The organism is Streptomyces sp. TS71-3, from assembly GCF_018327685.1.
Taxonomy (GTDB): domain Bacteria; phylum Actinomycetota; class Actinomycetes; order Streptomycetales; family Streptomycetaceae; genus Streptomyces.
This window is the reverse complement of record NZ_BNEL01000003.1, coordinates 3227093-3284522: the sequence shown is the minus strand read 5'-3', so window position 1 is coordinate 3284522 and position 57430 is coordinate 3227093. Positions and strand designations below refer to the sequence as shown.

Sequence of the window (57430 nt, the reverse complement as noted above, 5' to 3'; positions counted from 1 at the left end):
GCCCCCTACGCCGCCGCGACGACCTGGGTGACCCGCAGGCCACCGGTCTTCCGCGAGGGCCCCTTCGACGAGAACCGGGGCCGGGAAGCCGTGGCGCTCGTCGACGAACGGGTCCGGCAGGGGCTGCCGCCGTTGAGCGTGGTCTCCGTCACCGATCTGCCCCTCACCGACGCCATCCGGCGGGCGCGCGCCGAGGGGGTGCTCGACAGGCTTCCCATGTTCGACCGGATCACCCCCGAGGGCGTCGCGTGGGACGACGGCCGCCGTATCGAGGCCGATGCCATCCTCTGGGCGACCGGCTTCCGGGCCGCCATCGAACATCTTGCGCCGCTCCGGCTGCGGGCGGCAGGCGGCGGGATCCGGGTCGACGGCACCCGGGTGGTCGCGGACCCGCGCATCCATCTCGTCGGCTACGGCCCCTCGGCCAGCACCATCGGGGCCAACCGTGCGGGGCGCGCAGCGGTACGGGACATCCGGCGACTGCTCGCGGGGCAGCCCGGGGAGCCTGTCGCGGCCTGAACTCAGCTCGTCATCCGGGGGTCGTCATCCGGGGCTCGTTATCCGGGCGGCCTGGTGATAGCGGTTGAACTCGGCCACGTTCCGCATCTGCTCTTCGTAACTCGATGTGAACCGCGTGTCCCCCGGCTTGACGGTCACGAAGTACAGCCAGTCGCCCGGCGTGGGATTGACCGCGGCCTGCATCGCCCGCGCGCCGGGGTTGCCGATGGGCGTGGGCGGAAGGCCCATCCTGTTGTACGAGTTGTACGGGCTGTTGACCTTGGTGTCCTGCTCGGTGGTGTGGACCGTGGAGCGGTTCAGCCCGTAGTTCAGCGTGGAGTCCATCTGCAGCGGCATTCCGCGCGAGAGGCGGTTGTAGATGATGCGCGCCACCTTGCCCATGTCGTCGGGGCCGGCGGCCTCCGCTTGGACGACACTGGCGATGGTGACGGCCTGGTAGACGTTCAGGGCGTTCCCCTGGGCCCCTGTCGTCACGCCCCGGTCGCTGAACTTCTTGTTCGCGGTCTCCACCATCTCGGTCAGCAGCGACACCGGGGTCGTGTGCCGGGTGATCAGGTACGTGGCCGGAAAGAAGTACCCCTCCGGATTTCCCCGCGCCTCCTGCGGCAGTGCCAGGTGCACCTGGGCCACGGACTTCTTGGCGGTGCCCGCGGGAACCCCGAGCGCCTTGTCCACTGCCTCGTACACCTGGCTGGTGCGCCAGCCCTCCGGGATCGTCAGCGTCTGCGGGGGCTCCGTGTGGTGCTCGTCGGGTGCCAGCGATGTCACGATCACCGCGATGACGGCACCGAGGGCGAGCGCACATGCGGTGCTCACCACGAGCCGGCCTCGGCGCGTGAGCCGTGCCCTGCTCCGCCTCCGTCGCGGGGGTGTGGATCTCATGGCGGCACGGTAACCCGCATATGCCCCGAAACCGGGCATATTTTCATTTCGCCTGCTCCAAACGTGCGTCTCTGTGGACCAGGGCCGCGTAGCGCCCGCCCGCCTGGAGGAGTTCCTCGTGCGTGCCGCGCTCGGCTATCCGGCCGGCGTCGAGCAGCACGATCTGGTCGGCGCCGCGGATCGTGGAGAGCCGGTGCGCGATGGTGATGGTGGTCCGGTCGGCGGAGAGCGCGTCGAGGGCCTCCTGCACCGCCTGCTCCGTACGGTTGTCCAGCGCGCTGGTCGCCTCGTCGAGGACGAGCACGGGCGGGTCGCGCAGGATGGTGCGGGCGATCGCCAGACGCTGCTTCTCGCCTCCGGAGAAGCGGTGGCCCCGCTCCCCCACGAGCGTGTCGTACCCCTTCGGCAGGGACGCGATGTGCTCGTGGATCTGGGCGGCTCGGGCGGCGGCGACCAGATCCTCGTCGGTGGCGTCGGGCTTGGCGAAGCGGAGGTTGTCGGCGACCGAGGCGTGGAAGAGGTAGGTCTCCTGGGCGACCACCCCGACCGTGCGCGCAAGGCTCTCGAAGTCCATGTCGCGCACGTCGACACCGTCGATGGTGACGCGGCCGGCCGTGACGTCGTACAGCCGCGGAACCAGGTAGCTCAGCGTCGACTTGCCCGCCCCCGTCTGCCCGACCACGGCCAGGCTGCCGCCCGCGGGGACGGTGAGGTCGATGCCGTCGAGCGTCGGAGCCGCCTTCTCGTCGTAGCGGAACTCGACCCCGTCGAACCGGATCTCGCCCTTCACCTCGCCGAGCCGCACCGGACGCGAGGGCTCCTCGATGTCGACGGGCAGATCGAGGTACTCGAAGATGCGCTGGAAGAGCGCGAGCGAGGTCTGTATCTGCACACCGGTCGCCAGCAGGCTCACCGCCGGCCTGAACAGGCCCTGTTGCAGCGAGACGAAGGCGACCAGCGTACCGATCGAGACGGTCGGGCCGCCGAAGTGGAATGCGAGGCCCGCCGCCCAGTAGATGACGGCGGGCATGGCGGCCATGACGATCGTGATGACCGCCATGCGCCATCGGCCCGCCATGTTCGACCGGACCTCGAGGTCGACCAGGCCCTCGGACTCGACCGCGAAGGAACGCGTCAGGGAGTCGGCCCGCCCCATGGTGCGGCCGAGGAGGATGCCGCTGACGGACAGGGATTCCGTGACGGTGGCCGCCATCGCCGCCATCTGCTTCTGCCGTTGCGTGGCGATCTTCTTGCGTTCCCGCCCGACCTTGCGGCTGATCCATACGAACGCCGGCATCAGCAGCAGCGACACGACGGTCAGGCGCCAGTCCAGCGCGACCATGGCCACGAAGGTCGCCACCACACTCGTGACGTTGGAGACCAGGGAGGTGGCCGTGGACGTGACCGTGGCCTGCATGCCTCCGATGTCGTTGGCGATGCGGGACTGGACCTCGCCGGTGCGGGTGCGGGTAAAGAACGCGAGGGACATGCGCTGCAGACGGCCGTACACGGCGGTGCGCAGGTCGTGCATGACGCGCTGGCCGACCGTGGTCGAGATGAGTGTCTGCAACACGCCGAAGACGCTGTTGACCACCGCGCTGAGGATCATGCCCAGGGCGAGGAGGCTCAGCAGGCCGGTGCGGCCTTGCGGGATGGCCGTGTCGAGGACGGCCTTCAGCAGGAAGGGCGTGACGACCGACACCAGGGACGAGGCGCAGACGAGCAGGCCGACGAAGGCGAGGCGACCACGGTAGGGGCGGAAGAGCCGGAGGATCCTGCGGGTCTGGCGGGGCTGGTCCGGATCGGCGTCCGGCGGCGTCCAGGGGGACTTTTCGGTGCGCAATGGGCTCCTATGGGGATCGGGACGACAGGAAGGCCTGCGGACGCGCGGCATCGTGAGCTGGGCGACCACTCGGCGGCGAGCATCCAGGCAAGCCGTACAGAGCTTAGCTCATTGTTACCTATACTCACAATGAACGAAGCCCTGATATGGTTCCCGCATGAGCACCCCAGATGCCGACGGCCTGCTAGCCGAGCAGCTGCTGCGCCTGACGCGCCGCGTGCACCGCATCCAGAAGCGCCATCTGGAGGGGTCCGAGCTCGGCATCACGCCGGCCCAGTCCCGGCTGCTCCGTGTCCTCGCTCAGTACGGGGCGCCGCCGAGCATGGCGGACCTCGCGCGCCATCTGGAGGTCGTGCCCCGCGCCGTGACCACGCTGGTGGACGGCCTGGAGAGCCGGGGCTCGGTGCGACGGGCCCCGGACCCCGGAAACCGCCGGGTGATACGGATCGAGATCACCGACGACGGGCGCCAGGCGCTCAAGGAGCTGCGGCGGGCGCGGCGGGTGGCGGCGGAGGAGATCCTCGCGCCGCTGAGCGACCGCCAGCGGGAGGTTCTGGGCGGCCTGCTGTCCGCCCTGCTGGACGACCCGGACGTCCCACCGGGCGCTCCCGCACGGTGCGGACCGGCCGAGGCACCCGCGACCGGCCAGCAGCACGCACGGACGTAACGGCAGAAGCCCAGCGGGGAGAACGGCCGGGACCGTGCGGGCCGGACCATCCGGGCATCGGGGGGCCTGTCCAGCGGGTGCACGGCGACGTACCGCCGGGCGCTGGTCGCCGACCGGACGGCTGCTTGACGGACGGCGGGCAGGCGGGCGGCGGTTGGCCACGATGGCACGCGGGGCGCGGGCGTAAGCCGCGCTCAGGACTCCAGGTCGGCGTCGTCACCCATGACCACGACGGGATGCTGCCGCGGGTCCAGCGTGCGGAGCAGGTACTCCATCGCGGATCCGGGCAGGCTCACACATCCCGATGTGCCACTGCCATGGTCCAGATGCAGCCAGATGCTGCCGCCCTTCGTATAGCCCTGAGGGCGGTGCGGGTCATCGGGCGGGGTGCCCTTGACGCGGTTGTAGTCGATGGCGATGACGTAGTCGAAGTCGTGGTGGTACTCCCTGCCCCAGTACGCCGGAGCCTGGAACGCGGCGGACGCCGTGTACGGCAGCCTGGCACCCGGGTCGGGCAGCACCCCGCCCGCGTCGCTGAGCGTGAACACGCCCACCGGGCTGCGCTTGTCGCCCTCGTGGTGGTCGCGGGTCCACCCCTTCTTGCCGTTGTGCGCGGACCAGGTAGGGCCCTTGTGCCACGCATCACCCTGCTTGGTGAACAGCGTCACCGTGGAGTCGGCCGAATTCCGCCCCTTGCCGTGAACGGCTACCACCTGATGAGATCCGGATGGGATCCGACGGCGCAGCGCCTCACCCACATCGGGGATCTGGTCGAGACCCACGGGACGTGGCCGGGCGTGCTCGGTCCGGTCCGCGGCGGCGCCGTTCTTCGCCGCTGCCGGCTCGTCGGCGTGCCCGCATGAGACCAGGGCGCCCACCAGTACGCCGCAGGCCATGGCGGTGCGGACGGCCCGGGCCAACCCGCCCGGACGCCCCGGCGGCGAGCCGGACACGGCCGTGGGGTCCACGTCATGACGTGGCGCCGTCCCGTCGCGATGCGGCGCAAAAGGGCTGCCGCCTGTCAAAAATCGATTGCCCCGGGCCGTCTCGTGCCGGGAGTCTGTCACGGTTTACGTCCTCTCACACCGCCCGTTTACGCACTTATTCTGTCGGTTCGCCCGCCACGGGTCTTGAACCCTCCGGATACGACTCGTCGCCCCCTTACTCCTTCCCCTCCCATCGGCACTCTTCCACCTGTCCGTTTCATTCCCAACTTCGCGAGCCCTGGGACGCCATGCAGATTCGAGACCTCCCGTACGCCGACCCGGGCGTGCCCGACGCCCGCTCGGGCCCCCGATTCCTGCTGTGGCTCGGGCTGAACCAGCTCGGCGGGCAGGTGAAGTCCCTCGCCTGGGGGCTCCTTGCACTCCTGTCCGTCTCGTCGCTCCCCTACCTGGTGGGGTTCGCCGTGCAGGCCGTGGTGGACCGCGACGGCGCTCAACTCGCCCTGACCGGCGGGCTCACCGCACTGTGCGGCGTGATGATCGCCGCGAGCGACACCATGCTGCACCGCACTGCCGTCACCAACTGGATCACCGCGTCCGCCCGTGTCCAGCAACTGCTCGCCCGCCACACCGCCCACCTCGGCTCCGCCCTGACCCGCAGGGTCGCCGCCGGTGAGGTCGTGGCGGTCTCCACCGGCGACGTCGAGAAGATCGGCTGGTTCGTGGAGGCTCTGTCGCGGTTCTCGGCCGCTGCTCTCACCGTGGTGGCCATCTGTGTCGGCCTCCTCGTCTACCAGCCCGCGCTGGGCGTGATCGTCGCCATCGGGGTGCCCCTGCTGGCCGTCGCCGTGCTGCCGCTGCTGCCGCGTGCCACCCGCCGGGCCGACCAGCAGCGCACCAAGGCGGGCCGGGCCACCGAGCTGGCCTCCGACACGGTCGCGGGCCTGCGGGTGCTGCGCGGCATCGGCGGCGAGGAACTCTTCCTCGACCGCTACCGCCGTGCCTCCCAGGATGTGCGCAAGGCCGCCGTGCACAGTGCCCGCATGTGGTCGCTGATCGCGATGGTGCAGGTGCTCCTGCCGGGCGCCCTGCTGATCGTGGTCGTCTGGCACGGCGTGCAACTCGCCCGCCAGGGCCGGATCAGCGTGGGCGAACTGGTCACCGTCTACAGCTCCGTCACCCTGCTCAATCTCCCGCTGCGCAACTTCGAGGAGATCGCGATGGCGTACTCCTTCTCGCGGCCGTCCGCCCAGCGCGCGGCCCGGGTGCTGTCGTTGCGGCGGGCCACGGACGCGGGCGGGTCACGCGGCCGCACCGGGCCCCGGCCGGGCGGCGACCTGTCCGACCCCCAGACGGGCCTGCTCGCGCCCGCCGGGCAACTCACGGCCGTGGTGTGCGGCGACCCGGACGCGGCGGGCCGGCTGGCGGAGCGGCTCGGCGGCCATGCCGCCGGCGATGAAGCAGACGGTGCCCAGCCCGCCTCCGCGCGGCTCGGAGGCATCGCCCTGGACGAGCTTCCGCTGGAGACCGCGCGCACGGCGGTCCTCGTCCAGGACAAGGACCCGATCCTGCTCTCCGGCACGCTGGGTGATCTCTTCGACGTGCCCGCCTCGGGCGAGGTCACGCCCGAACGCGCCCTCGCAGCCGCCCAGTGCTCCGACGTCCTGGACGCGCTGGTGCAGGGCTCACCGGACGCGTCCGATCCCATGCGGACCCACATCACCGAACGCGGCCGCTCCCTCTCCGGTGGCCAGCGGCAGCGCCTCGCACTGGCCAGGTCACTGGTCACCGACCCCGAGGTGCTGGTCCTGGACGAGCCCACCTCGGCGGTCGACTCCCACACCGAGGCGCGCATCGCGGACGGCCTGCGGGGGCTGCGCAGCGGCCGGACGACGGTGGTCCTCACCTCGTCACCGCTACTGCTGGACCGCGCCGACCGGGTCGTGCTGGTGCACGAGAGCAAGGTCCTCGCCACCGGCACACACCGCGAGTTGATGGTCATCGATCCGCGGTACCGGGCCGTGGTGACCCGCGCCCCCGAGGACGAGGCAGCCGCCGCAGCGGCGACTCCGGGGGCCAAGAACGGGCACGGCGCCGCTCCGGACGGCCACCAGGCACCCGTCCGCGCGTCCGGGGACCCCGGCGCGCCGGCCGGGCCCCCGGACACCCTGCGGAACATGGACGCGCTCGGCCCGCTGGAAGACATCGAGGAGATCGCATGATCGGCTTGTCGCCCCCGGCCTACGACCCGGCGGCACCGACTACCGCACACACCCTTCCCGTCGGCGCCCCCGCGACCGTTCGCGCCTACGTGAGTGAGCTCTTCCGCCGTCACCGACGGGCCTTCCTGCTGCTCGTCTCGGCCAACGCCGTCGCCGTCATCGCCTCCATGGCGGGCCCCTACCTGCTGGGGGACCTCGTGCAGGACGTGACGGACGTCCACGCACTGCAGCGGCTCCACCTGGGCCAGGCCATCGTGCTGTTCACGGCCGCCCTGGTGGTGCAGGCCTACTTCGTGCGGCAGGTGCGATTGCGGGGGGCCGTGCTCGGCGAGCGGATGCTGGCGGACCTGCGCGAGGACTTCCTCGTGCGCTCCGTGGGGCTGCCGCCCGGCGTGCTGGAGCGGGCCGGGACGGGTGACCTGCTGTCCCGGATCACCACCGACATCGACCGTCTCGCCAACGCCATGCGGGAGGCCGTGCCCCAGCTGGCCATCGGTGTCGTGTGGGCCGCGCTGCTGCTCGCCGGTCTCACCGTGACGGCTCCGGCCCTGGCCCCCGCCGTGCTGATCGCCGTGCCGCTGCTCGTGGCGGGCTGCCGCTGGTACTTCAGGCGCGCGCCGTCGGCCTACCGCTCGGAGGCCGCCGGTTACGCCGCCGTGGCAGCGGCCCTCGCCGAGACCGTCGACGCGGGGCGGACGGTGGAAGCCCATCGGCTCGGCCCCCACCGCATCGAGCTGTCCGACCGGCGTGTCTCCCAGTGGACCGCCTGGGAGCGTTACACGCTCTCGCTGCGGTCGGTGCTCTTCCCCACCGTCAACGCCGTTCACACGACCGTGCTCTGCTCGGTACTCATGATCGGCGGGGTCTACGTGCTCGAGGGCTGGATCAGCGTCGGCCAGCTGACGACCAGCGCTCTCATCGCCCAGATGCTGGTCGACCCCGTCGGAGTGATCCTGCGCTGGTACGACGAACTGCAGGTCGCCCAGGTCTCGCTGGCCCGGCTGGTGGGCGTCCGGGAGGTCGACGCCCACCAGGGCGATCCCTCCCTCACCCCCGACGGGCGCGCCGTGCACGCCGACGCGGTGCACTTCGGGTACCGGCCTGGCGTCGACGTGCTCCGCAAGGTCTCCCTCGAAGTCGAGCCCGGGACGAGGCTGGCGCTCGTCGGCCCGTCCGGTGCCGGGAAGTCCACCCTGGGGCGGCTGCTGGCGGGGATCTACGCCCCGCGGGACGGACGGATCACCCTGGGCGGCGCCGAGCTGTCCCGGATGCCCGCGGAGCAGGTCCGCGCCCACGTGGCACTCGTCAACCAGGAGCACCATGTGTTCGTCGGCTCCCTGCGCGACAACCTCCTGCTGGCCCGCCCGGACGCCGAGGACACCGAACTGTGGGCGGCCCTCACGGCGGTGGACGCCCGGGGTTGGGCGGACGCCCTCGACGACGGCCTGGACACCGAGGTCGGCTCGGGGGGGCTCGCCCTCACGCCCGCGCAGGCGCAGCAGATCGCGCTGGCCCGGCTGGTGCTCGCCGACCCGCACACCCTCGTCCTCGACGAGGCGACCTCGCTGCTCGACCCTCGCGCGGCCCGGCACCTGGAGCGCTCCCTCGCCCGGGTGCTGGACGGGCGCACGGTCGTGGCGATCGCGCACCGGCTGCACACGGCGCACGACGCGGATCTGATCGCGGTCGTCGAGGACGGCCGCATCAGCGAGCTCGGCAGCCACGAGGCGCTGGTGGCGGCTGACGGCCCTTACGCGGCCCTGTGGCGGTCTTGGCACGGCTAACGGGTGCCGTAGCCCGCGCAGCGGGGCTTGCGGAACGGCCGGAGCGGGTCCGTCCGCGGCAGGCTCCGGTGACCGGGGTCGGGGGCCTGGGCGGACCGCCGGATCCCGGGGGCGGCCGGCCGGGGCGAGGGGCCGGCCGGCAGGGACCGCGGCTCGGCCCGTGGCAGTAGCGGTTCGTACGTGCGGAGTGACAGCGTGACGCCGGGATGGCGGGTCCGGGGGCCGTCGAGGCACCGCGCGCGGGCGGGGCCCCGGAGCCGGGGCCGCCCGTCCCGGGGCCGCCGTCCTCAGATGACGTTGAGCGCCGCCGCTGCTCCCACGCCGCCCAGCAGCATGAAGGCCGGCATCAGGACCTTCAGCTCCACCCAGCTTCCCGCCCTGAAGCGCATCGCCTTGGGCGGCCCGATCGGGTACCAGCGCTTGCGGCCGAGGGGTATCGGCCAGAGTATCGGGCAGCCGGACACCGTCAGGGCGTCGCCGATGTCGTGCACCAGGGCGCCCAGGACGATGGGCAGGCCCAGCCACAGGTACTCCTGGCCGGGGGCGGTGAACAGCCAGTCCGAGCCGTTGCCCGGCTCGTCCAGGATGCCCGCGAGGATCCAGGCGCTCGTCGCCGCCAGCAGCCAGACCAGGATGTCGCTGCTGGAACCCCGGGCCGCCCGCCACAGCAGGCCCTCGATGGCCAGGACCATGTGGATGAAGAGGATCGCGAGGACCGCCCAACGGCCGAGCGCGATCGCCAGGGCCGAGGTGCCGGCGCCCACCAGCACCGCCCACAGCCACGTGTGGGTGAGGGTGCGGTGCCCGCCGTTGCGCCTCGGGTCGCCCTTCATCCGGGTGGCCTTGTAGACGACGTAGGAGAGCCGGTCGACGATCTCGCACACGCCGTGTGAGATCGGTCCGAAGGCCCGCGAGATCGTCGCCGCCTTGTGATCCAGGTCCGGGGCCAGGGCGGCCCCCGCGCAGATCAGAGCGCCCACCAGGAGGACCGGCCAGGGCATGGCGTGTCCTGCGGCAGCCGCCGCCGCACCCACCCCGAGCCATGCCGCCGCTCCCGACAGTGAATGTGCCGGTCCCATCATGGTTGCATCCCGCCCCGTTCCCCTTGTCTGCGTGTGTAGTTGTCCGCGATCGATGACGCTCCGTCGGCGCATCAGAGTAGCGTTTGCGATCTTCGCATGAGCGTCCGATTCCCTCTTCGGGCGGGTCGGCGGGCAAGATGGGGGTGTGACCCTCATCGATCAGCTGCCGAAGACCGCCGACCCCGACGCTCTCTACGAGGCCTTCGAGTCGTGGGCCACCGATCGCGGTCTCACCCTCTATCCGCATCAGGAGGAGGCGCTGATCGAGGTGGTCTCCGGCGCGAACGTGATCGTTTCCACCCCGACCGGGTCGGGGAAGAGCATGATCGCCGCCGGAGCGCACTTCGCCGCGCTCGCGCGTGACGAGGTCACCTTCTACACCGCCCCCATCAAGGCGCTGGTGTCGGAGAAGTTCTTCGAGCTGTGCAAGCTCTTCGGCACGGAGAACGTGGGCATGCTGACCGGCGACGCGTCCGTGAACGCCGACGCGCCCGTGATCTGCTGCACCGCCGAGGTGCTCGCCTCCATCGCGCTGCGCGACGGCAGGCGTGCCGATATCGGCCAGGTCGTGATGGACGAGTTCCACTTCTACGCGGAGGCCGACCGCGGCTGGGCCTGGCAGATCCCCCTGCTGGAGTTGCCCCAGGCGCAGTTCATCCTGATGTCGGCCACCCTCGGCGACGTGTCGATGTTCGAGAAGGACCTGACACGCCGCACCGGCCGTCCGACCGCGGTGGTGCGCTCTGCCACCCGCCCCGTCCCGCTGTCGTACGAGTACCGTCTGACACCGCTGACGGAGACGCTGACCGAGTTGCTCGAGACCCGGCAGGCGCCCGTCTACATCGTGCACTTCACCCAGGCACAGGCCGTCGAACGCGCCCAGGCGCTGATGAGCATCAACATGTGCTCGCGCGAGGAGAAGGACCGCATCGCGGAGCTCATCGGCAATTTCCGCTTCACCACCAGGTTCGGCCGGAATCTCTCGCGCTACGTGCGGCACGGCATCGGCGTCCATCACGCGGGGATGCTGCCGAAGTACCGCAGGCTGGTGGAGAAGCTGGCGCAGGCCGGACTGCTGAAGGTCATCTGCGGGACCGACACCCTGGGCGTGGGGGTGAACGTGCCGATCCGCACGGTGCTGTTCACCGCGCTCGCCAAGTACGACGGCAACCGCGTGCGTGTACTGCGCGCCCGGGAGTTCCACCAGATCGCGGGGCGTGCCGGCCGTGCGGGCTTCGACACGGCGGGGCTCGTGGTGGCGCAGGCGCCCGAGCACGTCATCGAGAACGAGAAGGCACTGGCCAAAGCGGGCGACGACCCGAAGAAGAGGCGGAAGGTCGTCCGCAAGAAGGCGCCCGAGGGGTTCGTGGGCTGGACGGACAACACGTTCGAGAAGCTGATCGCCTCCGAGCCGGAACCGCTCACCTCCCGCTTCCGGGTCACCCACACCATGCTGCTCTCGGTGATCGCCCGACCCGGTGACGCGTTCCAGGAGATGCGCCGCCTGCTGGAGGACAACCACGAGCCGCGCCGGCAGCAGCTGCGGCACATCCGCCGCGCCATCGCCATTTACCGTTCGCTGCTGGACGGCGGGATCGTGGAGAAGCTGGACGCCCCCGACTCGGAGGGCCGCAACGTCCGCCTGACGGTCGACCTGCAGCAGGACTTCGCCCTCAACCAGCCGCTGTCGACGTTCGCCCTCGCCGCGTTCGAGTTGCTCGACCCGGAGTCGCCCTCCTACGCGCTCGACATGGTCTCCGTCATCGAGTCCACCCTTGACGACCCACGGCAGATCCTGGGCGCCCAGCAGAACAAGGCACGCGGCGAAGCCGTCGCCGTGATGAAGGCGGACGGGGTCGAGTACGAGGATCGCATGGAGCGGCTCCAGGACGTCTCGTACCCGAAGCCGTTGGAAGAGCTGCTCTTCCACGCCTACAACACCTACCGCAGGAGCCACCCCTGGGTGGGCGACCACCCGCTGTCTCCCAAGTCGGTCGTCCGGGACATGTACGAACGAGCGCTGTCCTTCGGCGAGTTCGTCTCCTTCTACGAGCTGGCGCGAACCGAGGGCATCGTGCTGCGCTACCTCGCCGGCGCGTACAAGGCCCTGGAGCACACCGTGCCCGACGATCTGAAGTCCGACGACCTCCAGGACCTGATCGCCTGGCTCGGTGAGATGGTCCGCCAGGTCGACTCCAGCCTGCTCGACGAGTGGGAGCAGCTCGCGAACCCGGAGGAGATGACCGCGGAGGAGGCCCAGGAGAGGGCCGACCAGGTCAGGCCGGTCACCGCCAATGCCCGCGCCTTCCGGGTCCTCGTCCGCAACGCGATGTTCCGCCGGGTGGAGCTTGCCGCACTCGACCAGGTCGAGGAACTCGGCGAGATGGACGCCGAGGCCGGCTGGGACGCCGAGGCGTGGGGCGGGGCGATGGACGAGTACTGGGACGAGTACGACACCCTCGGCACCGGCCCCGACGCGCGCGGCCCGAAGCTTCTGATGATCGAGGAGGATCCGGGGAACGGGATCTGGCGCGTCCGCCAGACCTTCGCCGACCCGAACGGCGACCACGACTGGGGCATCAGCGCCGAGGTCGATCTCGCGGCCTCCGACGCGGAGGGCCGGGCGATGGTCCGTGTCACGGACGTCGGGCAGCTGTGACACGCTTCCCTCCGCGCCTGACCGGCCGAGCGTCCTTCTGTCCCCTGCACCCGGGAGAACACCAGCCATGACCAATGCGGTGGAGAGACTTGTCGATCTGCTCGACCTGGAGCGGATCGAGGTCGACATCTTCCGTGGCCGCAGCCCCGACGAATCCCTCCAGCGGGTGTTCGGCGGCCAGGTCGCGGGCCAGGCCCTCGTGGCGGCCGGCCGCACGACCGACGGCGAGCGTCCCGTGCACTCCCTGCACGCGTACTTCCTGCGCCCCGGCAGGCCGGGCGTGCCGATCGTGTATCTGGTGGAGCGGGTCCGCGATGGGCGCTCGTTCACCACACGCCGGGTCACCGCCGTGCAACAGGGCCGCACGATCTTCACTCTCACCGCCTCCTTTCACAAACCCGAGGAAGGAACGTTCGAACACCAGCTGCCGCTGCCGCGTGAGGTGCCGGGACCCGAGGAACTGCCGACGATCGGGCAGGAGGTCCGCGAGCACCTGGGCGCCCTGCCCGAGCAGTTGGAGAGGATGGCCAGGCGGCAGCCCTTCGACATCCGCTACGTGGATCGGCTGCGCTGGACCCCTGAGGAGGTCAAGGACGCTCCGCCGCGTAGTGCCGTGTGGATGCGCGCGGTGGGGCCGCTGGGAGACGATCCGCTGGTCCACACGTGTGCCCTCACCTATGCCAGCGACATGACCTTGCTGGACGCCGTGCGCCTTCCCGTGGAGCCGCTGTGGGGCCCCCGGGGCTTCGACATGGCGTCGCTGGACCACGCGATGTGGTTCCACCGGCCGTTCCGCGCGGACGAGTGGTTCCTGTACGACCAGGAGTCGCCGATCGCGATCGGCGGGCGAGGCCTGGCCCGCGGCCGGATCTACGACCAGAAGGGCTGCCTGCTCGTGTCGGTCGTCCAGGAGGGTCTCTTCAGGTCCGTATGAGGGTCAGGTCCGCGTGAGGGTGGGAAACCCCTTGTGCGGCACCTGTCCGGCGGAACTCCCGGGTGCGGGCGGCGACGGTGCTCACCGGTGGCTGCGGCGGAGCCGGGCCAGCAGGCCCTTCGGACGGGCGACCGGGATGTGGTGGGCCGTCTCGCTCGCCCGCGTGTCGCCCTGTGGTGGAGTCGGCGTGGGACTGCCACCGGCTTCACCCGTGGTGCTCGCTGTCGCCGGCTGGAGGTCCGGAGCGGGACGGGCCTTTCTGGCGTCGGTCAGGGACAGTGCGAGGCTCGACCGGAACCACTCGATCTCGTCCGGCTCTTCCGCTGTCATCAGCCCGCCGACGACCTGGGAGGCGAGCGAACCCGGTGAGTTCTGGTCGGGTCGTTCGGGCCTGAGCCGGGCAAGGTAGGAGCGCTCGCGCGGGTCCGCGACGACGTCCTCGACCTCGTCGGCGTCGAGCGGGGACGCGGTGACCGCGGCCCGGGCCCATGGGTCCTCCGTGAGCCGCAGGAGGAAACCGTGCTGGCGACCGCGCCAGTTCCTCGCACGCAGGTCGGTGCCCGTCTCGATCTGGGAGCGCAGCGTCTCGGGCAGCCGGGCGGTCAGCAGGGGTTCGTTCGCCTTGAGGGCAGCGAAGGTGCGCAGTTCCTCGGTCAGGTAGAGCCAGACCACCGCGCGGTAGCGGTTGAGGTAGAAGCGGACCGGGACCAGCAGCCCTAACCGCGCCAGGCGGGTGAATCGGGCGATGCTGATGCCCATGAGCTGGGCGCCCCGCGGAGCGCTGACCGTCGAGATGTCCTCGCGCAGGGTGTCCGGGAAACCCTCGGTGGCGCGAATGCGGTCGATCTCTTCGCGTGCGACACGCCGGCGTGTGGCGGCGGAGCCGGGTGGCTCATGTGCTCGCGCGGTCTCGCTGAGGGTGCGGATGCGTCCCAAATGGACCGCGAGATCGAACTCCGCGCGTCGCAGCCCCAGCTCTCGCGCGGCGCGGCTCGCCGTGAGCGCCGAAGGTCGAGCCGCTGAGCGGGTGGTGCCGGGCGTGGCGATGGTGTGGCCTGTCATGGCTGGTCTCCCCCGTGTGACGTGATCGATCGGGGTGTGATCGATCCCGGGAAGAACCGTAGCCCGATTCCCGCCCAGCCCGCCGAGCCTGTGGATAACTCCGCTCCCCGGGGAGTCTGCGCAGGTCAGATGCATGGTCGGCGAAAGAGCGGCTACCCGCCAGGGGTGAGTCCGGGCTCGCTCAACTCTCCGCGGCAGGGGCCGGCTCCGGCTGCCTGGCGTCCACTCCGAGGTGTTCACCGACGCGGTTGACCAGCAGGGTCATCTCGTAGGCGACCTGGCCGACGTCGGCCTCGGCTCCGCTCAGCACGCACAGGCAGCTGCCGTCGCCGGCCGACGTGACGAACAGCACCGCGTCGTCGAACTCGATCATAGTCTGCCTGACCCGGCCCGCCCGGAAATAGCGGCCTGAGCCCTTGGCCAGGCTGTGCAGTCCCGACGAGACGGCGGCCAAGTGCTCGGCGTCCTCGCGCTTCAGCCCGGTGCTGGTACCGGTGACGAGTCCGTCGTTCGACAGGACCATGGCGTGCCGCACGTGTTCGACGCGTTGCGTCAAATCGTCCAGCAGCCAGCCGAGCCCTTTGTTCTGAGGCATGTGCGGTCTCCCCGCTCGCGTGTCCTCCCCGTTCCCCCCAGCCGGAGGATATGTCTGCCCAGCCTTCCCCACAGGGGGCCTTCGAGCAAGCAGGATGGCGGCATGGCGCACAAGATGACCGACGACGAATGGCGGGCCTTCGTGTCAGAAGGCACCCGCACCGCGACTCTCTCGACAGTTCGGGCCGACGGCAGCCCGCACAGCGCGCCCGTCTGGTTCCTGCTGGACGGCGACGACGTTGTTTTCAACACGGGGAAGGAGACCCTGAAGGGGCGGAACCTAGCCCGGGACGGGCGTGTCAGCCTGTGCGTGGACGATGACCGGCCACCGTTCTCGTTCGTGGTGATCCAGGGCCGTGCCGCCATCTCCGAGGACCTCGACGAGGTGCGGGCGTGGGCCACCCGGCTCGGCGCCCGGTACATGGGAGAGGACAAGGCGGAGGAGTTCGGCGAGCGCAACGGCGTGCCGGGTGAGTTGCTGGTACGGGTGCGTATCGACAAGGTGGCGTCGATGGCGGACCTGGCGGGCTGACGCGGCCCGGACGGATGCTGTGCCGAGCGGTGCGAGAGCATGGCGTCCATGAGCGACGACCACGCCCGGGTGCGCGAGTTCTTCACGGCTCGCGCACCCGTCTGGGACAGCAAGTATCCGGACGACACTCCCGCGTACCGGGACGCCGTCGCACGGCTTGGGCTGCGCCACGGTGACCGGGTGCTGGACGCGGGGTGCGGCACCGGCCGAGCGCTGCCCGTCCTGCGGGATGCCGTCGGCGCCGAAGGCATCGTCCTCGGCGCCGACCTCACTCCGGCCATGATCGACGAAGCCGTCAAGGCGGGCCGGCACACCAAGGGGCAGTTGCTCCTTGCTGACGCGGCACGGCTCCCCGTGCGCACGGCCGTGCTGGACGCGGTGTTCGCGGCGGGCCTGATCGCCCATCTGCCGCGGCCGGACGACAACCTGCGGGAGCTGGCCCGCACGGTGCGTCCTGGAGGCGTCCTGGCCCTCTTCCACCCCCTGGGGCGGGCGGCCCTGGCACGCCGCCAGGGGCGAACGATCACGCCCGAGGACCTGCGGGCCGAGGAGAACCTGCAGCCGCTTCTGGCGCGCTCGGGCTGGCGTATGACGTCGTACGTGGACGTCGACACGCAGTTCCTCGCGCTTTCCGTGCGGATGAGTTGAGTGTCCGCAGCGGCGGCAGCGATCTGTCCGGCCCCGGGGCCCCGTCGCGGCACGAACAGCCCCGCCACGACCGCACGGTGGGCACCATCCGCCGCGCATTTCCCCTGGTCGGTGGGACGACCGCCCCATAGCGCACGGTTCGCCTGACTTTCCTGCTCACCCGCACTCGACGAGTTGATCGCCGAAGGTTAAGGTGCGCCGACGGACGTAGCGAGGGGAAGGACGACATGGCCGTGACGGATGACGCAGCCGTCGCCGCCGGAGACGACGCGCTGTATGTGCTGACCGCGGTGCTGCTGACGCCTGCACAGTTTCCAAGCGTGCTGGGCGACGACTACCCAGAGGCGTGCGAAGCACTCAGTCTGCTTCCGGACGCCGAGGGGTACGGGCTGGTGCTCGGGCAGGACAGCGCGGGCGCCCGGTGGACCGTCGTGGTGGACGACGTGTCGCTCGTGGCCGTGGCGATCGCCTCCTGGGACTGCGGCATGGAGTACGACCTCTCGCCCGATGAGCGTTCCGTGGTGGCGGCCCTGGCCGGCTGGCCCCTCGCGCTGGCGGTGGCGGCGCCGGGTGTGCCGGCCCCGCACGACCCCGAACCGGATCCCGGGGACGCCGACGCGGCTCCCCTGACGCCTCCCGACACCGAGACCTGGGGCCCCGCGCAGCGCCGGCTGGGTGCCGACGAGATAGCGCTCCAGTGGGCCGTGTGGCGGGAGCAGATCGACGACGCCGACTTCGCTGCCGACAGCGACGGTGACGGAGCCGACGGCGAAGCGGCGGGCGGCGAGGCGGCGAAGAACGACGGCGAAGGCGGCGAGAAGGAGACGCGCAAGCCGCACGGCGGCATCCAGCGGGTGCTGGCCGAGGCGCGCGCCTATATCGACGCCCCGCCTCCCCTCGGGCGGGTCCGCTCCTCCTTCGCCTCGGGCGAGGCCCGTACGCTGCGCGCCGATGGACCTGGTTGGTCGATGGTCGCCAGAACGGACGACATCGCCTTCGTCCTGCTCGACGAGGAGCCCGGTGAGGTGCTTCCCGTCGGACGCGGACCGGAACTGCCCGCGCTGCTGGAAGCGCTCGACAAGATGGCCGTGCGTCCTTCCTGACCGCGGAAGGCACGCCTCACCCACCGGCCCCGTCCCCACCCGGCCTGAACGGCACCTGTACCAGGGCCGGGGGCGGGCGCCGCGGTCGAGCGGCTGGGTGCTCCCCACATCGGCCCTTGGTGGGCAGAGGGTCGTGTGATGCCGGGGTTCAGCCGCCCAGCTCCTTGCGGGAGATACGGCGCAGCCGGCGCCGCTGACCGGGGTCCAGCGCCAGATAGGCCGCCGCGGGCACGCCCACCACGATCAGGAACGCGGCCCACCAGGGCAGCCAGATCAGCAGGAACAGTCCGACCGCCACACCCCCAACGGCGATCTTGGCTCTCTTAGACATGCGTGTTGCCTCCTCTGCGGCAGGTGCCGCTTCTGCTGTGAAAAACGACCGTCGGTCCCCGACAGTTCCACCCCCTGCCCCTGAGACGTCCCTGAGCCTCGTCCCCTACGAAACCCGGACTCACTCCTTCCAGCCGGTCTCACCTCGATCTCACGCGGCACCGGTGGAGCCGGGCCGGGCGTCCCGCAGGGGCGCCCCGACGTCGTGCATGTGCCTCAGGGCCTGGCGATAGGAGTCGACGAGGCCGGTCTCGGTGTACGGGACGCCGAGGCCGAGGCAGTGTGCGCGCACCATGGGCTGGGCCAGTCTCAGGTGGGGGCGGGGCATGCTGGGGAACAGATGGTGCTCGACCTGGTAGTTGAGCCCTCCGAGGAACCAGTCGGTGAGCACGCCCCCGCGGATGTTGCGGGACGTGAGCACCTGCCGGCGCAGGTGGTCCCATCGGTCCTTGCCGGGGTCGGGCATCTCCATGCCCTTGTGGTTGGGCGCGAATGCGAGGCCCATGTGCAGGCCGAAGAGTGCCTGGTGGAGAGCCGCGAAGAGGAGGGCCTTGCCCGGCGACAGGGTGGAGAGCAGCAGGGCTGCGTACCCGATCACGTGGGCGGCCAGGAGCGACGCCTCCACCAGGCGCCTGCCCGGGGGCTGCTCCCGCAGGCTGCGGAAGCTGTGGACCTTGAGCGCCACTCCCTCAAGGAGCGTCAGGGGGAAGAACAGCCATGCCTGGTTGCGCGTGAGCCAGCTCCGGAAGCCGGTGCGCACGGCTGCCTGCCGGCTTGTGAACACCAGCACGTCGGCGGCTACGTCCGGGTCCTTCTCGGTGTGGTTGGGGTTGGCGTGGTGGCGGTTGTGCTTGTCGTTCCACCAGCCGTAGCTCATGCCCAGAAGGAGGTTCCCGTGGACCAGCCCGATGGCCCGGCCGACGGCACGGTCACCGGATATCTGGGCGTGCCCGGCGTCGTGGCCTATGAAGGCCGTCCGGGCCGACAGCACCGCGAGTACCGGGGCCAGCGCCAGGGTCCACCAGGAGTTTCCCGAAAGAACGATGCCGGTGACCACGGCGGCGAGCAGCAGCAGATTGGCGGTGATCCCGGTGGCGTACCAGCCGAGACGGCGGTCGAGCAGTCCCTGGCCCCGCACCGTCCGCAGCAGGGGCGCGAAGTCGCTGCCCCTGTCGAGGGAGGAGACGACATCCGGCGGGGGTCCTTCGAGGGTTCTCACGGCCTGGGGCATGGTTACGTCTCCGGTCCTGTGAAGTATGGACTGACCTCAGGAAACGTACGCAGAGTGACTGCCCGGGACCATGGCGCTGCCACCCCGGTACGACCGGTGCCGGCACCCCGGGACGCAGGGGGGCTGGCAACACCCCGCTCCTGGGGTGAACCCCCGTGCATGCACCCGGCAGGGACTCGGCGACGCGGGGTTTCCGCGCGTGCATCCGCGTGGTGTACTCTCGGCCGCCCATTAGTCAAATTTGAGGAGTGGCCATCGCCGCGCCACACGTTCCTGTGCCGCCGCCCCCGGGCGCCTCTCCCTCAGACGCCCCTCCCCCGGGCACCTCTTCCTCGGAGACCTCTGAAGGCCTCTCCGGAGGGGCCTCGGAAGCCGACTTCGAACTGGCCTTCTACTCTGTGGTGTTCCTCCCTGCCGATCCGCCCCGCACGGGAACCCTCGCCTTCTGGAGCCCGGACGGAGCCGAACCGCCCGTGGGTGCGGGTGGCCGCAGAGCACGGATGACGGTTGCGCTGCCCCGCGGTGAGGGGGTCGAGGCGGTTTCGGTGCCCGCCGTGCGCCTGCCTGTGCACAGGGCCCTTCCCGTCCTCACGCGCGCGCGTGACGTCGCCGGCGCGGATCCGGCGGCGGCGTTCTGGGGCGCTGCCTCGCTGCTGGCGCTGTCCTTCCTGGCGCGAGGGAGCCTGCTCCCCGGCGTGACCCCGGGCGGACACGACGCGTGGCGCTGCGCGCCGTTGCGCGCCGAGGACCTGGGACGGATCCGCGAACTCGCCGCCGCGGCACCGCCATCCGCTCACGCCCTGCCCGTGTCGGATCCTTCGGCACCGTCCACGGCGGCCCCTGCGGGTGTGCCGGACGCGGAGCCGACCCCGGAGGCTCTTACCGCGGACACTGCCCCGGAGGCTCATTCGGGCCCACTGCGGATCGCGGAACCGGAGCGGCTGCTGCGGGCCTTCCTGGACGCCGTGGCGGACACGCTTCCGCGCTCTCCCGCCGCTCCCCTGGCCACCGGGGGCCGGCCGTTCGCGGCCGTGGAACCTCAGCAGGTGGCCGCGCTGCTCCCCTGGGCACGGGAGGTCGCGGCCGGGCACGACGCCGGAGTGCGGATCTCGCTGCGCATCGAGGTACCGGAGCTGGTGCTCTCCGCGCAGGACGGCGAACCGGTCTCTGGTTTCCGAGCGGTACTACAGGTCCACAGCGCCGACGATCCGACCGTGGTCGCCGATGCGGCCGACGTGTGGGCCGAGTCGCCCGGCGCGGGGGACGCCTTCCGGCCCCAGGACCGATGGGAGGTCCTGGTGGCGCTGCGGCGTGCCACGCGCGCGTGGGCACCGCTCGGCCCTCTGCTCTCCGCCGCGGTCCCCAGCGCCGTGGAGGTGGCGGACGACGAGATCAGCGAACTGCTGGGCGAGGGGGCGCGGGCCCTGGCGGCTGTCGGTGTCGACGTGCACTGGCCCCGGCGCCTGGCCCGGGGGCTGAGCGCGAGGGCGGTCGTCGGCCCCGAGAACGACGGCGCGACAGCGGGCGCGGCGTCCTCCGGCAGGCGCGCGGCGGGTTTCTCCGCCGGCCCCTCAGAGGCGTTCGCAGAAGGTATGTCGTTCTTCTCCGCCGAGGCACTGCTCGCGTTCCAGTGGCGGTTCGCGCTGGGCGGGCGGCTGCTGACCAGGGAGGAACTGGACCACCTGGCCGAGTCGAAGCGCCCTCTGGTCCGGCTGCGCGACCAGTGGGTGCTGGTCGACCCCGAGGAGGCCCACCTGGCGCGCGCCGAACAGGACCGCGGGGTCGCTCCCATGGACGCGCTGCGGGCGGTGCTGACGGGCTCCGCGGAGGTGGCGGGACGCCGGGTCGACGTCGAGCCGACGGAGGTACCGGCACGTCTGCGTTCGGCTCTGTCCGAGCCGGAGGCCGCCACGAGCGTCGGACAGCCCCCTGCGCTCTCCGCCGTGCTGCGCGACTACCAGGTGCGCGGCCTGAGCTGGCTGGCCAGGATGACGTCGCTGGGCCTCGGCGGCTGTCTCGCGGACGACATGGGCCTCGGCAAGACGATCACACTGATCGCCCTGCACCTGCACCGCCAGAGGGACACGGCGACACAAGGGCCCGCCCTCGTCGTCTGTCCGGCGTCGCTGATGGGCAACTGGCAGCGCGAGGTGGAGCGCTTCGCGCCGGGGACGGCCGTGCGCCGTTTCCACGGCACGCAGCGGAGCCTGGAGGCACTCGAGGCCGGCGAGATCGTCGTCACCACGTACGGGACGATGCGGCTGGCCGCCGCCGATCTCGACCAGGTCCCCTGGGGGCTGCTGGTGGCGGACGAGGCCCAGCACATCAAGAACCCCTACTCGGCCACGGCGAAACAGCTCCGGACGATCACGGCACGCGCCCGCGTGGCGCTCACCGGCACACCCGTCGAGAACAACCTCTCGGAGCTCTGGGCCATCCTGGACTGGACGACTCCCGGGCTGCTCGGCACGCTCGGCCGCTTCCGCAACCAGTACGCCAGGGCCGTGGAGGGCACGCAGGACCAGGTGGCGGCGGAGCGGCTGGCCCGGCTGGTCCGCCCGTTCCTGCTGCGCCGCAGGAAGTCGGATCCCGGTATCGCGCCGGAGTTGCCACCCAAGACGGAGACTGATCTTGCGGTGCCTCTCACCTCCGAGCAGACGGGGCTCTACGAGGCACTGGTCCGCGAGACGCTCGCCGCCATCGCGGGCACGGACGGCCTCACGCGGCGCGGCCTGATCGTCAAGCTGCTCACCGGGCTCAAACAGATCTGCAACCACCCCGCGCAGTACCTCAAGGAGGACGATCCACGGATCGAGGGCCGTTCGGGAAAGCTGGACCTGCTGGACGAGCTGCTCGGCACCATTCTGGCGGAGCAGGGCAGCGTGCTGGTCTTCACGCAGTACGTGCGGATGGCGCGCCTGCTCGAAAGGCATCTGAACGCGCGTGGAGTGCGCACGCTGCTCCTGCACGGCGGTACTCCCGTGGCCACCCGGGAGGCTCTGGTGCGCCGCTTCCAGGACGGCGAGGCGCCGGTGTTCCTCCTGTCGCTGAAGGCGGCGGGAACGGGCCTCAACCTCACGCGCGCGGAACACGTCGTGCACTACGACCGCTGGTGGAACCCCGCCGTGGAGGACCAGGCAACCGACCGTGCCCACCGCATCGGCCAGACGCGGGCCGTGCAGGTGCACCGGCTGATCGCGGAGGGCACCGTGGAGGACCGCATCGCGGCCATGCTGGCGCGGAAGAAGGCGCTCGCCGAGGCGGTGCTCGGGGCGGGTGAGGCGGCGTTGACCGAGCTGACCGACGCCGAGCTGGCGGACCTGGTCGAGCTGCGGGGAGGCGGCCGGTGAACGCGGCTGACGGGCGGCACGGGTGCGACGACGGGACGACGAGATGACGGGCGAGTACGGCGGGGGTCGGGATGACGAGCGGGTCCGGACGTTCGAAGCGCTACCTCCCGCGCATGGGAAGGCCTTTGCCGGGACCTGGTGGGGGCAGGCCTGGCTGAAGGCCCTGGAGGACTCGGCTCTGGACGGCCAGCAGGTCAAGGCGGGGCGCCGGTTGGCCCGTGCCGGTGCCGTCGGGGCGATCTCGGTGCGGCCGGGGCGGATCACCGCGGTGGTCGAGGACCGCGACCGCACCGCACACCGTTCGGACGTCCTCGTCCAGCCGCTGAGCGAGACGGGCTGGGACCGGTTGCTGGACATGGCGGCCGGTCGTGCCGAGCACATCGCGGCGCTCCTGGAGCGTGACATGCCGCCGCATCTCGTGGCGGACGCCCAGGCCGCCGGGGTCGACCTGCTCCCCGGCGTGGGCGAACTGGAACCGGCCTGCGACTGCGGCGCATGGGACCACTGCGGCCACACCGCGGCCCTGTGCCACCAGGTGGCCCGGCTCCTCGACGCGGACCCGTTCGTCCTCTTCCTGATGCGCGGCCGGGCCGAACAGGACGTCCTGGACGCGCTTCAGGAGCGTTCGGCGGCAGGCGGCCACGAGGAGAGCCCCGGGCCGAGTCCGGTCGAGCCGTCCGGCACGGGCGGAGTGGACGCCGCGGAAGCGTATGCCCTCGGGAGCGTCCTTCCGCCCTTGCCCGCTCCGCCCCGGGCCCCTGCCGTGGCCGGAGCGCCGCCGGCCCTGGGCACCGGCACGGACCCGGTGCCCGGCATCGACGTCCACGGTCTGCAATGCGTCGCCGCGCGTGCCGCGCAGGAGGCCCACCGGCTGCTCACGGCGGCGCTCACCCGCCGGTATCCGGCCCCGCACGAGCTCAGCCTGGCTCAGGACGCCGTGCGGATCGCGGCTGCGCTACCGGCGCCGGACGTGGGGGCGGGTGCTCGGATCGCCGCACGACTGGCGTCCGGCACCGGCCGGGACGCGGACGCGCTCGCCCGGGCCGTGCGCGCCTGGGCGCAGGGCGGGCCCGTTGCGCTGGAGGTGCTCGAGGAGGAGCTGGAGCCGGCACCGGAGACGTACGCACGCGCGCGTGCCGTACTCGACGCGGCATGGGACGACGACGAACGCCCACATCTGGACGCGGATCGGAACCGCTGGACCACGGACGACGGCCGGGCTCAGGTGCGCCTGGACCTGGACGGCCGCTGGTGGCCCTTCCGGCGGGAGCACGATCACTGGGTGCCGGCAGGACCCGCCGCTCCCGACCCGGCCGCGGCACTCGCCCAGGCCGTGGAGGGCGGCTGACGGCACCAGGCTCCCCGGACACCATGGCGGCCGGGTCTCGTCGGAGCCTCTGTGCCGGAACGCCGCCCGGCCGCCCTCCCGCCGGACGCGACGCCCCGGGAGGAGCACGCCGGGATCCAGCGGCCACGAGGCGCGCTTGCCCCAGGGCAGCACCAGGTGACCGGACGGCGCCACGTAACCGTCCGGGGCTGCGGGAGCGGCCTCCCGCAGCCCCGGCCCGAGCGAGGCGGCCTGCGTCAGTCCCGTGCGGCCAGCAGGTGGTCCATCGCCAGCTGGTCGAGCCGCTCGAAGGCCATGCCGCGCTTCGCGGCGGCCTCCACGTCGAACTCCTCGAAGGCGCTGCGGTCGGCGAGCAGGGCGGACAGGCCGTCGGACGCTGTGGGCTGGGCCAACTCGTCAAGACGCGAGGCGCGCAGGGCCTCCTGGACCTCGGGGTCGGCCCGGAAGGCCTCGGCGCGCTCCTTGAGGATGAGGTAGTTGCGCATGCAGCCGGCGGCCGACGCCCACACGCCCTCGAAGTCCTCGGTCCGCGGCGGCTTGAAGTCGAAGTGCCGCGGGCCCTCGTAACCGCCTCGCTCCAGGAGGTCCACGAGCCAGAAGGCGGCACGCAGGTCGCCGGCGCCGAAGCGCAGGTCCTGGTCGTACTTGATGCCCGACTGGCCGTTCAGGTCGATGTGGTAGAGCTTGCCCGACCACAGCGCCTGGGCGATGCCGTGCGGGAAGTTCAGGCCCGCCATCTGCTCGTGGCCGACCTCCGGGTTCACGCCGTACAGCTCCGGTCGCTCCAGACGCTCGATGAAGGCGAGCGCGTGGCCGACGGTCGGCAGGAGGATGTCGCCGCGCGGCTCGTTCGGCTTCGGCTCGATCGCGAAGCGGATGTCGTACCCCTGCGACGTGACGTACTCGCCCAGCAGGTCGAAGGCCTCCTTCATGCGGTCGAGCGCGTCCCGCACGTCCTTCGCCCCGCCCGACTCGGCGCCCTCGCGGCCGCCCCACGCGACGTACGTCCTGGCGCCGAGCTCCACCGCCAGGTCGATGTTCCGGATGGTCTTGCGGAGGGCGTACCGGCGCACGTCACGGTCATTGGCCGTGAAGCCGCCGTCCTTGAAGACGGGGTGCGTGAACAGGTTCGTGGTGGCCATCGGCACCACCATGCCGGTGGCGTCGAGGGCCTGCCGGAAGCGCTTGATGTGGGACTCGCGCTCGGTCTCCGAGGCGCCGAAGGGAATCAGGTCGTTGTCGTGGAACGTGACGCCGTGGGCACCGAGCTCGGAGAGGCGCTGTACGGCCTCGACCGGGTCGAGGGCCGGGCGGGTGGCGTCGCCGAAGGGGTCCCTTCCCTGCCAGCCGACGGTCCACAGTCCGAAGGTGAACCTGTCCTCGGGGGTGGGCTGAAAACTCATGACACGGCTCCTTGCTCGCTCACACTATTTCGTCATGGCCCTTTACAAATTAGTATGCATACGCAGCCCTGGGAAGCCGGGAAGCGCAGAACGCATCGGATCGCACATCTCAGGACCCTCGAACCGGGCAATCCGAGGCGAACAGCACGAACAGGTTCAGTACACGCCGCAGAAACGGAGAGTCCGATGACAGCAGCCGATGGACCACTCGTCGTCGGGGTGGACACCTCCACCCAGTCCACGAAGGCCCTGGTCGTCGATGTCGCCACCGGACGCGTCGTGGCGAGCGGACAGGCGGGGCACACGGTGACCTCCGGCGCGGGCCGGGAGAGCGATCCCGAGCAGTGGTGGAGCGCCCTTCTGGAGGCGCTGGCGCAGTGCGGAGACGCGGCGCACGAGGCGGCGGCGGTCTCGGTCGGCGGCCAGCAGCACGGACTGGTCACCCTGGACGCCCAGGGCAGGCCGGTGCGCCCTGCGCTGCTGTGGAACGACGTGCGGTCGGCTGCGCAGGCGCAGCGGCTCATCGATGAGCTGGGCGGTGCCAAGGTGTGGGCGGACCGCTTCGGCAGCGTCCCGGGCCCGTCGTTCACGGTCACCAAGTGGGCGTGGCTCACCGAGCACGAGCCCGAGGCCGCCCGCGCCACCGCCGCCGTCCGGCTCCCCCACGACTACCTGACCGAGCGTCTGACGGGAACGGGCACCACCGATCGCGGCGATGCCTCCGGGACGGGCTGGTGGGCGTCGTCCACCGAGTCGTACGACGAGGACATCCTGGGCCGGGTGGGGCTCGATCCCGCGAAACTGCCCCGGGTCGTGCGTCCCGGAGAGGTCGCCGGCACGGTCCGCGACGGCAGTGACCTGCCGTTCGCCAGGGGCACGCTGGTGGCTCCCGGGACCGGCGACAACGCGGCCGCCGCGCTCGGTCTCGGACTGCGGCCCGGCACTCCGGTGCTCAGCCTCGGCACGTCCGGCACGGTCTACGCGGTGTCGCGGAACCGTCCGACGGACGCCACCGGCACGGTCGCCGGTTTCGCCGATACCCGCGGCGACTGGCTGCCCCTGGCGTGCACCCTCAACTGCACCCTCGCCGTCGACCGGATCGCCGCGCTGCTCGGCCGGGACCGCGAGGCGGTCGAACCGGGCGGCGAGGTCACCCTCCTGCCCTTCCTGGACGGCGAGCGGACCCCCGCGCTGCCGGGCGCTTCCGGCCTGCTGCACGGCCTGCGCCACGAGACGACGGCCGGGCAGCTGCTCCAGGCGGCCTACGACGGCGCGGTGCACTCGTTGCTGGGCGCTCTGGACCTGGTGCTGGACGAGGATGCGGACCGCTCGACCCCGCTGCTGCTGATCGGGGGCGGCGCGCGGGGCACGGCCTGGCAGGAGACGGTACGCCGGCTGTCCGGGCGGCCGGTTCAGATCCCCGAGGCCAAGGAACTGGTGGCGCTGGGTGCCGCCGCCCAGGCCGCCGGCGTCCTCACGGGCGAGGATCCCGCGGCGGTGGCCCAGCGGTGGAGGACGGCCGAGGGCCCGGTACTCGACGCCGTCGAGCGGGACGAGGCCGCACTGGCGAGGATCGGCGGGGTGCTGTCCGACGCCGGCCCACTGCTCGACCGGGCGTGAGAAGACCCCTGACCGGGCCCGCGGCAGCCGCCGCGGGCCTCCCGCACGAAGGACCGGCCGCCGTATGACCGCACCCCTGCACGAGGCAGGCACCGGCACCCCCGACACCCAGCAGGGGATGCGCCGCAGGAACCTCTCCCGCGTGATGCACACGATCGCCGCCGACGGACCCATGTCACGGGCGGCCGTCGCGTCGCGCATCGGGCTCACCCGGGCCGCTGTCTCCACTCTGGTGGACGAGCTGGTGCGTGCGGGTCTGCTGGAGGAGCTGGGCCCGGAGCGGCCGGGGCGGGTCGGGCGGCCCGGCTCCGCGCTCGCCGTGAGCGGGAGCGGCCCGGCCGGTGTCGGCGCCGAGATCGGCGTCGATCATCTCGCAACGTGCGTCGTCGACCTCCGTGGCGAGGTCCGATTCCGCGCCGAGCGGCACGTCAGCAACAGGGGGCGCGCTCCGGAACCAGTGATCGCGGACTTGACGGCACTGGTCCGACAGGTGATCGACGAGGCCGGGCGGGAAGGGCTGTGGCCCGCCGGACTGGCCGTGGCGGTCCCCGGGCTGGTCGCACGGGACAGCCTCACCGTCGTCAGGGCCCCCAACCTCGAATGGCACGACACGGACCTCGGCGAGCTGCTGCCCGCCCATCCGCCGGTGACCGTGGACAACGAGGCCAATCTCGGCGCCCTGGCCGAACTGTGGCTCGGCGAGCGCGCTCCGAACGACTTCGTCCATGTGTCCGCGGAGATCGGCATCGGCGCCGCCGTGGTGGTCGACGGACGGCTGCTGCGCGGCACTCGGGGGTTCGCGGGCGAGCTCGGCCATGTGCCGGTGCATCCCGAGGGGCCCCCGTGCGCGTGCGGCGGTCAGGGGTGCCTTGAGCAGTTCGCCGGCGAGGAGGCCGTGTTGCGCGCTGCCGGGCTCGAACCCGGCGAGGGCCGCGTCGGGATGCTCGCCGAGCGGGCCGCCGACGGGGACCAGCGGGTCCACAAGGCCCTGCGGGAGGCGGGGACGGCGATGGGCATCGCGCTCACCGGCACGGTCAATCTGCTCGACCCGCAGTCCGTGGTGCTCGGGGGCGCGCTGTCCCGGCTGGCGCCATGGCTGCTGCCGTCGCTCGAGGCCGAGCTGGACCGGCGCACGGCGGGGCCGGCCTGCGGAATCACCGTGTCGCGCCTCGGACCTGAGGGACCGCTGCTCGGCGCCGCGCACTACGTCGTGCGGGCCGTGCTGGACGACCCGACCGGTATCGCCCAGAACGTTTGAGGGTGGCGCCGGACGGTGCTGTCGCGTTCCGGTCGGCTGATCCCTTGCCGACGGGGGCGAAGCGCACCGGTTCGGCGGACCCTTGCTCATCTGCTCCGCCTCGCCGAGCAGTCCGGGGTCCGCACGGCCGCACCGAGTCCCCTACCCCCTCGCGCCCGCACCCGGGCCGAACATGCCCCCAACCACCCGAACGGGTGGCGGAGTTGTGCACATTCTCGCCGCTGTCCCCAGATCCACTCCGTGCTCTTCCGCCTCAACCTCCGTGGCTCGTACCGTTGAAACCGCGCTTGGATCACACGGCCGCACGAACGTGCGGGTCACGGCAGGAAGGGGGAGGCGATGCCGGAGCAGATCGCTCGGACGGGTCCGGGCTTGCGGCGCGAGGCCGTCGGGCTGCGTGAGGTCCTGTTCCAGAGCATCACGGCCATGGCGCCGGCCGCCGCGGTCGCGGCCTCGATTCCCTCGGGTGCTGCGTTCGCGGGCGGCGACCTGCCCCTGGCCGTGCTGATCGCCCTCGTCGCCTGCCTGTTCACGGCGTCCTGCGTGGCGGACCTCGCACGGCAGATGCCCGCGGCGGGCTCGGTGGCCACGTACACGGCACAGGGCCTCCACCCGGCCGTGGGATTCCTCGTCGGCTGGGGCTACGTGTTCGTGCAGGCCCTGGTCCCTCCCTTGCTGCTGCTTCAGCTCGGCTTCACGACGGCCGGCACGCTGCACGGTGAGTGGTCCTCCTACCCGCAGGACCTGTGGTGGCCCTGGGCGCTGGCGGGTGCGGTGATCATCGCTGCCGCCGGGTACTTCGGGGTACGGGCCTCGGCCACGTTCGGGACCGTCCTCGGCGCGTTCGAGGTGGCCGTCCTGCTGGTCTTCGCGGTGCTGCTGATCGTGAAGGCCGGAGGGGCCAACACCCTGTCGGTGTTCGGCACCTCCCACACCCCGCCCGACCACCATGGCATCAGCGGCGTGTTCGCGGGCTCCGTCTACACGGTGCTGGCGTTCTCCGGCTTCGAGGCGGCCGCCCCGCTCGCGGAGGAGACGAAGGATCCGCGGCGCACCATGCACCGTGCCGTCCTGGGCTCCGCCCTGGCCATCGGGCTCTTCTACGTGGTGACGACCTATGCGATGACCGTGTTCTACGGTCCGGACCGGTTCGCGAAGTTCGGTGCCTCGGGGGCCGCGTCCTGGCAGGGGGTGGCGGAGGCGTCCTTCGGGCTGTTCTGGGTGCTGGTGTTCCTGGCCGTCGTCAACTCGACGATCGCGAACGCCAACGCCAGCGCGAACGTCTCGACCCGCACCGCATTCGCGCTGGGCCGCATCGGTGTCTTCCCCCGTCCGTTCGCGCGGCTGCACCCGGTGCGGCTGTCGCCGGTGGCCGGTGTGGCGGTGCAGTTCGCGGTGGCGGTGGCGGTGGTGCTCGGGCTGGGGTTCGGCTATGACCCGGAGACTGCTTTCCTGCTGCTGGCGACGATGATCGTGACGGTGGTGATCGGTGTCTACATCCTCGCCAACGCGGCCTGTACCGGTTACTTCCTGCGCCGCAGGCGCTCGGAGTTCCGTCCCGTGCGGCATCTGGTGTTCCCCGTGCTGGGTATCGTCGCGTTCGTGCCCGCCCTGTTCACGGCGGCGGGGCTGCCCGTGTTCGACTTCGTCTCCGAGCTGACGGCGCCCGTGTCGTACGCAGGCCCGATCGTCGGGGTCTGGCTGCTGGCCGGGGTCGTGGTGCTGGCCGTCCTGGCGAAGCGCCACCCGCGGCGCATAGCCGAGACCGCCCGTGTTCACCTGGACGACGATGCCGTACCCGACCCTGGACAGAGTGGAGCCGAGCTGCGATGAGTGATCCGCGGATTCTCACGGTACGCCCCGAACCGGGCGAGTACGCCTGGACGTTCGGTGGCGCGCCGCCGGTGGCCCGTATCGCCCCGGGTACGGTTCTCGACCTGTTCACGGAGGACTGCTTCGCGGGACGGGTCAAGTCCGAGAAGGACCTGGTCTCCGAGGTGTGCGAGTTCCCGTTCCTGAACCCGCAGACGGGCCCGTTCCATGTGGAGGGCGCGGAGCCGGGTGACACGGTGGCGGTGCACTTCGTCTCGGTGGAGCCGGCCCGTGACTGGGCGGCCTCGACGACGGTGCCGCTGTTCGGGGCGCTCACCTCGACACACACAACGGCAACGTTGCAGGAGCCGCTGCCCGAGAGGGTGTGGATCTGGCAGCTCGACCGGGAGCGCCGGACCGCGACCTTCTCCGCGCGCGACGGCGGTTTCGCAAGGGAGCTGCCCATGGACCCGATGCACGGCACGGTGGGCGTCGCCCCGGCCAATCTGGAGGTGCGCTCGGCCCTCGTGCCCGACGCGCACGGCGGGAACATGGACACGCCGGAGATGCGTGCCGGAGTGACCTGCTACCTCGGGGTGAACGTGGAAGGCGCGCTGATGAGCCTGGGCGACGGGCACGCGCGGCAGGGTGAGGGCGAGACCTGCGGCGTGGCCGTCGAATGCGCCATGAACACGGTGGTGATCGTGGAACTGCTCAAGGGGGTCGCAACGCCGTGGCCGCGCCTGGAGTCCGATACGCACATCATGTCCACCGGGTCCGCCCGCCCGCTGGAGGACGCCTTCCGGATATCCCAGCTCGACCTCGTGCAGTGGCTGGTCCAGGACTACGGCTTCAGCGAGCTGGATGCCTACCAGTTCGCCTCCCAGACCGTGGAGTCACCGCTCGCGAACGTCTGCGACACGAACTACACGTGCGTGGCGAAGCTCCGCAAGGAGTGGCTGCCGGCGCGTGAGACGTACCGCGGAGTGCACGCGCAACTGCGGGAGACCGCATCGGCCCTGTCCCTCTGAGCCGTCCCCTGCCCGACCGATCTCGTCCATCGCCTCCCGAGCCGCCCGCGTCGCCCGCCAGCCGACTCCGGGGCCGGGCTCGGGGCAGGGGCCGGGAGCCCTGACCCGGCTCCGAGCCGCACTTCACGGTCCAACCGCCGTCCTCGTCGACATCGCTGCACCCGGCGCTCCACGGCTCCACGGCTCAGCCGCCTATCAGGCTTCGGGGGCCGCACCACGCTCCACCCGCCGAACCACACTCCGCCAGTCCCGCTCCATCAGGCTTCACTGACCGCACCACGCTCCACCTGCGACACCACGCTCTGCGCGTGTCGTACGTTCCACCTGCCCCACCACGCTCCATCCCGCTCCACCACGTTCCACCCGCTCCACCGTTCGGTTCGCTCCTTTTCCGCTGCTCCCCCACCGAGAGGTAGACCAGCAATGGAACGAGCAAGACGCACAAGACCCTCCCTGAGCCGGCGCCGGCTGCTCCAGGGGGCCGCTCTCGCCGCGGTGCCCGCCTCCCTGCTCGGCGCGGAGCCGGCCCTTGCCGCGGCGCAGGCAGTCGACTACCCGGGGGCCGAGTCGCGCCCGGCCAGCACGTCGAACTACACGGCGTCCAACCGCCCCACCAGCTATCCGATCGACCATGTGGTCATCCACGTCACGCAGGAGACCTGGAGCGACGCCATCGGGATCTTCCAGGATCCGGCGCGCGCGGTGTCCTCCCACTACGTGGTGCGTTCCCGGGACGGTCATATCGCCCAGTGCGTCCGCGAGCATGACATCGCCTGGCACGCGGGCAACTGGGACTACAACACGCGGAGCATCGGCATCGAGCACGAGGGCTGGGTGGACCAGCCGCAGTACTTCACGGACGTGATGTACGAGCAGTCGGCGCTGCTGACCGCGGAGATATGCGCCAAGTACCGCATCCCCGTCGACCGGGGTCACATCATCGGCCACCGCGAGGTCCCGGGCGCGACCCACACTGACCCCGGTCCGTACTGGGACTGGGACAAGTACTGGAACCTCATCCTCTCGGCGTCGCTGCGGGCCCACTGACGGCTCGGCCCAGTCCCCGGGCGGTGGCCGGCCTGCCGGCGGCCGCCGCCCGGGGCGGGCCGTGGACGGCCGGAGCCCGGGTCAGGGACGGGCGGGGCGCGTCCGGCTCAGGGGGTGAGGCGGCTGACGATGTCAGCCGTGGCGGTAAGCCCCTCCTGAATGGTGGGGGCCATGCTGGTGCTGGACAGGTAGAAGCCGAGCAGCGCGCACACCACCGCGTGCGACATCTTCAACGTGCCGTTCCGCACGAAGATCACGGCAAGGATCAGCAGCAGCAGTACCGCGGAGATGGAAATCGCCATCGTCACCCTCCAGGGCCATGCCGACGCCATGGCCTTCGGCCGTAAGTGTGGCCTAGCGCGGGCTCCGTCCGGGCGAGCGGCATGTCCTCCGAACGTGTATGACTTGGGTTGACGGCGGCGGGATCGCAGCGGCCCGGGAAGGGGGTGCCGGCGAGCAGACGCCGAGGTCAGCGGGGTTCGGGTGTGGGGAGGAACGCTTCCGGGACAGCGGGGGCGTCGGAGTTCGGCAAGTCGGAGCCGACGGCCGGTAGTTCGCCACCGGGGCGTCGGGGGCCAGGCCGGCGGTCCGTGGACGGCCGCGAGGCGGTTCCTCTGCCCCTGGGCGTGCGCGACGGGGACCATCCCGCCGCGGCACGCCATGAAGGCCATCCGGCGCAGCGTGGCGTGTTCCGCCGCGGGCAAGGAGCTGTCCGGGCAATGGGGAGCCGCCCCGGCAAGGCGGCCGGTGCCCGTGCCCCACCAGCTGAACGCCTTGCAGGCACGGTCGTGGCCCGGCCCTCCGCCAAGGGAGCGTGCCGCCACACGCGATGGCGGCGTCCCCTGCGACGGGAGTGGGGCCGGGCGGGCAGTCGTGACGGCCCGGTGCGACCACCGTCCGGCCACCGGCGCAGCCTCCGACCCCACCACCGGTTCGGAGACCGGCCGGCCCCCGATTGGGCCGCCGATCCGGCCACCCGTTCGGCGGCCGGCCCGCCCACCGGATCGTTCAGATCTCCTGAGGCCCCGTCAGGCCGGTCAACGCTCCAAGGTTCTCGCGGTGGTGGCCCGCCGTGCCGAGGGCGATGGAGTCGGCCTTGGCGCGTTTGAGGTAGAGGTGCACGGGGTGTTCCCAGGTCATGCCGATGCCGCCGTGCAGTTGGAGGGCCTCCTCGGCCGCGTGGACGGCGACGCCCGAGGCGTAGGACTGGGCGAGCGAGGCGGCGAGGGGGGACTCGGGGCTGCCGGTCGCGAGGGCGTCGGCGGCGTTCCGCGCGGCGGCACGAGCGTGGACGGTCTCCAGCCAGAGCTGGGCGAGGCGGTGCTTCAGCGCCTGGAAGGAGCCCACGGGCCGGTTGAACTGGTACCGGTCGCGCGTGTAGCCGACGGTTTCGACCAGGCACCAGTCGGCGACACCGAGTTGCTCGGAGGCGAGCAGTGCGGCGCCCGCGAGGAGGGCACGCCGCACCGCACCGTCCGCGTCGGTGGTGAGCAGGCTCCCGGAGGCCCCCGCGAGGGCCACATCGGCGAGCGGACGTGTCCGGTCGAGCGAGGTCCGGGCGGTGGCGGTGACGCCGTCCCCGTCCGCCTGCACCGCGTAGAGGCCGTCCTCGGTGGGCACGAGCAGGACGTCCGCGGCGAGGGCGTCCGCGACGCCGGTGATCCGGCCGTGCAGCGTCCCGTCCTCGAACCGGGCGCCGGACTCCCCCTGCGCGGCACCGGCGCGCTGCCCCATCCCACCCGACGACGCCGTCGGCGCGGTCGACAGGGGCACGGCGAGCACTCCGACGGTGTGGCCCGCGGCGAGTTCCCTCAGCAGTCCGGCCGCGGCGCCGTCGACGGAGCCGTCGGCCGTGCCCAGCCCGTCGGACCCCACGTCGGACGGCCCGTCGGCCGCCGCGTCCGGCAGGCACCCGAGGAGCGCCTCCGTGGCCAGGACCGCGCTGGTCAGGAAAGGGACTGGGGCGGCGGCACGGCCCAGTTCCTCCAGGACGACCGCCACCTCGCGGTGCGTGGCCCCCTGGCCGCCGAGGTGTTCGGGCACCAGCAGCCCGGCCAGGCCCATGTCCGCCGCGAGGACGGTCCAGACCTCCTGGTCGTGCGGTGCCTCCGACTCGGCGCGGGCGAGCACCGCGGCGGCGTCGCAGCGGTCGGCGAGGAGGCGGCGCACGGTGGCGCGCAGGGCCTCCTCCTCTTCGGTGTAGAGCAGGTCGGGCGTGGTTTCCGCCGTGTAGGGAGCCGAGCCGTCGGCGGTGCTGCCGTTCCCGGGTCCGGTGGCCGGGACGCTATCCGTTGCTGCGGCCGCGCCAGCGGATTCCGGCCGTGCGGGCACGCTGCTGCCCGCGGGCAGCGGATTCCCGGCGGTCTCGTGCGGCGTGCTCATCGGGCGAGGTCCTTCCAGGCGACGTCCTTGTCGGTGCGCGGCTCCGGCGGCAGGCCGAGGACGCGCTCCGCGATGATGTTCAGCAGGATCTCGCTGGTCCCGCCCTCGATGCTGTTGCCCTTGGCGCGCAGATAGCGGTAGCCCGCCTCACGGCCGGTGAAGTCCACCAGTTCGGGGCGGCGCATCGTCCAGTCGTCGTACAGCAGGCCCTCCTCGCCGAGGAGTTCCACCTCCAGGGCGCTGATCTCCTGGTTGAGCCGGGCGAACGCCAGCTTCATCCCGGAGCCCTCGGGACCGGGATGCCCGGCCACGAGCTGCTGCCGCAGCCGCTCACCGGTCAGGCGGGCGACCTCCGCCTCCGCCCAGAGGGTCAGCAGCCGCTGGTGGAGGTCGTGGGTGCGCAGTTCGGGGCGCTGCCGCCAGAGACCGGCGACCAGGCCGATCATGCCGCCCTCGCGGGGCAGCCGGGAGCCGCCAATGGAGACCCGCTCGTTCATCAGGGTCGTCTGCGCGACCTTCCAGCCCTCGCCGACCGCCCCGAGGCGGTGTGCGTCGGGGATGCGGACGTCGGTCAGGAAGACCTCGTTGAACTCGGCCTCGCCGGTGATCTGCCGCAACGGGCGCACCTCGACGCCGGGGGCGGTCATGTCGCAGATGAAGTACGTCATGCCTCGGTGCTTGGGCACCTCGGGGTCAGTACGGGTGACGAGGATGGCCCACCGGGCGAGATGGGCCCCGGATGTCCACACCTTCTGCCCGTTCACGATCCACGAACCGGACGCGGGGCCCGTGCCCCCGCCGGTGTCGGGGCCGTCGCCGCCCGCACCTCCGCCGCCGTGACCGGCACCGCCGCCGGCCGTGGCACCTCCCAGATCACGCACCGCCCGGGTGCCGAGCGCCGCGAGGTCGGAGCCGGCGCCCGGCTCGCTGAACAGCTGGCACCACACCTCCTCACCGGTCCACAGCGGCCGCAGGAAGCGCTTCTTCTGCTCCTCGGTGCCGAAGGCGAGGATCGTCGGCGCCGCCATCCCGAGGCCGATGCCGATGCGGCGCGGATTGTTGTCGGGCGCGCCCGCCGCGGCCAGCTCGGCGTCGACCACGCCTTGGAGGGAGCGCGGGGCCCCGAGGCCGCCCAGCCCCTGGGGATAGTGCACCCAGGCGAGTCCGGCGTCGAAGCGGGCCTCCAGGAAGGCCCGGTCCTCCGTGGTGGCCGGCGGGTGCGCCGCCAGCAGCTCCCGGGTGAGGCGGCGCAGTTCGGCGGCGTCGGTCATGCCGTCACCCCGTCCGCCGCGCCGAGGGCCTCGCCCGCCGCCGCGGGCAGGACGCACACGCGCCCCGTGGTCGTGCCGTCCGCGACCCGCTGGACCGCGTCGGCCGCGGCCGTGAGCGGCACCCGTTCACTGATCAGCGGGGTGACGGCGCCCTCCTCGACCAGGGCGGTGAGCCGGTCGTGGCACTCCAGCACCGTCTTCGGGGACCGGGCCGCGTACAGGCCCCAGTGCAGGCCGAGGACGGAGTAGTTCTTCACCAGGACGTGGCCGAGGGCCGGGCTCGGGATGGTGCCGCTGCTGAAGCCGACCACCACGATCCGGCCCTCGAAGGCGACGCACTTGGTGGACTGGGTGTATGCCTCACCGCCCACCGGGTCGTAGACCACGTCCGCGCCCTTGCCGCCCGTGTACTCCTTGACGGCGGCGACCACGTCGTCGGAGTGCCGGTCGATCACCAGGTCGCACCCGAGCCTCCGGGCCGCCTCGGCCTTCGCGGGGCCTCCGACGACGCCGACGACCCGGGCGCCGGCGGCCTTGCCGAGCTGGACGGCGGCGCTGCCGACGCCGCCGGCGGCCGCGTGCACCAGCAGCGTCTCGCCCGCCCGCAGCCCGGCCCTGCGGTGCAGGCCGAACCAGCCTGTCTGGTACGCGATGAGCAGCGCGGCGGCCTGCGCGTCGTCGAGCGCTTCGGGTGCCGGCAGCAGTCCCGCGGCGTCCGCGAGGGCGTACTCGGCGAAGCCGCCGTGCGGCAGGGCGCACGTGGCGATGACGCGCCGGCCGTCCTCGGTCGTCCCGCAGACCTCCACCCCGGGGGTGAACGGCAGTGGCGGGCGCACCTGGTACTCGCCGCGGCACAGCAGCGCGTCGGGGAAGTTGACGCTCGCCGCGCGCACCTTCAGCAGGACCTGGCCCTCGCCCGGCACCGGCGGCTCCGACTCCGCGAGGCGCATCACCTCGCGCGGCTCGCCGGTGTGGTGCACGTGCCATGCCTGCATGGGCGGCATGTGGGGCATAGAGGCCTCCACGGAAGGTCGTCGATCCGGGCTCCACGACATACTAAGCGGTCGCTTGCCCTTCTGAAAGAGACCTCGGCCGGGCCTCGCGAGCGGGCGGTCGGGACAAGCCAAGCCCGCTCACCGACCGAGGCCGGGGCCTCGGCCTCCGCCACCGAAGCCGCAGGCCCGACCCTCCCCGTTGAACCCGCGGACTCGGCTCTCCCCTGAAGCCGCAAGCCCGACCCTCCGCAGCGAGGCCACAGGCCCGACCCCCACCGAAGCCGCAACCCCGACCCCCTCAGCGAGGCCGCAGGCTCGACCTCCGCACCACCAGCTCCGGCTGGAGCACCACCCGCCGGTGCGCGTGACCCGTCACGCCCGCACCACCAGCTCCCGCACCCGCTGCCCCCTCTGCCCCCGCACCCGCGACTCCCCCACCGGCCATCCCCTCGCCCGCAACCCCCGCACCACCCGTCTCCGTCTCCTCCAGGAGGAGTTCCGCGGCCATCGCTCCCATGGTGACCGCGGGCTGGCGCACCGAGGTCAGCGGGACCGCGGCCGCGGCGGCGAACTCGATGTCGTCGTAGCCGACGATGGCCACCTCGTCGGGGACCGGGACCCCGGCCGCGAACATCGCCTGGAGCACGCCGAGCGCCAGCAGGTCGTTGGCGCAGAAGACCGCGGTGGGGCGGTCGGCGAGGCCCAGCAGCCGGGCGCCGGCGTCCCGGCCGGCCGCGACGTCGAGGCGTTCGGTCGGCAGCTCGTGCAGGGTCTCGGGCGGCAGCCCGGCCTCGGCGAGGGCACGCAGCGCGCCCACCCGGCGGTCCCTGACCTGGTTGAGCCCCGGCGGGCCGCTCACATAGGCGATGCGGCGGTGCCCCACATCCACGAGGTGCCGTACGGCCAGCGCGCCGCCCTCGACGTCGTCGACGGAGACGGAGCACTCCGTGGTGCCCTCCGCGACACGGTCCACCAGCACGAAGGGGATCCCGTGCCGCCGGAACGCCTCGATGTTGCGGCCGCTCGCGTCGGCAGGGGTGAGCAGCACGCCGCGGACCCGCTGCTCGACGAAGAGGGAGAGGTAGTCGGCCTCCTCCGCGGGGTTCTGCGCGCTGTTGCAGACCATCACGCCGAGACCGGCCGCACGGGCGGCGCGCTCGGCGCCGCGTGCCACGTCCACGAAGAACGGGTTGCCCATGTCGAGCACGAGCAGCGCCATGATGCGGCTGTGCCCGGCCCTGAGCTGGCGCGCGGACTCGCTGCGGACGTAGCCGAGGCGGTCGATGACGGACTGCACCCGTCGGCGGGTCTCCTCGGACACCAGATCGGGACGGTTGATCACGTTCGATACGGTGCCCACCGACACCCCGGCGTCCCGCGCCACGTCCTTGATGCCGACCATGTCTCGTCCCTGCTCCGTCCTGCCGTCGGTGGGCCCGGCGCGGGCGGGGGCGGCGCGGGCCGGTTGGGTGTCAGCGTATGCGCCCCGCGTCGTGCGAAGAGACCGTCACAGGCCGGCGCCGTCTTCAGAACCTGTACTGGTCGATGTTCTTCGCGTCGAAGACGGTCGGCTGGCCGAGGTCGATCACGCCCTTGGCGCCGACGGTGAAGCTGCCCATGTCACCGGCCTTCAGCGTCTCGCCCTGCGCGCCGGTGATCTGGCCGGAGGCCAGGGCCACGGCGGCGTGCGCGGCGAGGGCGCCCAGCTTGGTGGGGTCCCACAGCTCGAAGGCCTCGACGGTGCCGTTCTTCACGTACTGGCGCATGTCGTTGGGGGTGCCGAGGCCGGTGAGGCGGACCTTCCCCTTGTACTTGGAGCCGGACAGGTACTGGGCGGCCGCCTTGATGCCGACCGTCGTCGGGGAGACGATCCCGGCGAGCTTCGGGTGCTCCTGCAGGAGGCCCTGGGTCTGCTGGAAGGACTGCTGGGCGTCGTCGTTGCCGTAGGCGGTCTTGACCAGCTTCACGTTCTTGTACTGGGGCTTCTTCAGCTCGTCCTTCATGTACGAGATCCAGGTGTTCTGGTTGGTCGCGGTCTGCGCGGCCGACAGGATCGCGATCTCGCCCTTGTAGCCGATCTGCTTGGCGATCTGCTGGATCTGGGTGCGGCCGATGGCCTCGGCACTGGCCTGGGAGATGAAGACGTTGCGGCAGTCGGGGTTGGTGTCGGAGTCGTAGGTCACCACCTTGATGCCGTTCTTCATGGCCTGCTTCAGCGCGGTGCACAGCGCGCCCGGGTCCTGCGCGGACACGGCCATGGCGTCGACCTGCTGCTGCGTCAGGGTGTTGACGTAGGAGACCTGGCCGGACGTGTCGGTGGCGCTGTTCGGCCCGGTCTCCCGGTAGGTGGAGCCGAGTTGGCCGAGGGCCTTCTCGCCGCCCTTGTCGGCGACGGTGAAGTACGGGTTGTTGACCTGCTTGGGCAGGAAGGCGACCTTCAGGCCCTTCTTGGTGGCAGCGTTCGGGTCGGCCTTGGCACCCGATCCCGCGGCCTTTCCCGAGCTGTCGTGCTCGACCGAGTCCTTGGTGGTGCCGCCGCACGCCGTGGAGGCCAGGGCGAGGGAGGTGATCGCGGCGAATGCGACGCCGGCGCGGCGCAGTGCGGGAGAGAACATCATCGGTCCCTTTCGGACGTGCCTGGGAGGTGGTGCGGGAGGTGCCCGGTCCCCGGAGCGGGGACGGTGGCGGGCCTTGCGGCGATCTGCCGGGCGACGCGCGGGCCGAGCACGGAGACGACCAGCAGCACACCGGTGACCACGATCTGGGACTGCGCCGAGACGTTCAGCAGGCTCATGGCGTTCTGGAGCCCGCCGAGCAGGAAGACCCCGGCGATGGCGCCCCCGAGGGTGCCCCGCCCGCCGTCGAAGTCGATGCCGCCGAGCAGCACGGCGGCGACGACGGAGAGTTCGAGGCCGGTGGCGTTGTCGTACCGGGCGCTCGCGTAGTGCAGCGCCCAGAAGACGCCGGTGAGCGCGGACATCAGCCCGGTGGCCGTGAACAGCCACACCTTGTGCCGCTTGACGCGGATCCCGGCGAACCGCGCGGCCTCCTCGTTGGCGCCTATAGCGAACAGAGCGCGGCCGAACGGCGTGACGTGCAGCACCACGACGGCGACGGCGAGCAGCACCAGGAACGGCACGAAGGTGTACGGCACGAAGCTGCCGCCGATCCTGCCGGAGGCGAAGTCCAGGTACTGGCCCGGGAAGTCGGTGACGGCGTCGGAGCCGAGGACGATCTGCGCGACACCCCGGTACGCGGCGAGGGTGCCGATGGTGACGGCGAGCGAGGGCAGCCCGAGCCGGGTCACCAGCAGGCCGTTGACCAGACCGCAGACGACGCCGAGGAGCAGGCAGATCGGGATGATCGTCTCGATGGCCATGCCGGCGTTCCACAGCGCGCCCATGACGGCGCCGCTGAGCCCGGCCGTCGACGCCACCGACAGGTCGATCTCGCCGGCCACCACCAGCAGCGTCATCGGCAGCGCGATCAGCGCGATGGGCAGGGTGTTGCCGATCAGGAACGAGAGGTTGAGGGCGTTTCCGAAGCCGTCCACGAAGGCGAAGGAGAGCACCAGCAGGACGACGAGCAGCGCGCCCACGACGCCGTCCCAGCGCAGGGCACCGGCGCCTCGGACGGCACCCGGCAGGCCCCCGGCGCCCGGCGGCCGCCCCTCGCCCGGCGCGGGTGTCCCGATCTCAGGGCGTGTCCCGTCCCGCGGCGGGGCGTCGCGCGGGTCGCTCGGGCGGACGGCACGCTTCGGGGAGCTGTCAGCCATGGCGGGCGTTCCTCTTCTTCAGGGCCGCGGCCAGGCGCAGGGCGACCACCCGGTCCACGGCGATGGCGAGAACCAGCAGCACGCCGTTGATGGCGAGCACCCACACGGAGCTGACGCCGAGGGCGGGCAGCACGCTGTTGATCGAGGTGAGCAGCAGCGCGCCGAGTGCCGCGCCGTAGGCGCTGCCGGAGCCGCCGGTGAAAGCGACGCCGCCGACCACGACGGCACTGACGACGGTGAGTTCGTAGCCGTTTCCCGTGGCGGAGTCGACGTTGCCGAACCGGGCGAGGTAGAGGGCGCCGGCGAGCCCGGCGAGCGCTCCGCAGGCGATGTACGCGGTGAGGATCCTGCGGCGCACCTGGATTCCGGCCAGCCGCGCGGCCTCGGGGTTGGAACCCAGCGCGTACAGCTCGCGGCCGCCGCTGAAGTTCCGCAGGTAGTACGCGACGGCGGCCACCAGGACGAGGGCGATCAGCGCCAGGTAGGGCACCGCGCCGAGCCCGCCGGAGCCGAAGTCGGTGAAGCCGCCCGGCAGGTCGGAGGCGGTGATCTGCCGGGAGCCCACCCAGATCGAGTCCACGCCGCGGATGACATACAGCGTGCCCAGCGTCACCACGAGCGCGGGCACCTGGCCGAGGCTGACGAGCGCGCCGTTCAGCAGCCCGCAGCCGGCGCCGAGCGCGACCGCCAGCAGCAGCGCGAGCAGGGAGTCCCCGCCGCCCTGGAGGTAGTCGCCCGCGGCGAAGGCGCTGATGCCGAGGGTGGAGCCGACCGACAGGTCGACGTTGCGGGAGATCACCACCAGGGCCTGCCCGGTGGCCACCAGCACCAGGATGGTGGCGTTCAGCAGCAGGTCCTTGACGCCCTGTTCGGACAGGAAGTGGCTGTTGCCTGCCTGGGTGATCGCGATCATCACCAGGAAGACCACGAAGATGGCGAGTTCGCGCATCCGGAAGACCCGGTCCACGAGCCGGGTGGCGCCGCTGCGTTCCCGGCCCGCGGCGGGCGCGGGAGGCCGCTGGGTGAGCGTCACGCCGCCGCCCTCCCCGCGTCCCGGCCGGTCGCGGCGGCCATCACCGACTCCTCGGTGGCCTCCGCTCTCGGGATCTCGGCGGTCAGCCGGCCCTCGTGCATCACCAGCACCCGGTCGGCCATGCCGAGGATCTCGGGGAGGTCGGACGAGATCATCAGGACCGCGACCCCGTCGGCGGCGAGCCCCGACAGCAGCCGGTGCACCTCGGCCTTGGTGCCCACGTCGATGCCGCGCGTGGGCTCGTCGACGATCAGCACCCGGGGCCCGGTGGCCAGCCACTTGGCGAGGACGACCTTCTGCTGGTTGCCGCCGGACAGGGTGCCGACGGCGTCCGCCAGGCGCGCGTACCTCACCTGGAGCCGCACCGCCCAGTCGAGGGCCCGGCTGCGCTCGGCGCCGCGGTGCATCAGCCCGCCGCGGACCGTCCTGTCGCGGCCGGTGGGGGCGGTCAGCGCGGTCAGGTTGATGTTCCGCTCGATGGACATGCCCATCACCAGGCCCTGTGCGCGGCGGTCCTCGGGGACGAGGGCGAGCCCCGCGGCCATCGCGGTGCTCGGCGCGCCGTTGACGAGCGGCCTGCCGTCCACGTGCACCGAGCCCGCGTCCCAGCGGTCCACGCCGAACACGGCCCGCGCCACCTCGCTGCGGCCGGCGCCGACGAGGCCCGCAAGACCGACGATCTCGCCGTGCCGGACGGTGAACGACACGTCGGTGAAGACGCCTTCGCGGGTCAGCCGCCGCACGTCGAGGGCGACCTCGCCGACCCGGGTGTCCTGCTTGGGGTACAGCTCGTCGAGGTCGCGGCCGACCATCCGGCGCACCAGTGCGTCCTCGGTGAGGCCACCCGGGGCCGGCGTGGAGGCGTCAGGGCCTTGGCCGGCGTGCTCCGCCGGATCCTGGAACTCGCCCAGTGGATCGGTGGCCACCACGGCGCCGTCCCGCAGCGTCGTCACCCGCTGGCAGAGCCGGAAGATCTCCTCCAGCCGGTGCGAGATGAACAGCACGGCCGCGCCGTGCTCGCGCAGGGCGCGCACCACCCCGAAGAGCCGGGCGACCTCGCTGCCGGTGAGGGCGGCGGTGGGCTCGTCCATGATCAGGACGCGGGCGTCGAAGGAGAGCGCCTTGGCTATCTCGACGATCTGCTGGTCGGCGATGGACAGGCCGCGCGCGGGCTGGTCGGGGTCCAGCGGCACGCCGAGGCGGGTGAACAGCTCCGCCGCCGCGGTGCCCGCCGCCCGGTGGTCGACCCGGCGCAGGGAGCGGCGCGGATGGCGGCCCATGAAGATGTTCTCGGCCACCGACAGGTCGGGAAAGAGGGTGGGTTCCTGGTAGATCACGGCCACCCCGGCGTCCCGGGCGTCGGCCGGGCCGTGCAGGACGACCGGGCTGCCGTCCAGCAGCACCGTGCCGGCGTCCGGGCGGTGCACCCCCGCCAGGGTCTTGATGAGCGTGGACTTGCCCGCGCCGTTCTCCCCCGCCAGGGCGTGCACCTCGCCCGCGTACAGCCGCAGGGACACGTCCCTGAGCGCGCGCACGGCACCGAAGGACTTGCTCACCCCCTCCAGCGCGAGCACCGGAACGGCGTCCGGCTCCGATCGGGTCATGCTGCGACTCCACTCCACGAGCGATCTGCGGTGCGGCGTACCGCCGGCGGCCCGCGGCCGCCCCGGGCTCCCCGACCGCCCCGGGCCACCTGACCGCGCCGGACGCGCCAGCCCGCGGGGCAGCCCGGCCGGGGTCCGCCGCCGGCAGCCGACAGGGCCGGCGTCCAGGGCCCACTGTCATGAAATGATTCAATCAAGTGCCCGGGAAGCTAGCCTCCAACGAAGGCCCCGTCAAGGGTGAGCGCAGCGCCTTCACGTACCTCACCATGAACAATCCATAAACTCCGGGGCCTTGACGCCAGCCGCAATCAGGGCCAGAGTTCCTTGACATTGGATTGAATCGTTTTCAGAGGTGGCACATGCCCGATCTCTCGACCGTGAAGGCGGCGCTGGCGGCCCAGCACATCGAGACACCGTCCTGGGCCTACGGCAACTCCGGCACCCGCTTCAAGGTTTTTGCCCAGCCAGGCGTGCCCCGCACCCCGCAGGAGAAGCTGGACGACGCCGCCCGGGTCCACGAGCACACCGGCGTGGCGCCGACGGTGGCCCTCCACATCCCCTGGGACCGGGTCGACGACTACGCGGCCCTCGCGGCGTACGCACAGGAGCGGGGCCTCGGGCTCGGGGCGATCAACTCCAACGTCTTCCAGGACGACGACTACAAGCTCGGCTCCGTCGCCAACCCGGACCCGGCCGTCCGCCGCAAGGCGCTCGGCCACCTGCTGGAGTGCGTCGACATCATGGACGCCACCGGCTCGCGCGACCTGAAGCTGTGGTTCTCCGACGGCACCAACTACCCGGGCCAGGACGACCTGCACGCCCGCCAGGACCGGTTCGCCGAAGCCCTGGCCGCGGTGTACGAGCGGCTGGGCGACGGCCAGCGGATGCTGCTGGAGTACAAGCTCTTCGAGCCCGCCTTCTACGCCACCGACGTGCCGGACTGGGGCACCGCCTACGCGCACTGCCTGAAGCTCGGGCCGAAGGCGCAGGTCGTGGTGGACACCGGGCACCACGCGCCGGGCACCAACATCGAGTTCATCGTCGCCTTCCTGCTCCGCGAGGAGAGGCTCGGCGGCTTCGACTTCAACTCCCGCTTCTACGCGGACGACGACCTGATGGTGGGCGCGGCGGACCCGTTCCAGCTCTTCAGGATCATGTACGAGGTGGTGCGCGGCGGCGGCCTCGACGCCGGGATCGCCTTCATGCTCGACCAGTGCCACAACATCGAGCCCAAGATCCCGGCGATCATCCGCTCGGTGATGAACGTCCAGGAGGCGACGGCGAAGGCCCTGCTGGTGGACGCCGAGGCGCTGAAGGAGGCGCAGCTCGCGGGCGACGTGCTGGGCGCGAACGCGGTGGTGATGGACGCGTACAACACGGATGTGCGCCCGCTGCTCGCCGAGGTGCGCACCGACGCCGGGCTCGACCCGGACCCGCTCGCGGCCTACCGTGCGTCGGGCTGGCAGGAGCACATCGTCGCGGACCGCGTGGGCGGGACGCAGGCCGGATGGGGGGCGTAGGGCCATGACCCGCGAGATCAGGGACGCCGGGGAGACCGCGGACGCGCCGGCAGCGGCCGCGCGGCATCCACGCGTGGACGAGCTGCTGACCCGCTCCCACCGGCTGGGCGCCGACCCGCGCAACACCAACTACGCCGGCGGCAACGCCTCCGCCAAGGGCACCGCCACCGACCCCGTCACCGGCGGCGAGACCGAGCTGATGTGGGTCAAGGGCTCCGGCGGCGACCTGGGCACCCTCACCGAGCAGGGCCTCGCGGTGCTCCGCCTCGACCGGCTGCGGGCGCTCAGGGATGTCTACCCGGGGGTGGAGCGCGAGGACGAGATGGTCGCCGCGTTCGACTACTGCCTGCACGGCAGGGGCGGGGCGGCGCCGTCCATCGACACCGCGATGCACGGCCTCGTCGACGCCCCGCACGTGGACCACCTGCACCCCGACTCCGGGATCGCCCTGGCCTGCGCCGCCGACGGCGAGAAGCTCACCGCCGAGTGCTTCGGCGAGAGCGTGGTGTGGGTGCCCTGGCGCCGGCCCGGCTTCCAGCTGGGGCTGGACATCGCGGCCGTGCACGACGCCCACCCCGAGGCCATCGGCTGCGTCCTGGGCGGCCACGGCATCACCGCCTGGGGCAGCACGTCCGAGGAGTGCGAGCGCAACGCCCTGCACATCATCCGCACGGCGGAGCGGTTCCTCGCGGACCGCGGCAGGCCCGAGCCGTTCGGGCCGGTCCTGGACGGCTACCGGCCGCTGCCCGAGCCCGAGCGCCGGGAGCGTGCCGCCGCGCTCGCCCCGGTGCTCCGCGGCCTCGCCTCGCAGGACCGCCCGCAGGTGGGCCACTACACCGACAGCCCCGAGGTGCTCGACTTCCTCTCCCGGACCGAGCATCCCCGCCTGGCCTCCCTCGGCACCTCCTGCCCCGACCACTTCCTGCGCACCAAGGTCCGCCCGCTGGTGCTCGACCTGCCACCCACCGCCTCCCTGGACGAGGCGGTGGAACGGCTGAAGGAGCTGCACGCCGCCTACCGCCGGGAGTACGCGGCCTACTACGCGCGACACGCCCGGCCCGACTCGCCCCCGATGCGCGGCGCCGACCCGGCGATCGTGCTGGTGCCGGGCGTGGGCATGTTCAGCTACGGCAAGGACAAGCAGACCGCGCGGGTGGCGGGCGAGTTCTACGTGAACGCCATCCATGTGATGCACGGCGCGGAGGCGGTGTCCTCGTACCAGCCCATCGTGGAGTCGGAGAAGTTCCGCATCGAGTACTGGGCGCTGGAGGAGGCCAAGCTGCGGCGGATGCCCCCGCCGAAGCCGCTCGCGACCCGGATCGCCCTGGTGACCGGCGCCGGTTCGGGCATCGGCCGGGCGACCGCGCGGCGGCTCGCCGCGGAGGGCGCCTGCGTGGTGGTCGCCGACGTGAACGCCGGCGGCGCCGAGGCCGTCGCCCGCGAACTGGGCGGCCCGGACACCGCGGTGGCCGTGCACGCCGACGTCACCAGCGAGGAGCAGATCCAGGCGGCCGTACGGCAGGCCGTGCTCGCCTTCGGCGGGCTCGACCTGGTCGTGAACAACGCCGGCATCTCCGTCTCCAAGCCGCTGCTGGAGACCACGGTCGACGACTGGGACCTGCAACACGCCATCATGGCCCGCGGCTCCTTCCTGGTCTCCCGCGAGGCCGCCCGGGTGATGACGGCGCAGGGCCTCGGCGGCGACATCGTCTACATCACCTCGAAGAACGCCGTCTTCGCCGGTCCCAACAACATCGCCTACTCCGCCACCAAGGCCGACCAGGCCCACCAGGTGCGGCTGCTCGCGGCCGAGCTGGGCGAGCACGGCATCCGCGTCAACGGCATCAACCCCGACGCAGTGGTGCGCGGCTCGGGCATCTTCGCGGGCGGCTGGGGCGCCAAGCGCGCGGCGGTCTACGGGGTTCCGGAGGAGCGGCTGGGCGAGTTCTACGCCCAGCGCACCCTGCTCAAACGCGAGGTGCTGCCCGAGCACGTCGCGAACGCCGTCTTCGCGCTCACCGGCGGCGACCTGTCGCACACGACCGGCCTGCACATCCCGGTGGACGCGGGTGTCGCGGCCGCCTTCCTGCGGTGAACGGGCCGGGCGTCCGCACGGCGGACCGGCCGATCGGCACGGCGCGTCGCCGGGACCCGGCCGGCCGGGCCGGCAGGGGGTGAGCGGGCGGAGATGAGTGCGTTCGTGTGCGCCGCGGTCGACCTGGGCGCCTCCAGCGGGCGGGTGATGACCGGCCGGGTCTCCCCCGGCGGTCGCTGGGCGCCCGGGGGCCTGGCCCTCACTCAGGCGCACCGCTTCCCCAACCGGCCGCTGCGCCTGCCCGAGGGGCTGCGCTGGGACGTCCTGGCGCTGTACGGCGGGGTGCTGGACGGGCTGCGGGCCGCCGGGCCCGTCGACTCGGTCGGCATCGACAGCTGGGCCGTGGACTACGGCCTGCTGGACGCCGACGGCGCCCTGCTCGGCAACCCGGTGCACTATCGCGACGACCGCACCGACGGGGTGGCCGAGCGGGTGTGGCGGACGGTGCCGGCCGAGGAGCTGTACGCCGCGACCGGGATGCAGCACGTCCCGTTCAACACCCTCTACCAGCTGGTGGCGGCCCGTGGCAGCGCGCAGTTCGCCGCGGCCCGGCGGCTGCTGCTCATTCCCGACCTGATCGCGTACTGGCTGACCGGCGAGGCGGGCACCGAGCTCACCAACGCCTCGACCACCCAGCTCATCGATCCGCGCACCCGCGACTGGTCGTACCCGGTGGCCGAGCGGCTCGGCATCGACCTCTCACTCTTCGCGCCGCTGCGCCGGCCCGGCGACCCGGCGGGGCAGCTGCTCGCGGACGTGCTGGCCGAGACGGGCATGGCCGGTCCCGTGCCGGTCACCGCGGTCGGCTCGCACGACACCGCGTCCGCGGTCGCCGCGGTGCCCGCTCAGGACGGTGCAGCCTTCGCCTACGTGTGCACCGGCACCTGGTCCCTGGCGGGCCTCGAACTCGATGCGCCGGTGGTCAGCGAGGAGAGCCGCGCGGCCAACTTCACCAACGAGCTGGGCCTGGACGGCACGGTGCGCTACCTGCGCAACATCATGGGCCTCTGGCTGCTCCAGGAGTGCCTGAAGGAGTGGGGCGACCCCCCGCTGGAGCCGCTGCTGCGCGAGGCCGCGGCGCTGCCCGCACTGCGCTGGGTGGTGGACGCCGGGGATCCGGCGTTCCTCGCGCCCGGCGGCATGGAGCGGCGCATCGCCACCGCATGCCGCGAGCGCGGCCACCCCGTGCCGGCCAGCCGGGCGGAGGTGACCCGCTGCATCCTGGACTCGCTCGCCCTCGCCCACCGGCGCGCCATCGAGGAGGCCCAGCGCCTCTCGGGCAGGCATGTGGACGTCGTGCACGTCGTCGGCGGCGGCGCCCGCAACGCCCTGCTGTGCCGGCTGACCGCGGACGCCTGCGGCCTGCCGGTGGTCGCGGGGCCCGCGGAGGCGGCCGCGTTCGGCAACGTCCTCGTCCAGGCGCGCGCCCGCGGCCTGGTCGGCGACCTGCCGGGGATGCGCGCCCTGCTCGCCGCCACCCAGCAGCTCACCCGGTACGAGCCGGCCGGCGACCGGGCCGCATGGGACCGCGCCGCCGGCCAGGACGCGGCGGCATGGTGATCCGCCCGGATCCCGCCCCCGCCGTTGCGCCGCCCCGAGCGGCGACGCGTAGTCTGCATCCGTCCGAATCCATCCGATGACCACCGTGGAGGATCCCGCGATGCGTGTCGCCCTGTTCCTGACGTGCGTCAACGACACGCTCTATCCCGACACCGGTCGCGCCGTGGTCAAACTCCTGACCAGGCTGGGTGTCGAGGTGGACTTCCCGATGGCGCAGACCTGCTGCGGGCAGGCCCACTACAACACCGGATATCGGCACGAGGCCGAACCCCTGGCCCGGCAGTTCTCCGATGTCTTCAGGGACTACGAGGCGATCGTGGTGCCATCGGGGTCCTGCGCGGCGATGGTGCGGGAACTGTACCCGCGCCTCGGCGAACGGGCCCGCGCGGAGGGCCGCGGGGACGCGCTCGCCGAGCAGCTCGCGCCCGTCGTGCCGAAGACCTACGAACTCACGGAGTTCCTGGTCGACGTGCTGGGCGTGACCGACGTCGGCGCCTACTACCCGCACACCGTCACCTACCACCCCACCTGCCACGGGCTGCGCTCGCTGCGCCTCGGCGACCGGCCGCGTCAGCTGCTGTCCGCGGTCCGGGGCCTGGAGTTGGTGGAGCTGCCCGGTGCCGAGGAGTGCTGCGGTTTCGGGGGCACCTTCGCGGTGAAGAACTCCGATGTCTCCGCGGCCATGGGCGCCGACAAGGTGCGCAACGCCGCGTCGACCGGGGCCGACGTGCTGTGCGCCGCGGACAACTCCTGCCTGATGCACATCGGCGGCACCATGGCCCGGCTGGGCACGTCCGCCCGGCCCGCCCGCGCTGTCCACATCGCCGAGATCCTGGCGAGCACCGAAGAGGAGGCCCTGGCATGACCGGCACCTTCGTGGGAATGCCCGCCTTCCCCTCGGCCGCCAGAAAGGCGCTGTCCAACGAGACGCTCCGCGGCAACCTGCGGTACGCCACGCACACCATCCGTGCCAAACGCGCCGGTGCGGTGTCCGAGCTGGACGACTGGGCCGCGCTGCGCGAGGCCGGCCGGGAGATCAAGGACCAGGCGCTGCGCCACCTCGACCGCTACCTGCTCCAGATGGAGGAAGCGGTGACCGCCGCCGGCGGCGTGGTGCACTGGGCGGCCGACGCCGACGAGGCCAACCGCATCGTCACCGGCCTGGTGAAGGCGACCGGCGAGAGCGACGTCGTCAAGGTGAAGTCGATGGCCACCCAGGAGATCGGTCTCAACGAGGCCCTGGAGGCCGAGGGCATCCACGCCTACGAGACCGACCTCGCGGAACTCATCGTCCAGCTCGGCAAGGACAGGCCCTCCCACATACTCGTCCCCGCGATCCACCGCAACCGCGGCGAGATCCGGGACATCTTCACCCGGGAGATGAGCGAGTGGGGCCGCCCCGCCCCCGAGGGGCTGAGCGACACGCCCGCCCAGCTGGCCGAGGCCGCCCGGCTCCACCTGCGCGAGAAGTTCCTGCGCGCCAAGGTCGGCATCTCCGGCGCCAACTTCATGGTCGCCGAGACCGGCACGCTCGTCGTCTTCGAGTCCGAGGGCAACGGCCGGATGTGCCTGACGCTGCCCGAGACCCTGATCTCGGTGGTCGGCATCGAGAAGCTGGTGCCGACCTGGCGGGACATGGAGGTCTTCCTCCAGACCCTGCCGCGCTCCTCGACGGCCGAGCGGATGAACCCCTACACGTCCATGTGGACCGGCACCAGGGACGACGACGGCCCGCGGACCTTCCACCTGGTGCTGCTCGACAACGGCCGCACGGACACCCTCGCCGACCGGGTGGGCAGGCAGGCCCTGCGCTGCATCCGCTGCTCCGCCTGCCTCAACGTCTGCCCGGTGTACGAGCGCGCGGGCGGCCACGCCTACGGGTCGGTGTACCCGGGCCCGATCGGGGCGATCCTCAGCCCGCAGTTGCGCGGCACCGCCAGCGAGATCGACGCGTCGCTGCCGTACGCGTCCTCGCTCTGCGGCGCCTGCTACGAGGTCTGTCCGGTCGCCATCGACATCCCGGAAGTCCTGGTGCACCTGCGGGAGCGCGTCGTCGAGGGCGGGCCCGTGGTCCGGCAGGGTGCGAAGGTGACGCTCCGGCCGGCCCGCGGGCACGCGGCGGAGCGCGCCGCGATGCGCGCCGCACGCTGGGCGTTCAGCCATCCGGGCGCCCTGCGCGCCGGCCAGCGCCTGGCGTCCGGCGCCCGGCGCCTGACGCCCCGCACCCTGCCGGGACCGGGACGGGCGTGGACGGCGACCCGGGATCTGCCGGCGCTGCCCCCGGAACCGTTCCGCGAATGGTGGCGGCGCACCCGGCAGCAGGAAGCGGGCCGGCCGGCCCCGGCCGACCGCGGGGAGGACCAGCAGTGAGCAGCAGGGACGTGATCCTGGGCCGGGTGCGCAGGGCTCTCGCGGACGTGCCGGAGGACGAGGCGCCGTACGAGGCCGCCGTGCGCCGCGGCTACCACCGCAGGCACGGCCGGCGCACGACCGCCGAGACCGTGGACCTGCTGGCCGAGAACCTGGCGGACTACCGCGCGCTCGTGCACCGCACGGACACCGCGGGGCTGCCGGGGCTGCTGGCGCGGCTGCTGGCCGAGCGGGGCTCCACGTCGGTCCTGGTGCCGAGCGGCCTGCCGTCCGGCTGGCTGGCCGACCAGCCGGCCGAGCAGGTGCCCGACGCCGCCGGCGACACGCCGCACCGCCTCGACCGGGTGGACAGCGTGGTCACCGGGTGTGCGGTGGCGATCGCCGAGACCGGCACCCTGGTGCTGGACGGCGCGCCCGACCAGGGCCGCCGGCGCATCACGCTCGTCCCCGACCACCACATCTGCGTGGTCCGCGTGCCCGACCAGGTCGTGTCGTCGGTTCCCGAGGCCCTCGACCGGCTGGACCCCTCGCGCCCGCTCACCTGGATCTCCGGTCCCTCCGCCACCAGCGACATCGAACTCGACCGGGTGGAGGGAGTGCACGGGCCCAGGACCCTGGAGGTCGTGCTGACCCGCGAGGGATGAGGGCGGGCCGGGGAGCGCCGGGCGGGGAGTGAGGTCCGCCCTGCCGGGACCGGGAGAGCCGGGCGGCCTCCGCCCGGTCAGGGCAGCGGCTGCTCCGTCCAGATGGTCTTGCCGCCGTCGGTGCGGCGCATGCCCCAGCGCGTGGTCGTCTGCGCGACCAGGTAGAGCCCGCGCCCGCCCTCGTCGTCGTCCTCCGCATGGCGCAGGTGCGGCGCCGCGCCGCTCCTGTCGGTGACCTCGCAGATCAGCGAGCCGTCCCGGATCAGCCGCAGGTCGACCGGGCCGCTGGAGTAGCGGAGCGCGTTGGTCACCAGCTCGCTGGCGATCAGCTCGGTGGTGAAGCCAAGGTCGGCCAGGCCCCATTCGGCGAGCCGCTGCTGCACCAGGCGGCGGGCCTCGGCGACGCTCTCCGGCCTGCTCGGCAGCGTCCAGGACGCCACCTGGTGGGGGGCGAGGGCCCGGGTCCTGGCCAGCAGCAGCATGGCGTCGTCGACCGGGTCCTCGGGCAGCAGCCAGGCCGCGAGGTCGTCGCAGATGTCCCAGAGCCTCGAACCCGGCCGGCTCAAAGCCTGCTCGTAGATGTGCAGTTCCTCCCGCGTGTCGGTCATGGCCAGGCCGGCGTTGCGCAGGCAGAGCACGGTGCCCGGTGGCAGCTCGAACCGGGTGGTCGTGTAGTCGGCCACCCCTCGCCCCAGCACCGGTCCCTGCGGCACCTCGGGGATCTCGGCGCGGCCGTCGGGCCACACGAGCACCGGCGGGGGGTGGCCCGCACTGGCCAGGTCGCAGGCGCGCATCACGGGGTCGTAGATCGCGTAGAGGCAGGTCGCCGTGAGGTGCACCGGGGAGTCGATGCGCGACGGGTACTCCCGGGCGAGCTGCGCGGTCATGTCGTGCAGCCGTTCGAGGAGTTCTTCGGTGGACAGGTCCATCACGGCCAGGGCGCCGACGACCGTGCGCAGCCTGCCCATGGTGACCACGGCGGGCATCCCGCGGCCGGAGACGTCGCCGGCGACGAGGGCCACCCGGGAGCCGGACAGGGAGATGACGTCGTACCACGCTCCGCCGGAGGCGAACGGCAGGTACGTGTACGCGGTCTCGACCGCCGCGTGCTCCGGCAGGCTGACGGGCAGCAGGTTGCGCTGCACGAGGCGGGCCCGGGTGTGCTCGCGCGTGTAGTGGCGGGCGTTGTCGATGCAGGTCGCCGCCCGGCTGGCCACATCGGCTGCGAGCCCGAGGTCGGGCTCGTCGAAGGCGGGCGAGTCCCCGGCCCGGTAGAAGGAGGCGATGCCGAGCACCACCCCGCGGGCCGTCAGCGGCACCGCGATCAGGGAGTGCAGGCCCGCTTCCCTGATCAGTTTCGCCAGCACCTCGTTCCTGGTCAGCCAGGCGTCGTCGGGGGTGAGCCTGCGCACCAGGCGGGGCCGGAGGTCGGAGAGCGCCTGCGAGTACGGCGTGCCGTAGTGCAGCATGCGCACCGCGCCGAGACCGTAGACGTTGCGGGCCCGCACGCCGGCCGCGGCGCGGTGGCCGGCCCTGCGTACGGTCAGCCGGTCGTACAGCGGGCCGGGCGCGGGGGCGTCGCCGCGCAGTACGGAGTCGAGGACCTCCACGGACACCATGTCCGCGAGGCCCGTCACCACGACGTCGGCGAGTTCCTGGGCGGTGCGGAAGATGTCCAGGGTGGTGCCGATGTCCTCGCTCGCGCGGTGCAGCAGTTCCAGGCGGCGCTGGGCCCGCCACCGCTCCGTGATGTCGATGGTGGTGACGGCCACCCCCACCGGCCGCGTACCGTCCTCCTCCAGCCGGAACGCCGACATGGACAGCATCCGATCCTGCGGGTAGGGCACCGCCATGCGCATCAGGTAGGTGTGCTCGACCAGCGGCTCGCCCGTCTCCAGTACCCGCCGCAGCCTCTCCTCGACCTCCTCGGTGGCGAGCCCCGACTCCCTCAGCGTCCTGCCGACCACGTTGGCGGGGTCGATCCCCTCCACTCCGCAGGAGGCCGTGTTGCTCCGCACCACGAGCAGGTCGCGGTCCATGACGTGCAGCCCGACGGGGGACTGCGTGAAGAGCATCTTCAGCAGCGCCGCACCGTAGTCAGGATCCATGCCGCCCCGGCCTCCTCGGCGCACTCCGGTCAGGCGCCGTGGAATCCAGTCAATCCCCGTCGTGACCGGTCGGCAGTCCGTGCGACCCGGACGGCTGAACGGCCGGCCGGCGAGCCGCGCCCCCGCACGCACACGGCGGGATGGGCGCTGCCACGGGCGTGGCGGAGGTGCGCGCCGATCCGGACCCCGGGCCGGGCTTCCACCCGGGCAGGCGGTACGAGGTCATCCGGTTCGACGAGGTCCCGGAGGTACCGGAGCTCCCGGAGGTACCGGAGATCGAGACCATCCTCGTCGACCACCCCGACCAGCCCCCGCTCGGCGCCGGAGAGCCCCCGATGGCGTCATGGGCGGTGCCATCGGCAACGCCCCGTACGCCGCCGCCGGGCGAGCCCTTGCGGACGCTGCCGTTCACGCCGGAGAGGGTGAGGGCCGCAGCCGACGGGTGACGGCGGCGCCGGGCGGGTGAGGACGGCGCGCCTCTGCGCGGGGTGCGCGCGGCGCTGCTACACCTCGGAGCGGGGCCGATGCCCGGGAGGTTGCGCCGTGGCGGACACGACATCCGAGCCCGCGTCCGAGGGCCTCCGCACGGATCCGGTGCAGCGGCGGCTCTTCGCCGGGGTGTACGGCACGGTCCTGACCAGTGCGATGGCGTCCGCGCTGGGCAATGACAGCTCTCCGCCCGATCCGGGCTACGACGCGCTGTGGGTGCTGTTCACCGTCCTCGCCGCGGCGGGCGCGCACGGCTTCGCGCACACCATCGCGCAGCGCACCTCACAGGGCAGGACCGCCCCGGTGGGCACCCTGCACTCGGTCCTGGAGGAGTGGCCGCTGGTCGCGGTGGCGCTGCCGACCGTCGCCGCGCTGGCGGGCGCCTACGCCGGGTGGTGGAGCGAGGACGCGGGCGTCGCGGCCTCGCTCGGCATCAACACGGCGGCCCTGTTCGGCTGCGGCCTGTGGTCGGCCAGGCTGGCCGGGCGCGGCTGGTTCGCGGCGTGCCGGGCGGGCCTCGCGGACATGCTGCTCGGGTTGCTGATCGTGGTCGGCAACGCGCTCATCAAGTGACCGGTCGCGCCCCATCGCCCTACCGGCCACACCCACCCCCGTATGGGCCCCGGCCCCACCCCCTGCGGGCCCCGGCCTCAGGCCCGCTTCGAACGCGGTGGCTGGCGGCGGAGCGTCGGGCGGCGTGAGCCGGTGGCCACGTCCCGCTGGTACTCCGCCACGATCCGGGCCGGCTCGGCCATCGAGACCTGGATCCGGCGCGCCACGTCGAGGTGGTCCGCCGTCCAGACGACCTTGACGGCGGTCCGGGACGCCTCGTCGGTGGGCACTGGCGTTGCGCGGCCCGTGCGGGCCAGGTCGCTCCGGACCGCCTCGGCCATCTCGCTGTCCAGAGCCGCGAGGGAGGACAGCCGGCCGGGCACTCTCCCGTATCCGGCCAGTGCGTGGGCCGTCCGCTGGTACCAGTCGGCGAGCAGGGCACCGGCGCGCAGCATCTCGCCGCGTGCGGCGCCCGCACCCGCGGTATGCGCCGGTTCGTGGGACCAGAGCCCGAGGATGGCGTCGGCGGTCAGCCGGAGCACGGCGACGGCGGTGATCAGGGCCGTCACGTCGGCGAGCGGCAGATGCTTGGTGCCGCGCTCCACGAGGAAGCCCCGCCATGCGTCGTCCAGCCGCCGTGCGGCCGCGGCGGCCCGGCGCTGCTCGTCCCGCGCGGCGCGTGCTCCGATCTCGTGCGCGTCGTACCGGGCCACCGCGTAGTCGACGGTGCTGCGCAGGTAGCGGGCGCTGGCGGCGAAGGCCTCGGCCAGCACCCGGCCCAGCTCCGTGACCGCGCCACGCGGCCAGAACAGCGCTCCGGCCAGCAGGCTCACCCCGCACCCGATGGCGACGTCCTCGATGCGGATCAGGCCGGTGTGCCAGCCCATCGGCGCGATGATGTCGAAGAGGATCAGCAGGGTGACGGTGAAACCCGCCTGGCCCGCGGCGAACGAGATGGTGGCGGGCGCGAGCCCGGTGAACAGCACGGCCAGGGGAAAGAGCAGCCAGCTCCCGGTGGGATAGGGGCCGAGCGCGACGATCAGCGCGCCTCCCACGATGATGCCCGCCACGGTGCCGGCCAGCCCGCGCACGGCGTTCTCCCCGGTGAGCACCGCGTTGGACCGGAGCACCGCCAAGGCGCCGAACACCGCCCAGAAGGCGTGCTGGACACCGAGGAGCTGGGCCACCGTGACCGCCAGGGCGAGCGCCACCGCGCCCCGGATGCTGTTGTGCAGCCACACCGAGTGCGGCTCGACATGGGCGCCGGCCCGCTCCCCGGCCGACTCCAGCGCGGACGGCACCCCCGGCGGCCTGCGGCCCAGCAGCCGCTGCCACCAGGACCTGCGGTACGCGGCGACGGTGAGTGCGATGGTCTCGGCCATGGCGGAGACGGCTGTGCTCATCTCGTGGGCGCGGAAGTCCGGTTCGAGCGAGTTGACGAAACCGGCCACCGCGGCACGCTGGTCCTCACCGGCCAGGGCGGCGGACGAGCGCAGCGGCAGCGCGGAGACCACGGTGTGCGCCATGTCGGCGCGTGCGGCGGCCAGGCGGCGGGCGGCCTCCCGCAGGCCCGGCGGGTCGCCGGCGGCCGTCCTCAGCTCACGGGCGCCTTCCTCCAGCAGGTCGGCAGCGGCTCGCCTGACCTCGTGCACGGCGGGATCGGCCGGCATGGGACCGTGGCCGGCCGGGGTCCGGTCCAGGATGTCCGCGAGCCACACCACCTGGTCGATCAGCCGCACCAGCATCCGCGCCTCCATGCTCAGGCCGGTGGGGCGGTAGGGCGCGCGGAAGTACGCGTGCCGCAGCGCACGCACCGCATCGGCGGCCTCGCGGGCCAGCCCGCCGGGTGCGGCACGGCGGTTTTCGGCGCCGCCGGTCGGGCCGGTGCCGTCACCGCCGCGCTCCCCCGCGCCGGCGTCCGGCCCGGCCTCCGCGCGCAGCCTGCGCGCCAGCAGGTCGCAGGCGCGCACGGTGGCGAGGCGCATCGGTTCGCGCTCGGGCGCGGGCCACAGCAGGCCGACGGCGGCCACCGAGGCGGCGCCGGCCAGCAGCCAGCCCTCGAGCCGTTCGGGGATCGCGTCCACGGAGGCGGGCAGGGACACCGAGAGGATGAGACCGGCCAGCAGCGCCGTGGAGGCGGCGGCGAGCGCCGAACTGACCACACCCGCGAAGAGCACCGCGAACCCGACCGCGAGGGTGACCAGCGCCGCCAGCCACACCCGGGTCGAGGCGAGGGTGCCCAGGCAGACCAGCACCGCCCCGCAGAGCACCAGCGCGGCCTGCTGGGCCACCCGCTGCCGGACGCGACCCGAGAAGTCCACGAAGAGCAGCCCGGAGATCGAGCAGAAGGACGCGAAGAGCCCCATGGTGGGGTTGCCGATGACGCGGTCGGCGAGGGCGAAGGTCCCGGGCGCCACGATTCCGGCACGGCACGACCTGCGCAGCGCGGCCAGGTCGGGATCACGCCTGCGCAGCGCCTCCAGGAGTTTCACGGAGTCCTCCGGTCGCGGCCGTGGTCCCGGCGGCCATGTTGCTCCTCGCCGAGCGAAACATTGATCGATTACGGTTACGGCTCAGGCGACGGTACTTCCTGCCGAGCGGTCGGCCGAGGCATCCACGCCGGAGGGAGAGGCATCGACGCCGGGAAGGCCGGAAAGAGGGGGACAGCGATGAGCCGCCCGCAGGACGCAGACGCCGGCTACTCCGCGTACAGCGCGTGGACCAGGAACCTGACCACGCCGCTGCGGGAGTTCCTGCGCACCGAGGTGGGCAGCGCCGTGGTGCTCCTGCTGGCCACCGTGTCCGCCGTGGCCTGGGCCAACGCGGCTCCCGCCGGGTACGACTCGTTCTGGCGCACCGACCTGGTGGTACGGGTGGGCGGCCACGGCCTCGCCCAGGACCTGCGGCACTGGATCAACGGCGGCCTGATGGCGTTCTTCTTCTTCGTCGTCGGCCTGGAGGCGCGCCGTGAACTCGACATGGGCGAGCTGCGCGAGCGCCGGCAGGTGGTGGTGCCGCTGCTGGCCGGGCTCAGCGGCATGCTGGTGCCGGTCGGGATCTACCTCGCCTTCAACGCCGGCGGCTCCACCGCGCACGGCTGGGGCGCCGCGATGTCCACGGACACGGC

Annotated in this window: 45 protein-coding genes (2 of these 45 cut by a window edge); 25 read left to right on the top strand and 20 right to left on the bottom strand. The window is 72.5% G+C overall.

The genetic code is table 11. The annotated features are described in order from the left end of the window. Window positions 1-519 carry the 3' end of an NAD(P)-binding domain-containing protein gene (locus tag Sm713_RS37795; RefSeq protein WP_212914441.1) on the top strand. It extends 573 nt beyond the left edge of the window, so 519 of the gene's 1092 nt are visible here — the last part of the coding sequence; its start codon lies beyond the left edge, outside the window; it ends in the stop codon at window positions 517-519. Between the two features lie 24 nt (window positions 520-543). Here the strand turns inward: Sm713_RS37795 and mltG are convergent, their stop codons facing one another. Together mltG and Sm713_RS37785 are read right to left on the bottom strand one after the other, a co-directional pair. Next, window positions 544-1401, bottom strand: a complete 858-nt coding sequence (mltG, locus tag Sm713_RS37790) for an endolytic transglycosylase MltG (RefSeq protein WP_212914440.1) — start codon at window positions 1399-1401, stop codon at window positions 544-546. Window positions 1402-1444: 43 nt separating this feature from the next. Then, window positions 1445-3244 carry an ABC transporter ATP-binding protein gene (locus Sm713_RS37785; RefSeq protein WP_249416939.1) on the bottom strand — a complete coding sequence of 600 codons (1800 nt, stop codon included), beginning with the start codon at window positions 3242-3244 and terminating at the stop codon, window positions 1445-1447. 157 nt (window positions 3245-3401) lie between these two features. Between Sm713_RS37785 and Sm713_RS37780 the strand changes: the two genes are divergently transcribed. Further along, complete coding sequence (locus tag Sm713_RS37780) at window positions 3402-3911, top strand: MarR family winged helix-turn-helix transcriptional regulator (RefSeq protein WP_212914439.1); 510 nt, start codon at window positions 3402-3404, stop codon at window positions 3909-3911. 194 nt (window positions 3912-4105) lie between these two features. Here Sm713_RS37780 and Sm713_RS37775 read toward each other — a convergent pair whose 3' ends face one another. Continuing rightward, window positions 4106-4807, bottom strand: coding sequence for a L,D-transpeptidase family protein (locus Sm713_RS37775; protein WP_212915108.1), 702 nt, complete (start codon window positions 4805-4807; stop codon window positions 4106-4108). Between the two features lie 338 nt (window positions 4808-5145). Here Sm713_RS37775 and Sm713_RS37770 point away from each other — a divergent pair, with 338 nt between their 5' ends. Together Sm713_RS37770 and Sm713_RS37765 are read left to right on the top strand one after the other, a co-directional pair. Continuing rightward, window positions 5146-7077, top strand: coding sequence for an ABC transporter ATP-binding protein (locus Sm713_RS37770; protein WP_212914438.1), 1932 nt, complete (start codon window positions 5146-5148; stop codon window positions 7075-7077). Continuing rightward, window positions 7074-8861 carry an ABC transporter ATP-binding protein gene (locus tag Sm713_RS37765; RefSeq protein ID WP_212914437.1) on the top strand — a complete coding sequence of 596 codons (1788 nt, stop codon included), beginning with the start codon at window positions 7074-7076 and terminating at the stop codon, window positions 8859-8861. Before Sm713_RS37770 ends, Sm713_RS37765 begins: the two co-directional genes overlap by 4 nt. Before the next feature lie 287 nt (window positions 8862-9148). On the opposite strand, the gene Sm713_RS37760 is transcribed toward Sm713_RS37765, so the two are convergent. Next, on the bottom strand, window positions 9149-9943 hold the full coding sequence (locus tag Sm713_RS37760; RefSeq protein WP_212914436.1) for a metal-dependent hydrolase: 795 nt from the start codon (window positions 9941-9943) through the stop codon (window positions 9149-9151). Between the two features lie 145 nt (window positions 9944-10088). Between Sm713_RS37760 and Sm713_RS37755 the strand changes: the two genes are divergently transcribed. Both Sm713_RS37755 and Sm713_RS37750 read left to right on the top strand, forming a co-directional pair. Further along, a complete protein-coding gene (locus tag Sm713_RS37755; RefSeq protein WP_212914435.1) occupies window positions 10089-12602 on the top strand; it encodes an RNA helicase in 2514 nt (837 codons plus the stop codon). A 67-nt stretch (window positions 12603-12669) separates the two neighbouring features. Then, complete coding sequence (locus Sm713_RS37750) at window positions 12670-13536, top strand: acyl-CoA thioesterase II (protein ID WP_212914434.1); 867 nt, start codon at window positions 12670-12672, stop codon at window positions 13534-13536. An 81-nt stretch (window positions 13537-13617) separates the two neighbouring features. Here the strand turns inward: Sm713_RS37750 and Sm713_RS37745 are convergent, their stop codons facing one another. Then, window positions 13618-14598 carry a DUF6397 family protein gene (locus Sm713_RS37745; protein ID WP_212914433.1) on the bottom strand — a complete coding sequence of 327 codons (981 nt, stop codon included), beginning with the start codon at window positions 14596-14598 and terminating at the stop codon, window positions 13618-13620. A 181-nt stretch (window positions 14599-14779) separates the two neighbouring features. Beyond that, window positions 14780-15193 (bottom strand): roadblock/LC7 domain-containing protein, encoded by a 414-nt coding sequence (locus Sm713_RS37740; protein WP_212914432.1) that lies wholly within the window; start codon window positions 15191-15193, stop codon window positions 14780-14782. Between the two features lie 102 nt (window positions 15194-15295). Here Sm713_RS37740 and Sm713_RS37735 point away from each other — a divergent pair, with 102 nt between their 5' ends. The 3 genes from Sm713_RS37735 to Sm713_RS37725 all read left to right on the top strand — a co-directional run bounded on the left by Sm713_RS37735 (window position 15296) and on the right by Sm713_RS37725 (window position 17475). After that, a complete protein-coding gene (locus Sm713_RS37735; protein ID WP_212914431.1) occupies window positions 15296-15724 on the top strand; it encodes a PPOX class F420-dependent oxidoreductase in 429 nt (142 codons plus the stop codon). Window positions 15725-15772: 48 nt separating this feature from the next. Next, window positions 15773-16372 (top strand): class I SAM-dependent methyltransferase, encoded by a 600-nt coding sequence (locus Sm713_RS37730; protein WP_212914430.1) that lies wholly within the window; start codon window positions 15773-15775, stop codon window positions 16370-16372. 227 nt (window positions 16373-16599) lie between these two features. After that, the gene (locus Sm713_RS37725; protein ID WP_212914429.1) at window positions 16600-17475 is read left to right on the top strand and encodes a hypothetical protein; all 876 of its coding nucleotides are present in this window, start codon (window positions 16600-16602) and stop codon (window positions 17473-17475) included. 148 nt (window positions 17476-17623) lie between these two features. On the opposite strand, the gene Sm713_RS37720 is transcribed toward Sm713_RS37725, so the two are convergent. Continuing rightward, on the bottom strand, window positions 17624-17806 hold the full coding sequence (locus tag Sm713_RS37720; RefSeq protein WP_212914428.1) for a hypothetical protein: 183 nt from the start codon (window positions 17804-17806) through the stop codon (window positions 17624-17626). Between the two features lie 150 nt (window positions 17807-17956). After that, on the bottom strand, window positions 17957-19036 hold the full coding sequence (locus Sm713_RS37715) for an acyl-CoA desaturase (protein ID WP_212914427.1): 1080 nt from the start codon (window positions 19034-19036) through the stop codon (window positions 17957-17959). A gap of 500 nt (window positions 19037-19536) precedes the next feature. Between Sm713_RS37715 and Sm713_RS37710 the strand changes: the two genes are divergently transcribed. Both Sm713_RS37710 and Sm713_RS37705 read left to right on the top strand, forming a co-directional pair. Then, window positions 19537-22386: a DEAD/DEAH box helicase gene (locus Sm713_RS37710; RefSeq protein ID WP_374196117.1), complete on the top strand. Its 2850-nt coding sequence runs from the start codon at window positions 19537-19539 to the stop codon at window positions 22384-22386. A 43-nt stretch (window positions 22387-22429) separates the two neighbouring features. Continuing rightward, entirely contained in the window at window positions 22430-23734 is a 1305-nt protein-coding gene (locus Sm713_RS37705; RefSeq protein ID WP_212915106.1) for an SWF or SNF family helicase, read from the top strand. Between the two features lie 236 nt (window positions 23735-23970). On the opposite strand, the gene xylA is transcribed toward Sm713_RS37705, so the two are convergent. Next, window positions 23971-25137 (bottom strand): xylose isomerase, encoded by a 1167-nt coding sequence (gene xylA, locus Sm713_RS37700; protein ID WP_212914426.1) that lies wholly within the window; start codon window positions 25135-25137, stop codon window positions 23971-23973. Between the two features lie 186 nt (window positions 25138-25323). On the opposite strand from xylA, the gene xylB reads away from it, so the two are divergent. From xylB to Sm713_RS37675, 5 genes are all read left to right on the top strand, one after another. Next, window positions 25324-26757, top strand: coding sequence for a xylulokinase (gene xylB / locus Sm713_RS37695; RefSeq protein WP_212914425.1), 1434 nt, complete (start codon window positions 25324-25326; stop codon window positions 26755-26757). A 64-nt stretch (window positions 26758-26821) separates the two neighbouring features. Further along, window positions 26822-28015, top strand: a complete 1194-nt coding sequence (locus Sm713_RS37690) for an ROK family transcriptional regulator (protein ID WP_212914424.1) — start codon at window positions 26822-26824, stop codon at window positions 28013-28015. Between the two features lie 339 nt (window positions 28016-28354). Further along, the gene (locus Sm713_RS37685; RefSeq protein ID WP_212914423.1) at window positions 28355-29848 is read left to right on the top strand and encodes an APC family permease; all 1494 of its coding nucleotides are present in this window, start codon (window positions 28355-28357) and stop codon (window positions 29846-29848) included. Continuing rightward, the gene (locus Sm713_RS37680) at window positions 29845-30858 is read left to right on the top strand and encodes an acetamidase/formamidase family protein (RefSeq protein ID WP_212914422.1); all 1014 of its coding nucleotides are present in this window, start codon (window positions 29845-29847) and stop codon (window positions 30856-30858) included. The genes Sm713_RS37685 and Sm713_RS37680 overlap by 4 nt, the downstream gene beginning before the upstream one ends. A 423-nt stretch (window positions 30859-31281) precedes the next feature. Beyond that, entirely contained in the window at window positions 31282-31905 is a 624-nt protein-coding gene (locus Sm713_RS37675; RefSeq protein ID WP_212914421.1) for an N-acetylmuramoyl-L-alanine amidase, read from the top strand. Window positions 31906-32012: 107 nt separating this feature from the next. Here the strand turns inward: Sm713_RS37675 and Sm713_RS37670 are convergent, their stop codons facing one another. The 9 genes from Sm713_RS37670 to Sm713_RS37630 all read right to left on the bottom strand — a co-directional run bounded on the left by Sm713_RS37670 (window position 32013) and on the right by Sm713_RS37630 (window position 42965). Beyond that, window positions 32013-32207: a hypothetical protein gene (locus Sm713_RS37670; RefSeq protein WP_212914420.1), complete on the bottom strand. Its 195-nt coding sequence runs from the start codon at window positions 32205-32207 to the stop codon at window positions 32013-32015. A gap of 706 nt (window positions 32208-32913) precedes the next feature. Continuing rightward, a complete protein-coding gene (locus Sm713_RS37665) occupies window positions 32914-34287 on the bottom strand; it encodes an acyl-CoA dehydrogenase family protein (protein WP_212914419.1) in 1374 nt (457 codons plus the stop codon). Next, window positions 34284-35558 carry an acyl-CoA dehydrogenase family protein gene (locus Sm713_RS37660; protein ID WP_212914418.1) on the bottom strand — a complete coding sequence of 425 codons (1275 nt, stop codon included), beginning with the start codon at window positions 35556-35558 and terminating at the stop codon, window positions 34284-34286. The genes Sm713_RS37665 and Sm713_RS37660 overlap by 4 nt, the downstream gene beginning before the upstream one ends. After that, window positions 35555-36553 (bottom strand): NADPH:quinone oxidoreductase family protein, encoded by a 999-nt coding sequence (locus Sm713_RS37655; protein WP_212915105.1) that lies wholly within the window; start codon window positions 36551-36553, stop codon window positions 35555-35557. The genes Sm713_RS37660 and Sm713_RS37655 overlap by 4 nt, the downstream gene beginning before the upstream one ends. 298 nt (window positions 36554-36851) lie before the next feature. Then, the gene (locus Sm713_RS37650) at window positions 36852-37955 is read right to left on the bottom strand and encodes a LacI family DNA-binding transcriptional regulator (RefSeq protein ID WP_212914417.1); all 1104 of its coding nucleotides are present in this window, start codon (window positions 37953-37955) and stop codon (window positions 36852-36854) included. Window positions 37956-38079: 124 nt separating this feature from the next. Beyond that, window positions 38080-39168 (bottom strand): rhamnose ABC transporter substrate-binding protein, encoded by a 1089-nt coding sequence (gene rhaS, locus Sm713_RS37645; protein WP_212914416.1) that lies wholly within the window; start codon window positions 39166-39168, stop codon window positions 38080-38082. Beyond that, window positions 39168-40328, bottom strand: a complete 1161-nt coding sequence (locus Sm713_RS37640; protein ID WP_212914415.1) for an ABC transporter permease — start codon at window positions 40326-40328, stop codon at window positions 39168-39170. The genes rhaS and Sm713_RS37640 overlap by 1 nt, the downstream gene beginning before the upstream one ends. Then, a complete protein-coding gene (locus tag Sm713_RS37635) occupies window positions 40321-41361 on the bottom strand; it encodes an ABC transporter permease (RefSeq protein WP_249416937.1) in 1041 nt (346 codons plus the stop codon). Before Sm713_RS37635 ends, Sm713_RS37640 begins: the two co-directional genes overlap by 8 nt. Continuing rightward, complete coding sequence (locus Sm713_RS37630) at window positions 41358-42965, bottom strand: sugar ABC transporter ATP-binding protein (RefSeq protein ID WP_212914414.1); 1608 nt, start codon at window positions 42963-42965, stop codon at window positions 41358-41360. The genes Sm713_RS37635 and Sm713_RS37630 overlap by 4 nt, the downstream gene beginning before the upstream one ends. Window positions 42966-43324: 359 nt before the next feature. Here Sm713_RS37630 and rhaI point away from each other — a divergent pair, with 359 nt between their 5' ends. From rhaI to Sm713_RS37600, 6 genes are all read left to right on the top strand, one after another. After that, entirely contained in the window at window positions 43325-44485 is a 1161-nt protein-coding gene (gene rhaI / locus Sm713_RS37625; RefSeq protein ID WP_212914413.1) for an L-rhamnose isomerase, read from the top strand. Window positions 44486-44489: 4 nt separating this feature from the next. Continuing rightward, window positions 44490-46580: a bifunctional aldolase/short-chain dehydrogenase gene (locus Sm713_RS37620; RefSeq protein WP_212914412.1), complete on the top strand. Its 2091-nt coding sequence runs from the start codon at window positions 44490-44492 to the stop codon at window positions 46578-46580. A gap of 93 nt (window positions 46581-46673) precedes the next feature. Further along, complete coding sequence (locus tag Sm713_RS37615; protein WP_212914411.1) at window positions 46674-48140, top strand: rhamnulokinase family protein; 1467 nt, start codon at window positions 46674-46676, stop codon at window positions 48138-48140. 100 nt (window positions 48141-48240) lie between these two features. Beyond that, complete coding sequence (locus tag Sm713_RS37610) at window positions 48241-49005, top strand: (Fe-S)-binding protein (protein ID WP_212915103.1); 765 nt, start codon at window positions 48241-48243, stop codon at window positions 49003-49005. Beyond that, window positions 49002-50510, top strand: a complete 1509-nt coding sequence (locus Sm713_RS37605) for a lactate utilization protein B (RefSeq protein WP_212914410.1) — start codon at window positions 49002-49004, stop codon at window positions 50508-50510. The genes Sm713_RS37610 and Sm713_RS37605 overlap by 4 nt, the downstream gene beginning before the upstream one ends. Further along, window positions 50507-51154, top strand: coding sequence for an LUD domain-containing protein (locus tag Sm713_RS37600; RefSeq protein WP_212914409.1), 648 nt, complete (start codon window positions 50507-50509; stop codon window positions 51152-51154). Before Sm713_RS37605 ends, Sm713_RS37600 begins: the two co-directional genes overlap by 4 nt. A gap of 77 nt (window positions 51155-51231) precedes the next feature. On the opposite strand, the gene Sm713_RS37595 is transcribed toward Sm713_RS37600, so the two are convergent. Next, a complete protein-coding gene (locus Sm713_RS37595; RefSeq protein WP_212914408.1) occupies window positions 51232-53262 on the bottom strand; it encodes a SpoIIE family protein phosphatase in 2031 nt (676 codons plus the stop codon). A 140-nt stretch (window positions 53263-53402) separates the two neighbouring features. Between Sm713_RS37595 and Sm713_RS37590 the strand changes: the two genes are divergently transcribed. Together Sm713_RS37590 and Sm713_RS37585 are read left to right on the top strand one after the other, a co-directional pair. Then, entirely contained in the window at window positions 53403-53708 is a 306-nt protein-coding gene (locus Sm713_RS37590) for a hypothetical protein (RefSeq protein WP_212914407.1), read from the top strand. Between the two features lie 97 nt (window positions 53709-53805). After that, window positions 53806-54324: a hypothetical protein gene (locus Sm713_RS37585; protein ID WP_249416936.1), complete on the top strand. Its 519-nt coding sequence runs from the start codon at window positions 53806-53808 to the stop codon at window positions 54322-54324. A 77-nt stretch (window positions 54325-54401) separates the two neighbouring features. On the opposite strand, the gene Sm713_RS37580 is transcribed toward Sm713_RS37585, so the two are convergent. After that, a complete protein-coding gene (locus Sm713_RS37580) occupies window positions 54402-56795 on the bottom strand; it encodes an FUSC family protein (protein WP_212914406.1) in 2394 nt (797 codons plus the stop codon). A 177-nt stretch (window positions 56796-56972) separates the two neighbouring features. Here Sm713_RS37580 and nhaA point away from each other — a divergent pair, with 177 nt between their 5' ends. After that, window positions 56973-57430, top strand: partial view of a Na+/H+ antiporter NhaA gene (gene nhaA / locus Sm713_RS37575; protein ID WP_212914405.1) — the 5' portion only. It continues 1426 nt past the right edge of the window; the window shows 458 of its 1884 coding nt (coding positions 1-458); its start codon is at window positions 56973-56975; the stop codon falls past the right edge of the window.

What these genes read in the sequence shown, in the direction of transcription:
- Sm713_RS37765 (WP_212914437.1), top strand. Translation starts at nt 7,074, where the DNA reads ATGATCGGCTTGTCGCCCCCGGCCTACGACCCGGCGGCACCGACTACC.
- Sm713_RS37595 (WP_212914408.1), bottom strand. Translation starts at nt 53,262, where the DNA reads ATGGATCCTGACTACGGTGCGGCGCTGCTGAAGATGCTCTTCACGCAG.
- Sm713_RS37710 (WP_374196117.1), top strand. Translation starts at nt 19,537, where the DNA reads ATGACGGTTGCGCTGCCCCGCGGTGAGGGGGTCGAGGCGGTTTCGGTG.
- Sm713_RS37610 (WP_212915103.1), top strand. Translation starts at nt 48,241, where the DNA reads ATGCGTGTCGCCCTGTTCCTGACGTGCGTCAACGACACGCTCTATCCC.
- Sm713_RS37715 (WP_212914427.1), bottom strand. Translation starts at nt 19,036, where the DNA reads ATGCCCCAGGCCGTGAGAACCCTCGAAGGACCCCCGCCGGATGTCGTC.
- Sm713_RS37740 (WP_212914432.1), bottom strand. Translation starts at nt 15,193, where the DNA reads ATGCCTCAGAACAAAGGGCTCGGCTGGCTGCTGGACGATTTGACGCAA.
- Sm713_RS37735 (WP_212914431.1), top strand. Translation starts at nt 15,296, where the DNA reads ATGGCGCACAAGATGACCGACGACGAATGGCGGGCCTTCGTGTCAGAA.
- Sm713_RS37725 (WP_212914429.1), top strand. Translation starts at nt 16,600, where the DNA reads ATGGCCGTGACGGATGACGCAGCCGTCGCCGCCGGAGACGACGCGCTG.
- Sm713_RS37690 (WP_212914424.1), top strand. Translation starts at nt 26,822, where the DNA reads ATGACCGCACCCCTGCACGAGGCAGGCACCGGCACCCCCGACACCCAG.
- Sm713_RS37750 (WP_212914434.1), top strand. Translation starts at nt 12,670, where the DNA reads ATGACCAATGCGGTGGAGAGACTTGTCGATCTGCTCGACCTGGAGCGG.
- Sm713_RS37650 (WP_212914417.1), bottom strand. Translation starts at nt 37,955, where the DNA reads ATGGTCGGCATCAAGGACGTGGCGCGGGACGCCGGGGTGTCGGTGGGC.
- Sm713_RS37745 (WP_212914433.1), bottom strand. Translation starts at nt 14,598, where the DNA reads ATGACAGGCCACACCATCGCCACGCCCGGCACCACCCGCTCAGCGGCT.
- Sm713_RS37640 (WP_212914415.1), bottom strand. Translation starts at nt 40,328, where the DNA reads ATGGCTGACAGCTCCCCGAAGCGTGCCGTCCGCCCGAGCGACCCGCGC.
- Sm713_RS37665 (WP_212914419.1), bottom strand. Translation starts at nt 34,287, where the DNA reads ATGAGCACGCCGCACGAGACCGCCGGGAATCCGCTGCCCGCGGGCAGC.
- Sm713_RS37590 (WP_212914407.1), top strand. Translation starts at nt 53,403, where the DNA reads ATGGGCGCTGCCACGGGCGTGGCGGAGGTGCGCGCCGATCCGGACCCC.
- xylB (WP_212914425.1), top strand. Translation starts at nt 25,324, where the DNA reads ATGACAGCAGCCGATGGACCACTCGTCGTCGGGGTGGACACCTCCACC.
- Sm713_RS37675 (WP_212914421.1), top strand. Translation starts at nt 31,282, where the DNA reads ATGGAACGAGCAAGACGCACAAGACCCTCCCTGAGCCGGCGCCGGCTG.
- Sm713_RS37780 (WP_212914439.1), top strand. Translation starts at nt 3,402, where the DNA reads ATGAGCACCCCAGATGCCGACGGCCTGCTAGCCGAGCAGCTGCTGCGC.
- Sm713_RS37630 (WP_212914414.1), bottom strand. Translation starts at nt 42,965, where the DNA reads ATGACCCGATCGGAGCCGGACGCCGTTCCGGTGCTCGCGCTGGAGGGG.
- Sm713_RS37760 (WP_212914436.1), bottom strand. Translation starts at nt 9,943, where the DNA reads ATGATGGGACCGGCACATTCACTGTCGGGAGCGGCGGCATGGCTCGGG.
- Sm713_RS37620 (WP_212914412.1), top strand. Translation starts at nt 44,490, where the DNA reads ATGACCCGCGAGATCAGGGACGCCGGGGAGACCGCGGACGCGCCGGCA.
- xylA (WP_212914426.1), bottom strand. Translation starts at nt 25,137, where the DNA reads ATGAGTTTTCAGCCCACCCCCGAGGACAGGTTCACCTTCGGACTGTGG.
- Sm713_RS37605 (WP_212914410.1), top strand. Translation starts at nt 49,002, where the DNA reads ATGACCGGCACCTTCGTGGGAATGCCCGCCTTCCCCTCGGCCGCCAGA.
- Sm713_RS37775 (WP_212915108.1), bottom strand. Translation starts at nt 4,807, where the DNA reads ATGGCCTGCGGCGTACTGGTGGGCGCCCTGGTCTCATGCGGGCACGCC.
- Sm713_RS37720 (WP_212914428.1), bottom strand. Translation starts at nt 17,806, where the DNA reads ATGTCTAAGAGAGCCAAGATCGCCGTTGGGGGTGTGGCGGTCGGACTG.
- Sm713_RS37730 (WP_212914430.1), top strand. Translation starts at nt 15,773, where the DNA reads ATGAGCGACGACCACGCCCGGGTGCGCGAGTTCTTCACGGCTCGCGCA.
- Sm713_RS37670 (WP_212914420.1), bottom strand. Translation starts at nt 32,207, where the DNA reads ATGGCGATTTCCATCTCCGCGGTACTGCTGCTGCTGATCCTTGCCGTG.
- Sm713_RS37660 (WP_212914418.1), bottom strand. Translation starts at nt 35,558, where the DNA reads ATGACCGACGCCGCCGAACTGCGCCGCCTCACCCGGGAGCTGCTGGCG.
- rhaI (WP_212914413.1), top strand. Translation starts at nt 43,325, where the DNA reads ATGCCCGATCTCTCGACCGTGAAGGCGGCGCTGGCGGCCCAGCACATC.
- Sm713_RS37655 (WP_212915105.1), bottom strand. Translation starts at nt 36,553, where the DNA reads ATGCAGGCATGGCACGTGCACCACACCGGCGAGCCGCGCGAGGTGATG.
- mltG (WP_212914440.1), bottom strand. Translation starts at nt 1,401, where the DNA reads ATGAGATCCACACCCCCGCGACGGAGGCGGAGCAGGGCACGGCTCACG.
- Sm713_RS37770 (WP_212914438.1), top strand. Translation starts at nt 5,146, where the DNA reads ATGCAGATTCGAGACCTCCCGTACGCCGACCCGGGCGTGCCCGACGCC.
- Sm713_RS37615 (WP_212914411.1), top strand. Translation starts at nt 46,674, where the DNA reads ATGAGTGCGTTCGTGTGCGCCGCGGTCGACCTGGGCGCCTCCAGCGGG.
- Sm713_RS37680 (WP_212914422.1), top strand. Translation starts at nt 29,845, where the DNA reads ATGAGTGATCCGCGGATTCTCACGGTACGCCCCGAACCGGGCGAGTAC.
- Sm713_RS37685 (WP_212914423.1), top strand. Translation starts at nt 28,355, where the DNA reads ATGCCGGAGCAGATCGCTCGGACGGGTCCGGGCTTGCGGCGCGAGGCC.
- rhaS (WP_212914416.1), bottom strand. Translation starts at nt 39,168, where the DNA reads ATGTTCTCTCCCGCACTGCGCCGCGCCGGCGTCGCATTCGCCGCGATC.
- Sm713_RS37705 (WP_212915106.1), top strand. Translation starts at nt 22,430, where the DNA reads ATGACGGGCGAGTACGGCGGGGGTCGGGATGACGAGCGGGTCCGGACG.